The following is a 57671-nucleotide window of genomic DNA, read 5'->3' on the forward strand; positions in this document are numbered from 1 at the left end:
TGACGCCGCACTCAACAATCCGCTGGACGCGGCGCTGGCACCGGGCGTGCATGGTCGTGGCCGCGGCCGCCGCCCCGCCGCTAGATAGCCACCACGGTACGGTTGCGGCCAGCTTCCTTGGCCGCATAGAGCGCCATATCGGCGCGCACATACAGCGCATCGAACTGTTCGCCTGCCGTGCGCATGGCCAGACCGATGCTGACGGTGGCGTGCATGCTGATCTCTCCGCTGCTGATTTCCGCCGCAGCTATCGCCAGCCGCACCCGCTCTGCCAGACGCCATGCGCCTTCCTTGTCGGTATCGGGCATCAGCACGGCAAACTCCTCGCCGCCCATGCGGCCCAGCGTGTCGGTGCTGCGGATGGTCAGCTGGGCCGATTGCACGGCTGCGCGCAGCACTGCATCGCCGAACGGGTGACCATAGCGGTCGTTGACCTGTTTGAAACCATCCAGATCCATGATCAGTAGCGCCAGCGGCTGATTGGTAGTTTCATCAGCGCCAGATATTCACGGGCCCGTTCGATGAAATGGTGACGGTTGGCGCAGCCCGTCAGCGAATCGATGGTGGCCAGCTGGAACAGCCTCTCGTTGGCCGAGCGCAGTTCCTGCGCCGTCTGTTCCAGTACCAGCGTACGCTCCTCGACCTGCTGCTCGAGTGCCCGCTGGCGCTGGCGCAGCAAGGCGGTACGGGCCTGCACCACGCTGACCAGCAGGCCCAGCACCAGCAGCCCCAGCAAGGCACGCAGCCACAGCGTCTGGTACCACGCCGGCGTCACGACGATGGGCAGGTTCAGCATCTGGCGCGACCAGTTGCCATTGCGGTCAGCCGCCTGTACCAGCAGACTGTACTGCCCCGGCGCCAGATTGGTGTAGGTGGCGGAGCGGCGCAGCGCATCGGTGCCTATCCAGTCGCCGTCGAAGCCATCGAGCCGGTAGCGGTAGGCGATGCGCTCCGGCGCCGTAAAGTCCAGCGCGGCAAATTCCACTGTCAGGCTATCGGCCGAACTGGCCACTTCCAGCGCGGTGCGCTGGCCGGTCCGGTTGTAGCGTGCCGACGCCACCGGCTTGCCACCTAGCTGTATCGCCGTGACCACCAGCGGCGGCTGATAGTCGCGCCCCTGTACTTCGGTGGGTCGCAGCACCGTGATGCCGCCTTCGCCGCCATACACCAGTTCGCCCTGTGCAGTACGCGCCCCCGAGCCTACCCAGTAGCCATTGATGGCCACCCCGTCCGCCTGATGGAAGATACGCATGGCCTGACTGTCCGGATCCAGCGCAACGATGCCATCTGCCGTCGCCGCCCATAGCCTGCCGCTGCCATCGAGCAGCAGCGTATCGACATTCATGCTGGGCAGTCCCTGTTCGCGCCCGATGCGTTCGAACTGCAGCCGGTCGGTCTGTTCATTGCGCAACACATGGATGCCACCGCCCAGCGTGGCCACCCACAGACGCCCTTTGCGGTCGCGCATGATGGACGACACCAGACCCGCCGCCAGTGCTTGCGGCCGGTTCTTGTCCGGCAGCAGGCGGCTGATCACGCCGTTGCGCAGATCCAGCCGGTTCAGGCCGTTGCGGGTACCTATCCACAGCGCGCTGGACGCATCCGCGTACAGCGCCGTAATCCGGCCATCGCTGAGCTGACCTGCATCGATATGCCGCGCCGCCCCGCCCGTCAGGGGCAGCACCCACATGCCATCGTCACGGCCGCCTACCCACAGATCGTCACCCAGTACCAGCAGACGGTAGGTACTGGCGGCGGGAGCGCGCCCGTTAATGGTGACCCGCTGCACACTGGTTCCGGCCCCATTCACCCAGTACAGTCCGCGCCCCGTGGCCACAAACATGGTACCGCCGCTGGTCTCGGCAAAATCGAACACATGGTCGACCGGCAACGCCGTTTCGGCGTGCTCGGCGTCCGCCACCACATGCTGGATCACGCTACGCTCGGGATCGAGGATATCCACCCCCTGTCCCTGCAGGCCCAGCCAGATGCGGCCGTCACTATGGGGATAGACGGAAAACACATCGGCAGCACGGATGCCGCCACTACGGCGGGTATCGCCAAACACCGTGCTGACCAGTTTCTGCTGGCCGTCGTGGCGGCTGACGCCGCGCTGACTGCCTAGCCAGATGGCGCCATTGTGGTCAGTGAAGATGGCAAAAATGATGTCACCGGCCAGGCTGCTCGCCAGCGCGGGATCATGCCGGATACGCCGGCAGCTATCGGTGCGCAGATCCACCGAGAGTACGCCCTGCCCGTAGGTACCGATCCAGACCTCATCCGGCCCTGCCGCGCCGATGGCATACACCCAGCTGTGCTGCAACAGGTGATGGCCCTCGCCAGGCGGCGAAAACTGTTGCGCCACCACATCATTTCTTCCCATGCGGAATACACCGTTATGGCGCGTACCGATCCAGACTTGACCTAGTGCATCTTCGAACAGGCTATGCACAGCAATCGACCCGCCTTGCGTGCCCGCCATCGGCACCTGCTGGAAGGGCTGGTCCACCCCGGAGCGCCGGTACAGACCGGCACGGGTGCCTACCAGCAGCGCACCGCTACGCTGGCCCAGTAAAGAAAAGATGGGCACAGCCGGCAGCTCCTTGCGTCCCTGCGCAGTGATGTTCCCACTGGCGAGATCGAGCCTGTCCAGCCCGGCCCCCGTACCTATCCACAAACCTTGTTCGCCATCCTGCGCCAGTGCGTTCACGGCCATGTGACTCAGGCCATGGTCGCCTACCCGGTAGTTGATGAAATGGTCTTCCTGCACGTCATAACGGGCCAGACCGCCGGCGCTGGTCCCTATCCACAACTGGCCTTTACCATCCCTGTGCAGCGCAGTCACCCAGTTATCGGGCAGCGAACGGGGCTGGGACGGATTCGGCTGATAGGTACGGAAGCGGTAGCCGTCCCAGCGGCTCAGGCCATTCTGGGTGCCGACCCAGAGGAAGCCGTCGGCATCTTCGACGATGGCGGTGGCGATCGAATTAGGCAGGCCCTGGGCCTGTGTGTAGTTCTGGAAGACGGCATCGCGCAGACCGGCCCAGCGCTCGGCGGCCCGCGCCGGCAGAGTGGCGACTAACGCTGAAAGCAGCCAGAACAGTGCTAGCTGCAGCAGCAGGTGCAGCCCTGGGGGAGCCAGACGACAGCCCTTGGTTCGGCATTCACAGTTCAATGTCATGCATCCAGATTACGGAAAACAGCCACCGCGTCCGCACTGACGGGCGCTAGCCTGATCTGAGTCTATCCGAAGCCCACAGACTTGGGCCGATTAAACGGCTGTGTCCGACAAAAAAAACGCCCCGCGAGCGGGGCGTACTGACTAAGTATCTGATTTAGAAACTGTATTTACATCAAATTCTAAAAAAACAATGCTGTAAGATTACAACTGCCGAGTAGCTTAATGCCGTTCAATGGTAGACGCCGACACCCAGATAGTACTCACCGGCACGCTCTACATAGGTGCTCTTGTGTTCCATTTTTTTGCTGATGGAGTTAGGCCACTGGTAATTTACCCAGCCGCGCCCGGCCGGTGTGTTGGCAATCTTGATGAATTCCTTGATCGGGTAGACATCGCCCGCCATCATCTCCAGAATGTTCTTGTTCACCATACGGGGGTTCTGCCCATGTGCCAGTGCCACGCCTTTCTCGTCGAGCATGATGACGTACAGGTCGCCAACCACAAACTCGCCGTTCGGATCGTTAAACGCAGCAACCGCCTTGTCCTTGCCATGCTTGCCCAGATAGGCGGCAGCCCGTTTGACCATGGCAACCGCCTCGTCGGCCGTGCCGCGCGCCGCCTGCGCCTGTGCCGCTGCCGTGCCACCCCAGCCCAGACCCAGTACCAGCAGCAGGGTAGTAACAGTTTTTGCCAACATCTTCATGGTGATCTCCTCTTAAGTGAGCGTTGCCGACGGGATGAAAATAGCATAGCACTGGGTGAGGAAATTCACAAAAAATATCGAAATTGAGTTTTCTGGTGACTTTGATGGAGAAATCGTCTATTCTGATATTTCCCAATGCAAACACTATTTGCGTTTGAAACAATTCTTTGTACCACACTGAATCCGGAGAAAGACCAACATGAGCAAGGGCATCATCCTGTGTGTCGATGACGATTCGACGGTCCTGAACGCTTTACGTACCCTGATCGGCAAGATTTTCGGCACTGACCATCTGGTCGAGATAGCGGAATCCGCCGCGGAAGCGCTGGAAATTGTGGAAGATCACCACAAGCAGGGCCTGCAGCTCAGCGTAGTGATTTCCGACTACATCATGCCGTGGATGCGGGGCGACGAATTGCTGATCAAGCTGCACGAAATGTACCCTGCCGCCATCAAGATCATGCTGACTGGCCAGAGCGATCTGGAAGGTGTCAAGAAGGCCATCAACGACGCTAATCTGTACCGCTTCATCGAAAAGCCGTTCAACAATGCCGACCTGATTCTCACCATCCGCTCAGCCCTGCGCGCCTTCCACCATGAGGCCCAGCTGAACGCGGAAATAGCCGCCCTCAAGCTGCAGCTGGAGCAGAAGGATGGCGAGCTGGCCCAGCTACGCGGTCCCGCCACAGCATGAGCACCGGCCACGGTCAGGGGCGCGACTCCGTCAGCGCCCAGCTGATGTCGCAGCGCGAAGCGGATCTGGCAATTATCAACAGTGTGCAGACGGCCCTGACGGCGCGACTGCAACTGGCCGACATCTGCAACATCGTGGGCGACAAGATCCAGCAGATCTTTCAGGCCCAGGTGGTGAATATCGCCCTGCTGGAAGATGGCCAGCAGCAATTCTGCGTGCCTTACTATATCGAACGGGAAGTACGCGTAGCCCCCCACAGCATCGCCATCTTCGGCTTCCGCAAACATGTGCTGGAGACCCGTCAGGCCCTGCTGTTCAACGAAGATCTGGCGGCCCAGAGCATCGCCTACGGCAACCCGGTACTACGCGGCGAAACGGCCAAGAGTGCCGCCTTCATCCCCATGATCAGCGGCGACGAAGTCACCGGCGTGGTCACGCTGCAGCACCTCGATCTGGAGTTTGCCTTCAGCGAGGCCGATGTGGCCCTGCTCAAGACCATCACCAACATCCTCAGCACGGCGCTGGAAAACGCCCGCCTGTTCGGCGAGACCCAGAAGCTGCTGCAGCTGACGGCAGCCCGGGCCAGCGATCTGGAAGTGATAGGCCGTATCGGCCGCGAATTCACCGCCTGTCTGGATATGCAGGCCGTGTTCCATTCGCTGGCATTGAATGTGCACCAGCTACTCAAGACCAATACCTTCTTTGTGCTGCTAATGAACAGCAACACGCAAAAGCTCGACTTGGTGTTCGGCATGGAGAACGGCGCCGCACTGGCCCCCTTCTCGCTGGCACTGGATGATCCGCTGGCCATGTCTTCGCGCTGCGCCCGTACGCGGCTGGAGGTGGTACGCCACATGCGTCCCGGCGAACCGCGCTATCTGGCCGGGAACTGCCCCAACCTGAGCAATCTGTATTCGCCCCTGATCGTGGGGGAACGCCTGCTGGGCGTGATGTCGGTGCAGACCATGGAAGCGAATGCCTATGGCGAACGGGAACAATCGATCTTCCGTACCCTGTGCTCGTATCTGACCATCGCACTCGATAACGCCGCCGCACTGCAGGCCCAGCACGAAGCCGAAGCCCAGCGTGCCGCCACGCTGGAACAGGCCAACGCCACGCTGGAGCAGCTGGGCGCGATCGGACGCGAGATTACGGGCAATCTGGAGCAGGCCGCCGTGCTGTCCTCGCTCGACCGCCACGTGCGTGCCCTGCTCGATACCCACAGCTACCGCATCTACCGGCTGCGTCAGGGCGGCAGCAAACTGAGTCTGGTGCTGGGCATCGATAACGACCAGCGGGTCGACAGCCAGAGCGAACTGCTGGACATCGAGCCGGCTGCGGCACTGTGCATCGCCGAGCAGCAGGAAGTGCTGGATGCGCAGGCCGGCAGCAGCGCCATCTACGCGCCCCTGATGGCGGGCGAACGGGTGCTGGGCGTGATGTCTATCCACACGCCACGCGCCCATGCCTACGGCGAGCGCGATGTGGCCATCTTCCGTACCCTGTGTGCCTACGGTGCGATTGCACTGGCCAATTCGGACACGCTGGCGGCGCTGCGCAAGGCGCAAGCCATGATCATCCAGCAGGAAAAGATGGCCTCGCTGGGCCAGCTGGTGGCCAATGTGGCGCACGAGATCAATACCCCGATCGGTGCCATCAAGGCCAGCGGCAACAATATCGCCGAAGCGCTGGAGCAGACCCTGAGCAATCTACCCCGCCTGTTCCAGCTGCTCGATCTGCCCGAACAGCAGCTGTTTATCGATATGCTGCAGCACACGCGCCAGCAGGACGAGCTGCTGAATACGCGCGAAGAACGGGCACTCACGCGCAATGTCACCGAGCTACTCGAACAGGCCGGCGTGGACGATGCGCGGCGCAAAGCGGCGCTGCTGGTGGAACTGCGCGCCTATGCCGATGCGGCCAGCTATCTGACGCTATTGCGGCATACCCATGCCGGTTTCATCCTCGATACGGCCGCCAGCATGGCCTCCATCGTCAGTAGCGCCAATAACATCAACACGGCAGTGGAACGGGTGGCCAAGATCGTGTTTGCGCTGAAGTCGTATTCGCGGGTCGACAGTTCGGGCGAGCTGCGCGAAGTCGATCTGCGCCAGAGCCTCGATACGGTGCTGACAATCTACCAGAACCAGACCAAGCAAGGCATCGAAGTGGTGCGCAACTACCAGACGATCGCGCCGCTACGCTGCCTGCCGGACGAACTGAACCAGGTCTGGACCAATCTGATCTACAACGCCATCCAGGCCATGCAGAATCAGGGGGTACTCACCATCAGCATCCGGCGCGAAGGCGGCGAAGCGGTGGTGGCGATCCGCGACACCGGTTGCGGCATCGCGCCGGAAATCCGCGACCGCATCTTCGACGCCTTCTTCACCACCAAGCCGGCCGGCGAAGGCAGCGGACTGGGACTGGACATCGTGCGCAAGATCGTCGACAAGCACCACGGCCGCATCACGGTCGACAGCGAAGCCGGGGTAGGCACCGAATTCGCCGTCCGCCTGCCGCTCTGAGCGGCCCGTTTCAGCTGTGCCCGCAGCGGGCCGCGTCAACGCCCGCTGCCGCTACCCGCCAGACTTGTAGCGCAGGCAGAACCGCCAGTTAAGGCTGGCCGCGCTGGAGTGCTGCAATGGCATTGGGTTCGCCCATGGCGGCAGCCCGGCGCCACAGCAGCAAAGCCTTGGCACGGTCGGGCCGGCTGCTGGCAGCGCCATGCCATTCTATCTGACCGAGGTTATACAGGTCTGCCGGCTGGTTCAGTGCCGCTGCCTGCTCGTACCACTTGCGCGCTGCCGCAAGATCGCGGCTCAAGTAGTGGCCCTGCAGATAGGCATTGCCGAGGAAATGCATGGCTGCGCCATTGCCGCGCCCGGCCGCCTGCTCCAGCATGGCCTGCCCTTTGCTCCGCTCAGCCGAACTGCGGCCTGCAACGAGCAGGCTCACGCCCTGCGCAGCGTGGGCCCAGCTGTCATCCTGCGCCAGTCCCAGATCGATCCAGCGCCGCGCCTGACGCTCGCGCGCAACGGCGCCGCCATCACTCTGTACGTGTTGCGGGCTGAGGCCTTCGGCCAGTAGCAGCATCCAGCCATACGGTCCGTAGGCGGCAGGGTTACCCGCCTGAGCCAGAGCTTCCAGACGCTGGCGTGCATAGCCAAAGTCGCCGGCAGTATGGCGCTTCAGCACCGCATCGACATCGGCACGCTGGGCCGGGCTGAGGGCCAGTCCTGCCTGCGGCCTGCCCTGAGCCGGCGCGGCAGCACCCGCCATCCAGCCACGGGACGGCAGCATGCTAGCGAGCAGCACCAGCGCCAGCAAGGCCGGCGCAAGAATCAGGAAATACGCCAGCCGCTGGCGTTTGCTGCGGGTCGCCAGCGCAATTGCCCGCTCGGCTTGATTGCTGCCGCCCAGCGCGTCGGCTAGCAGCCGGCGCATGCGGTGACGGAACCAGACGATGCTGGCGGCCGTCGCCGCCAGCCCGGCCAGTATGGCGTAGCCCAGTTGCGAGAACAACCAGACCGCCAGTGTCGCGCCGCACACGGCCAGCGTGCCATGCCACCAGCTGCGTTTGGCCTGACGGGTATAGATATGGCGCAGCGCGCCAAGTACTGCCGTGCGCACCGTCTGTGCATAGTCGAGCGACACCACATGGCCATGCGACTGTTCGGTGTTGCCATCGAGGACGGATTCAATCACGTCGGCATTCAATTCGGACGCCGCCACCGCATGCAGTGGCTTGAGCAGCGCATCGACATCGGCGGCCAGCAGGCCGTCATCGGCCACCTGCGCCAGCGCCTGCGACAGTGCCTGCAAGTCCTTGCGCAGCAGGTCTTCGACGATGTCGTCGAGCGTCAGCCACGCCAGCGGCTTACCGTAGGCAACCAGGTCATATTCCTTTTCGCTACACTCGACTGCAAGCCGCACGATACGCAGCAGCAGCTGGTAGTCGGCACGGAACTCGCCCACCCGGTGCGGCTGCGTCACCACCTGCGCCAGCCTGAGCTGATCGGCCATGACGGCCGTGCCGTGCAGTCCGGCCGCCGCGGTAATCCGGCGTACATCGTCACCGGCCTGATCGGGCAGCGTCAACGCATATTCTATCGCGGCATGGACCTCGATCCATGCCGTCTTACCCACTTTGCCCGAGCCAGCGCAGGGATTGCAGGTCAGCTTGCCCGCACCTGTACAGGTACGGCAGGTGATGGAGCCGGACGCACCGCAGCGGACGCAATTGACGATCCCGCTTCCCCAGCAGACCCGGCACTGCACCTTGCCGTAGCTGCAGCCGGAACAAGGGCGCGACACATCGCGGCTCCTGCTCTGGTACTCGGTGTGATAACTGGTGTAGGACTGGCCATCCCGATACACCGTGGTGGCAACGCTAACCGGCTCCGTATAGGTCTCGGATGAACGGACACTTCCGGTGCCGTAGCAGGTCGTACAATTGACCTGACCGCCATAGCAGCCTATACCGGTGCAACTGACCGTGCGCCGGCCGCTGCACTGGTCGCAGGTCTCCTGCCTGCTACCATGGCAGGTATAGCAGCTGACCTTCCCGGAGCCACAGCACGGCGTGCAGCCTTCGAGATGCCAGTGGCGGCGCGCATAGCCCAGATACCGCCCCTCGCTCACACTGTTGTATTCAGCGTCGGCACGTGCAAGATGCTGGGCCAGTTTGGCATGGGCCACCTTGAGCCTGTCGTCGCTATCGTCATTGGCGGCATCGACCACCTCGAAACGTGAATCGCAACGGTGATCGCTGGCATGGGCGGAAAACGTCGCGCCATTGATGGCATGCTCCGCCAGATGCGTCCTCAGTGTGTAGTGCGCGCTCAGCGTCATGGGCTGCTGCAGGTCTTCACCATGCAGCTGTTGCAGATCGTCCGGCTCGAAGCGGGTCTTGTCGCGCACCAGCGTGCGCACCATTTCCAGCGCCTCGGCACCGGCCGCCGGCGCCGCCACACTGGCGCTGGGAGCGCCAGCAGGCGGCGCCGGTGGCGGCTCGGCGCGCACCACGGCAGCCCCGCAGTTATCGCAGAACTGCGCGTCAGGCTGGTATTCGGTATTGCAGACCCGACAATGCTGGCCCGCCAGCGCGGGCGTACAGGTTTCTTCCATTTTCACACCAAGGTTGCGTTATTCTTCAGGCCAGCACACCGTCCGGGCCATCCCTACACCATGTCCTACCCCGGCAGCGGCGAGTGTCGCTGCGGTCCTCCTGCTTATCTGAACCTTACTTCGGCCGCTCCGTCTGGCCGGGCTGCGCCAGTGGCACCAGCATCGAGCGGCTACTCTTGAGCAGAGTCTCGATCAGCTCGCGCGCTGCTGCCGGCGAACCGTCCTGCTCCAGAGTCAGCTGCGCAAGGTCGATGCGGGCGCGCGGATAGCTGGCCTGCGCCGCCGTTTCCAGCCAGTGCCGTGCCGCTTTCAGGTCGCGCGGCAGCAGACGGCCCTGATAGTAGGCCTCGCCCAGTTCGGTCTGCGCCACCGGAAAGCCTAGCTCGGCCGCCTGACGGAACCACGCCAGTGCCCGCCGCGCACAGCTGCGCGTCTGAGCGCCGGGGCAGGCCAGTTCGTTCAAGCCCAGCGTGGTCTGCGCCACCACATTGCCCTGCGCGGCGCGCCGCTTCAGCGTAGCCAGTTCGCCCGCATCGACCCGCGCTGCACGCTGCTGCAGATCGTTGTCCAGCTCGGTCCAGCCGCGCTCATCGAGATGGCGATACCAGGCTGCCTGACCTTCGCTACCGATAGACCCCGGGCCGGAGCGATAGCGCGGACTTGCACTGGGTGCTGCCGCGGCAAGCGGCGCCGCTGCCGCGCTATACTGCCAGCCAGCCGGCGGACGAAAATACACCTGCCCCACCAGCGATGATTCGAACCATGGCTGCTGGTCTTCCCGGGTCCTCTGCCTGACCTGATCGGCCAGAGTACGAAAGAGCTGGTCCACCGGCAAACCGGGCTGGTCGATCAGAGCGGCCAGCGTCTCCGAATAGATACTGTGCGCGCGCCCGCTACCATCTTCGGCCAGCTGTCCGGGCGCGGTCGAATAGGCGATCAGCGTGCCGCGCGGTGCGCGCGTGGTGCGCAGACCCAGATCGGCATAGGCGCGCATGCGCACAGCCGGCACTGGCTGGAAGGGATTATTGCGACAGGCATCGAGCACGATCAGATTGACAGCCGACGCGCCCAGCGCCAGACGCTCGCTCAGCGCCGTCAGCGGGAAGGCCCGCATGCCCACCCCGGCAGCGCTGGTGGGCACCATATCGACCGGAACCAGATAATTGACACCGTCGATCTGCATCCCGTGGCCGGCATAGTAGACCAGCGCGGTAGCGCCGGGCGTCAGACTGGTGACAAACTGGTTCACCTTGTCGTACATGGCAGTACGCGCCAGATCTTTGGCCAGCGTCACCTTGAAACCGGCGCGCCGCAGCGCAGTTGCTACCAGATCTGCATCGGCACGGGTGTTGGGCAGCAGGCCACCGCTATAACTGCCATTACCGATCACCAGCGCCAGCTTATCCGGCGCCACGGCCGGCGCTGCTTGCGCCTGAGCCAGAGCGCAGCACCACAGCCAGAGAACCAGCGTCGCGCAGCGCTTCATCGCTTCTCCACCGGCAAAACATCGACCACCAGTGACGATTGCAACAGACGCGATCGCGTCGCTGGCAGTTCGGCCAGCTGGTCGAGCGCGATCCATAGCTCACCGGCACTCGATGGCCCCCACACGATATGACTGTGATTTTCAGCCAGCAGTTCGACCAGATCGCCCACGCGGGCATCGGCGCGCAGCACCAGCTTGAGATCCGCAGCATGCCCGGCCTGCGTCACGCCGCGATACAGCAGCGTGGCACTTTCTTCCTTGACGCGCCAGACATTCCAGCCTATCTGCACCGACACCAGTAGCAGCGTCAACGTCGCCAGCGGAGCCCATTGCAGCGACAGTAGGCGCTGCCACCATGGCGCTGCCGGTGGCCGGCGTTCAGCCAGTCGGGCGGCCAGCCTGTCATAGCCCTGCAGCGGCGCGCGCGCCGCACTGTGCTGCCCTGCTGCTTGCCGCAGCAGGCGCATAAACTGCAGCTCCTGACGCGCTGCGCCATCCTGCGCCAGCCATGCTTCGATTTCCTCGCGCTGCGCCTGTGACAGGGTGTTATTCAAATAAAAAGGCAATAACAGCCGCAACTGCTGCGCACGATGCAAATCAGCCATGTTGCACTCCCGGATATTCGGCACCGAAAGCACGTGCCAGACAATTGCGGATACGCTGGCGGGCATGGAACAGACGCGACTTGAGTGTGCCTTCCGCCACTTCCATGCGCTGGCTGGTTTCCGCCAGACTTAGTTCTTCAATGGCAGTCCAGTAAAGTGCTTCGCGCTGCCCATCCGGCAATTTATCCATACACAGCAGAATTCCCTGTAACGCTTCATCATGTTCGAACCGGGCCAGCACATCCCATTCGCCCCCGCGCGCATCGTCCAGCTCCTCGTCGTCGAGTTCCACCGTCTGCGGCGCTAGCGCCTGACTATGACGCCATTGCAGGATGCGCTTGTTCGCAATCCCGCACAGCCAGGTGGAAAACTCGGACAAGCCGTTATACGCGGCGGATTTATCAAACGCGATAAAGAGCGTATCGAGCGTAATTTCCTCGGCCGCCATGTCATTCCACACACGGAAACGGATATATCCAAACAGCTGGGGCTGGTAATAGCCATACAACCTTCTTGCCGCTTGATCGTCTTGCTGGGCGATCCGGTTCAATAAATTTTTAACTTCGGTGCGCGGCAAATTTTGCATAAAGGACGAAAAAAAAATTGAACCGGAATGGAATAAGCGTGGATATAAGCGGTAAGGCAGGGCATAAAACCGCCAGTTGGTAAAGAAAATTGCAAAAACTAGATACTAATAATACAACACTAGAATTGTAGTTTTGCAACATTAATTGTAAGATCTAGCTGCATTTTATACAAATTCTTATTTCCGGGAAACAGAATGACAGTCTGCAATAAGTGCAATACAGCTAACGCCAGTGCCGCAAAGTTCTGCAAGACTTGTGGAACCGCACTCAAGGATCAGCCCCCCGTATCGCTGTGCGAATGCGGCAACGCCTTGGCGCCCGGTGCCAAGTTCTGCCGCTCTTGCGGCAAGCCGGCTCCCCCTCCCGCCAGCGCACCGGACACGGCGGATAGAAGCACGACCAGTGTCCAGCCCGCTCCTGCGCCAGATCAAATAGTCGCCGACGTGATAGCGGCACCTGTCGCAGCCTTAGCTTCCTTGCAAGCCGATTCTGTGGCAGTCGCTGAAGTGATCGCCGCGCCGGCAGTCGCCGCAGTTGCAGCAGCAGCGGCAGCGGCAGCCGATGCGCAAACTATTGCGGACACGGATGCGACCGAGCCAGCCCTAGCACAGAGCTCGGCCGTGCCGGCGCTAGCGCCAGCAGATGAAATGGCAGCACCAGCCGCCCCGGCAGCGCAGCAACCAGAAGTTACCGCGCCTGCCGCATACCCTGCTGGCGCCCCGGTGGACACTATCACGCCGGCAGTAGAAGTTGTTCCCGCCACTACTGCCGCCGCTGTCGCAACGGAGGCAATCCCTCCGGCCGCAACCACGGTGGGGGAGGACGCACAGGCGATCGCTGCGCCGGCCTCCGCGCCTGAGCCTGAGCAGGAAGCGCCCGCAGCTATTGCGCCGCCACCGGTCACGCCGGAAGTAGTAGTGCCGGCGACCGCACCAGCCAAGGAGGAAACAGGCAAAACCGCGCAGCAGACCGCCACGACTGAACAGCCCGAGGCTAAGGGCACTGCGCCTAAGGCGCCCAAGAAATCGCAGCGCCTGGCGATTATTGCCGGCGTGGTCGGTTTGGTCGCATTGGCTGGTGCAGGAAGCTATCTGTGGCTAGGCAGCAAAGCCGGCAAGCAAGCGCCGGCCGCAACGGCAGATACTGCCGGCGCCGCCGCACCAGCACCGGTCGCCCCCGCCCCGGTTGCAGCGGCACCAGCCGTTCCCGAGGCGCCCAAAGCACCCGAGCAGACAACGGCCATGCCCGCGTCGGCGCCCGCCCCGGCGGTCCCCGTCACCGCGGCCCCGGCCGCACCGGCTCCCGTTGCAGCGGAAGCGGCGCCAGCCAAACCCGCCCCAGCAGCCAAGCCGGCAGTTGCTGCCGAAGCAAGCACCAGCAAAACCAGCAGCAACCCGGCTGTGCCACGTCCGCCTGTCGCTGCCCCGGCACCAGCACCACAGTATGGGCTGGATGGGAAGGTCGCCAGCATGGTGGAAAAAGCGGAAGGCTATATCGCCCAGCGTCAGTACGACAAGGCGATTGCTACCGCCGAGAACGCACTTGATCTCGACCCGCACAACGGTGCAGCCAAAGCCGCTCTGTCCAAGGCCAAAAATCTCCAGCGCGAAGTGCTGAAATCCGGCACCACCATCGATTAATCCCAACAGAAACAGGGCGAACTATGAACACACTCAAATTTGCTGCGGGCGCCTGCCTGATCGCTGCGATCGCTGGCTGTGCTACTCCCAACGGGTCCACCCCGGGTGCGAACAATACCAGTGCCGTAATTCAGTGCGGCGCCATGACGGCCGGCGGCGCTCTGGTAGGTGGCATTCTAGGCGGTAAAACAGGCGCCATGCGCGGCGCCATCGCAGGTCTGGCCGCTTGCGCGGTGGTCGAAATCGCCACCCGCCAGACCAGTAGCGCCGCGGAGGTGGAACAGAAATACCGTACCGCCAACCGCAACGCGCTGCCACCGAATGCCAAGCTGCTGGCCTATAGCACCACGGTATCGCCACAAGGCATGGCCAAAGTCGGCGATGCCATCAAGGTTCAATCGACCATCCGTGCGGTTTCCGGAACCAACGAACCGGTGCGCGAAATCAAAGAAGTGTTAATTGCCTACGCCCCCAACGGCGAAGAGTTTAAACGCGGTGAAAAGGTGGTCAATATCAACGCCGGCAGCGGCGAATTCGATAACAGTTTCACCTTACGTCTGCCCCAGGGTTCGCCCGAAGGCGTCTACAAACTGCGCACCCAGATCATCCTGAACGGCAAACAGGTGAGCAGCAACGAAGGCTCGCTGCAAATTGCCGAAGCTGGCGTGCCGCGCACCAGCAAGCTTGCTGCAGCAGCCATTTCTACCCGAGTGCAATAAGCGCTTTTCATCAATTCATTTCAACGATTCATACATTCAGCAGGGAGTCTATCTATGTCTAAAGTTGCACCATTTTGTGGTGGCTGTGGCGCCAGCGTCGCCCCGGAGTCCCGCTTCTGCGAAGAATGCGGCAAACCCGTAACACCGGCTGCCGCCAGCACTGCAGCAGAACCAGCGCCGGCGCCGGCTCCCGCTCCGGCTCCGGCTCCAGCTGCTGCGCCATCGAGCCTGCGCGGAACCATCCTGCGCGACACCAATGCCGGCGCCGGCCTGCTTTCGGTCGAAGGTCGCCAGATCAGTTTCACGCTGGAACAGCATTGGCGCGGCAGCACCGCACCGCAAGTCAACGGTGCAGTCGATGTGGTGCTGGCTGCCGATGGACAGGTTGCCAGTGTGATGCCGGCCAACGTACCGCTGATTACGCCACAGCAGATCGCCGAACTCAATGCCCTGAAAGACACCTATCTGCCCAAACTGATGCAGCAAGTCGAGCGTGCCGGCAAACCGCTGCTGGCAGCCATGGGCGTGGTGGCTATCTCCTGGATCTGGCTGCCAGCCTTGACGATCAAAATCACTTCCGCCATCTCGCAACACCTGACCATGTTTGACGTGCTGCGTCTGGCCAATGCCGGCACCAGCCTCGATAGCCTGGGACAGTCGGGCGGCAGCAGCGGTCTGTACGGTCTGCTGTGCGTGATCGCCATGCTGGCGCCGCTGGCGCACCTGTTCATGCAGCAGAAATGGGCACGCTTCGGTCTCTTCGCACCGCTAGGCTTTATGGCGCTGACCGGCCTCGGCGTATACGCCAAGATCCACAGCATGGCCAATGCCGCCACCGAGAGCATGCGCAGCTTCGGCGGCAGCCAGATGGGTGATCTGGCCGGCGCCATGATGAATCAGGTAATGGCGGCCCTCTCGATCGGCTATGGCAGCTATATCGCTTGCGCGGCATCGCTCTACCTTGCGTGGCGCGGGGTTCAACTTCTGCAATCGAAGCATATTTAAATTTTACCTAGACTAGAAAAGGAAACCTATGATCCGCTCTATCCGCAACTCCGCACTGGTACTGGCCCAGGCCAGCCTGCTGCTCAGCCTGGCTGCCTGCAACAAGTCGGCTGACACCGCCGCCTCGGCACCGGCAGCGTCTGCCCCTAGCCTAGCCGACCTGAATAATCCGAAAGCGGTCGCCAAAGCCGTCAACAACACCCTGCCGCAAGGCGACAAAGCCACGCCGCTGACGTCCTATCGCAAGCTCGATAGCGGGCATCAGGTGATGTTCCTGTATTTCGGCATGCTCAATCTGCCCGTACCGTATGAAGACATCGCCGAAGTCTACTCGGCAGAATATGCACGCAGCAATGACAGCTTCCAGCGCAAAGACATCATCAAAGCGCTGACCCCACGTATCGATCAGGAAATCGCGCGCGCCAAGGCCTCGCCTTACATCATGCTGGAGCAGTCCGCCAGCAATCTGCTGGAGCGCTACAACTTCGACAAGAAGAGCTTCACCATCAAGGAGATGACCAGTAACGACCGCTACACCTACTTTAACGACAACAGCCGCTACACGCTAGGGCAGACCAACGCCACCGACTTCAGCGCCCTGCCTGTGACCGATGAAACCAAGGCACGCGAAATCGAAGGCTATCTCTCGAAATACGCCAATCTGCGCATGGAAGTGTATTGCTTCGCGCAGGATGCCGATCCTAGCGCACGCCGTGTCAAACTGCAGGTCATGAAAGTGCGTCTGTTCAGCCCATCGAACCAGTTGCTGGCAGAAATGTAATGTCGGCGCTGGCCCGCCAGCTGGCGGGCCAGTTTTGTTTCAGGCATGGCAAGGGCATCGCTGCGCTTGCCTTGCCTGCCAGCACGGTGCTGCACGTCAGCACGCACCGCGCCCTGTTCAAGCGCCGCTAGCGTGCCAGCATGCGTAGCGCCGCCACTGCCAGCGCCGGCATCAGATCGATCGCGTTACTCATGTGCGGCACCGTGTTACAGCTGACCACAGCGGCCACTCCCGCCTGCTCCAGCACACTCAAAGCATCACCGGCAAACAGCGCATGCACGGCGATGCAGACCGGCGCCGCCGCCCCCACCTGCTGCAACTGCCCTGCCGCCGCCACCATGGTGCGCGCGGTGGACACGATATCGTCCACCAGCACCGGCGTGCGCCCTGCCAGTATCTGCGCCGGTGGCAGCGACACCGCCACCTCGCGGTCGCCGCTGCGTACCTTGCTCAGTACCGTGTAGGGGCAGCCGGCCAGCCCTGCCACATGGGCCGCCCACTGGGCGCTTTCGCTATCGGGCCCCACCACTACCGGCTGCGCCACGTTCTGGCGTATCCACTGGGCGATGGCCGGTGCCGCCGGCACCACCTCGCTCGCCACGCTATACACTTCATCCAGACTGAGGATGCGGTGCAGATGGGGATCGACCGTCACCAGCGCATCGCAGCAGGATGACAGCAGGCGGGCGAAATGGCGCGCCGTAATGCCCTGCCCCGGCTGGAACACGGCATCCTGCCGCATATACGGCAGATAGGGCAGCACCAGCACGATGCGGCGCGCGCCCAGTTCGCGTGCCACGCAGGCCGACAGATACAGCGGCAGCAGCTTATCGTCCGGATGATCGAGCGCTGCCACCAGCACCACATCGCGTGCGCGCGGTTCCGGTAATATCTGCGGGCAGTTCTCGCCGTCCGGAAAACGGTGCAGGGTCAGTGCACCCGGCTCGCAATCCATGCTGCGAGCCAGCGAGGCCGCCAGCGCTTCGGCGCCCGGCAAAGCCAGTAACAAGGGTTTCATAGATGTTCCTCGATGGTGTAGAGATCTTCCTGCGCCTGCGCGTAGCTCAATGCATAGGCCAGTTCACCGGGCGATTCGGCGTGCAGCGTGTAGAGCGGCTGGCCAACTTCCACCGTGCTGCCCAGCGCTACCTGCAGGTATAGACCGGCCGCACTGGCCTTGGGCGCACCGGCCAGCTTGGCCAGCCGCGCCAGCCGGCGGTTGTCCACCGCCACCACCTTGCCCGCATGCTGGGCCGTGATCACATGGGTATGCGCGGCCCGCGCCGGTTCGCGCATGCCGCCCTGCGCCGCGCACAGGGCCTGCATCTTGTGCCAAGCGGCGCCGCTGGCCAGTACCTCGCAGGCCAGCGCCTCGCCCTGCCCCGGCAAGGCTTTGCCGCCCAGCTCCAGCAGACGGCCCGCCAGCGTCACCGCACGCTGGCGCAGATCGTCCGGTGCCGCCGCTTCATTGCGCAGCACGGCCAGCACATCCCACGCTTCCAGCGCCGGGCCGATGCCGCGCCCTACCGGCTGCGAACCATCGCTCTGCACCACGTCGATGGCCAGTCCCAGTGCCTTGCCGACTTCGATCAGCCGCCCTGCCAGCGCGGCAGCGGCCGCAGGAGAACGGACTTTGGCCGTGCGGCCGACGGGAATATCGATCACTACATGGGTCGAGCCAGCGGCAATCTTCTTCGACAGCACCGAGGCCACCAGCAGGCCGTCGCTATCGAGCCCTAAAGGACGTTCGACCCGGATCAGCATGTCGTCGGCCGGGCTCAGCGACACCGCGCCACCCCAGACGATGCAACCGCCCTCCTGATCGATCACGCGGCGCATGGCAGGCAGATCCAGCCCCACGGGCGCCAGCGTCTCCATGGTATCGGCCGAGCCGGCCGGCGACGTAATCGCACGCGACGAAGTTTTCGGTATCGTCAGCCCGCAGGCAGCGACGATAGGTACCACGATCAAGGTGGTGCGGTTACCGGGCAAGCCGCCCACGCAGTGCTTGTCCACCACGATGTCGCGTTCCCAGTGCAGGCGCTGGCCCACGCCCACCATGGAGCGGGTCAGCGCGATGGTCTCGGCCACATCCATGCGATTGCCGGAGCAGGCCGTAATCAGCGCGGCCATTTCGATATCCGAATAATGGCCGCCAGCGATATCGCGCACGATGGCCTCTACTGCATCGCTATTGAACGGACGGCCATAGATCTTGCCGCGCACCGCCGAGAAAGATTGCAGCGGCGGTGCGTGCTTGACCTTCACTGGTTCGCCATCGGCGCCGCCCAGCGCATGCCACGCTGCTTCCGACAGGCCTAGCTGATGGCGCCCGATCAGTGATTCGTGCACCACGTTCAGCGTGGCGATGATATGCCGCTCGCCGCAGCAGATCTGTATGCGCGATTGCGCTTCAAAGCCTTCCGAGCGGCAGATCGGCGAATCGCTGCGCAGGTAGGCCACCAGTTCCTGATAGGTGTCGATGCCGAGACGGCGCAGCACCAGTGCTTCGGGATTGACGTTCATAGCAGTTCCACCTGTTCCTTGTATTCGGGCACGCGGCAAGGCCAGTGCAGGGTTTCTTCGATGCGGCGACGCAGGCCATCGGCCGCATCCGGCTCGCCATGGGTGATGAACACCTGCCTGGGCGGCTGCTTGAAGTGGCCTAGCCAGCTGAGAATTTCATTGCCATCGGCGTGGGCCGACAGATTATCGATCTGCCGCACCTGCGCCCGCAGCGGCACATATTCGCCGTGAATCTTGATGGCGTCTATGCCATCGAGCATGGCACGCCCGCGCGTACCGCCGGCCTGAAAACCGGCAAACAGGATGGTGTTACGGCTATCCGGTGCAAACGCCTTGAGGTGGTGCAGCACGCGGCCGCCGGTGGCCATGCCGCTGGCAGCGATGATCACCATCGGCATCTGCTGCTGGTTCAGTGCCACCGATTCTTCCACGCTGTTGACGATTCTGGCAGCGTGGCACATGGCCTGACACTCCTGCTGGCTAAGCCGGTGCAGCTTGCGGTGCTTCTGATACAGTGCCGTAGTATCGAGTGCCATCGGACTATTCAGATAGACCGGCAGCAGCGCCGGTATTTCGCCGCGCTGCTTGAGACGGTAGATTTCGTACAGCAGCGACTGGGCCCGGCCCACGGCAAACGAGGGAATCACGGTCACGCCGCCGCGTGCCGCCGTTTCGCGGATGACCTGCCCCAGCACGACGGCGGGATCGGCCGGATCGTGCGTGCGGTTGCCGTAGGTCGATTCCAGCACCAGATAGTCGGTCTGCGCAACCAGCGACGGCTCCACCATGATGGCATCGTGCAGCCGGCCCAGATCACCGGAGAAGGTCAGCGTGCGCTGGCCGTCGTTGAGCGTGACGATGGCGGCGCCCAGTATGTGCCCTCCCAGCGCCAGTTGCGCCGTCAGACCGGCCGCCACCTGCCGTGGCTGGCCGAACGGGATAGGCTGGAAGAAGTCTAGCGCGCGCAGCGCATCTTCTTCCGTGTAGAGTGGCAAGGCTGGCGCATGGCGCGAATAGCTGTGACGATTGGCGTGGTTAGCCTCCTCTTCCAGCAGGCGGCCGCTATCGGGCAGCAATATCTTGCACAGGTCGAAGGTGGCTTCGCTGCAGTAGATCTTGCCACGGAAGCCGTCGCGCACCAGTATCGGCAGATAGCCGCTGTGATCGAGGTGGGCGTGGGTCAGCACCACGGCATCGATGGCATATGGCGCGACAGGAAATTCTTCCCAGTTGCGTAGTCGTAGCTGCTTGTAGCCCTGAAACAGACCGCAGTCGATCAGGATGGTGGCGCTGCCCGTGCTGAGCAGATACTTGGAACCGGTCACGGTGCCGGTGGCACCGAGGAATTTAAGCTGCATGATAGGGCCTTGTCTGAGAGGGCCGGCGCAGTGGAAGGCTGCGTCTAGGTCTAACAACAACATTGCCTGTAGTAAAGCTCGTTTTCCTTGACCTAGATCAAATTATCACTGGTGCGGCCTGCTACGCCAGCAAATCGCGCCGGTAGATGGCGCAAACCCTGCACCAGCCGCTGCTCCACCAGTTCATAAAAGCCGTACGCGACAATCAGGCAGATCGCCGTCGAGCACCAGACAAAATCCCAGCTATGCGCGCTCCAGCCCTGCGCCTCGACATAGCGTATCAATAGCTGCTGGGTGCAGGTATGGGTCAGGTAGAGCGAATAAGAAATGCTGCCCAGCCACAGCAGCACAGGCGGCACACGTAGCTGCAGGGTTTTGCTGACCAGCGCCAAGGTCAGCACCAGCGCGCCCGCATACAGTCCCCAGCCCAGCGGTCCGTGGAAGCTCCAGTAGCGCGCCAGACTGTACCAGCTGCCGGCGGCCACCACCAATAACAGCAGATGCCAGCACAGCCGCCGGGAGGTCAGGCACCACGGGCTACGGTACAGCCATGCGGCCCACACCCCGAACAGGAATTCCAGCACCAGCGGATTACTGGCCACGTTCAGCATGGCGGGGCGCAGGCCGGCATCATGCTGCGGGCTCATGCTCCAGCCCAGCCATGCGGCAGGATCGAGCAGCACGCCGCCGACGATCAGCGCATGCAGCACCAGCCAGCGCCAGCGCTGGAAGCACATGGAGACGGCAAACACGGCGTAGAAATACACCTCGAACACCAGGGTCCACGCCACCGGCAGGAACATCTCGAAATAGGGCGGCACATGGCTATTGGCGGGCACCAACAGCAAAGTTCTGAGCAGGCCATTGCTGCCGGCCGCCTTCAGCGCCGCCAGCCCGCCATTCATCGTGAACGCCCACACCAGCACCATCACGGCCAGCGGCGGCCATACGCGCAGCAGACGCCGGCGCAGGAAACTGCCTACCTCGGCCCGCCCCTGCCCCGCCGTGGTGTAAGCCATGATGAAGCCGCTGATAACAAAAAATAGATCGACTCCGGCGGCGCCTAGCGTCAGCCAGTGCTCGGCCACCGGCCATTCGGGCGTACCGAACAGAAAATAGCGCGCATGGGTGAACACGACGCCCAGACAGGCGACAGCCCGCAAAGCCTGCACCCATTCCAGCCGGTATTGCTGCACTTGCGGCTTCGCGACTTGCTGCATAAAAGTTAAAAATGTTATTTTGATAAAACATTATAACTTGTCAAACAGGAAACCGGGGGCGATCTGGCTCAGTTCAGGCGCGTGGAAGCTTGCCATACCACCTCGGGACTGGCCTGCCATACACCGAACTCCTGCCGCACCATGGCCGCCAACTGGCTGGCCGTCATGTCCTGCACGCCACTCACACCACACCAGCCATCACGTCCGTGATGTTTGACGTGGTAGAGCGCGGCATCGGCAATTTCAATCAGCTCGGGCCAGCCTAGCGCTTGCGGTGCACTGGCGCACAGCGGGAAACAGGCATAGCCAATAGAACAGCTGCGCGCCAGCGTGCTGCCATCGGGCAGCTGAAAATTCTCGCCGGCCACTGCCGCACGGGCCCGTTCGGCCAGCTCGCTGGCCCTGCTACGCCGGGTCGCACGGGCTACCACGAGGAACTCCTCGCCACCCCAGCGTATCAGATAGTCGCTGTCGCGGAAGATCGATAGCAGGCGTGCACGCATCTGCTGCAGCACTGCATCGCCCGCGGCATGGCCGTACTGGTCATTGACGGACTTGAAGTGGTCGATATCGATCAGGAAGAAAATCAGATCGCTATCATCATCCGGTACTTGTGCGTCGTAACGGCGCAGCGCCAGCGCCACATCGCGATCGATATGCTCGGTCAGGAAGCGGCGGTTATGCAGGCCCGTCAGAGGATCCGTCCGGCTGGCCTCTTCCAGTGCTACGCTCTTGGCTTCCAGTGCAGCCGACATCTGCAACAGTTCAGCCGTGCGCTCGCTGACGCTGCGTTCCAGCATCTGCTTGCGGCGCTGTAACTGGCCAGTACGCCATTGCAGCAAGCCCAGTACCGCCGCAATCATGAGCAAGCCCAGCAGACTGCGCGCCCACCAGCGTTCCCACCATAGGGGCAAGACCTGAACGGACAGGCTTGCGTGGCGCGGACTCCACTCGCCATTGCGGTTACTGCCCTGTACTTGCAGCGTGTAATCGCCGGGCGGCAGCTGGTCATAGCTGGCCACGCGCAGCGCCGCATCGGTTTCGCGCCACTCCTCATCATAACCCTGCAACTGGTAGCGATAGCGCAAGCCTTCCGGATTACTGTAATCGAGTGCGGCAAACTCGACCCGCAAGGAGCGCTGTGTTCCCCCTATCTGTAGTGCTCCCTGCTGCGCGGGCACCACCTGCTGCCCTGCAATGCGCACCCGGCTCAGCACCACAGGCGGCTGGTAGGCCCACGCCACATAGCGGCTGGTATCGAGTAGCAGCAGGCCGGCGCTGCCACCAAACAGCATGCGACCATCGCGCAACGCGGCGTAGGAGCGGAACCAGCCGGTGCCGAAATCCACCCCGTCGGCCGCACTAAATTCATAGAATTTACCGTTTGCAGGCTGATAGATCCCGCGATGCGACCAGATTCTGCCCTGCGCATCGGCCAGCAGATTGGCACCGATGCTGCGCCGGCTACCTGCCCGGACGGGAATGGCCAGCGTATAGCGGGCGCGCTCGGCCTCGATGCGGTCGATCCGGTATAGGCCATTATCCGTCTCGCACCAGTAGCCGCCAGCGGCATACAGCAAGCCTTTGACCGACCAGCCGGCCGCCTGCGGGTCCGGATAGGACTGCAATTTGTGCAGTGCGCCGCCGTCAGCCGCGCGCCAGTACACGCCATCCACGCCGCCCACCCAGATACGCCCATCCGGCGCCCGATCCAGAGCATCGACATAGCCGCGCAAGGGACCGCCTTGCGTCAGTTGCAGCGGCTGCAGCGTGGTACTACCCGCCGCGAGCCGCAACAGGCCATCCTGAGTGGCCACCAGCAAGCTACCATCCGTCTCGAACAGCAGGCGACGCACTTTGCCGCCCCCAGTGTCATAGCTGCGCAGCAGGCGCCGCGCCGCGTCGAACTGGTACAGTGCATAGTCGGCACCCAGCCAGACCTGGCCACTGCTGCTCTGGGCCAGCGCCGTGACCGGACTGGCCGCCGTCTGCGTGCCGCTACGGCGCTGCGGCAGCGCCAGATGGCCGCTCGGACGCAAGCTGCTATCGAGTATGCTCACACCGCCTGCGGAGCGGCCCAGCCAGACTTCGCCGTTGGCCAATTGCAACACACTGCGCACACTGATATCGGCCTGCGGGTCACTGGCATCCGGCATCAGCACGCTAATACCCGGCAGAGCCGGTACATAGCGCTGCACACCGCCACCGAACTCGCCCACGAACAGCACACCGGAAGCGTCGCGTACTAGCCCCCGCACATCATTGCCGGGCAGCGAATGCGGCTGATCACGCCGGTGCGTCAGCCGCTGCTGCAATGCACCGCTGCGCAGCTCGCGCACTTCAATACCGTTGCCCCGTCCTATCCACACGGTATGGGCATCGGCCGCCAGCATGGCATTGACCGGACCGGCAGGTTCGCTGCCATCCGGGCCAAGCTGGCGCAGCGTGCCATGGACGGGGTCGAGCGTCAGCAGAAGGCCATTCTGGGTCCCCACCCAGACCAGCCCGGCCTGATCCTGATACAACAGGGTGACGGTATCCTGCGCCAGCAGCTGCTGGGTAGCGCTGACGGTTTCAAAGCGCTCACTCTGAGCGCTTTTACGCACCAGTCCCTGACGCCCGCCCGCCCAGACATTGCCCTGCTGATCCACCAGCAGGGCGAACATCCAGTCGCTCGGCAGCCCCGCCGCTGTGCCGCGCCAGTGGCGGAACTGCTGGCTACGGGGCGCCAGATAGTCGATCCCGCCGCCCGATGTCGCAATCCACAAGCCGCCCTGCGCATCACGTGCCAGCGCCCGCACCACGCCTTGCGTGAGGGTATCGGGCTGGGCCGGATCATGCTGGTAAAAACGTGCATAGCCGCTCGCGGTATCCACTTCGGCCAGACCGACCGTTACCAGTCCGGCCCACAGCCGATTGGTGCCCGCTGGTACGATGGCAGTAACGAAACCCATCTTTTCGGCACTGGCCCCATCACTACGCAAGCCGAAACGCTGGAAGCGGTAACCGTCGAAACGTGCCAGCCCGGTGGGGCCACCGGCCCAGATATAGCCCTGTTCATCCTGCGCCAGCGCCGTCACCACCCCATCCGGTATGGCATCGCCGGTGGGCGCCGGAATAAAGCGGATCTCCGCCTGCGGCCAGGTGCTGGCCGCAGCCAGGGGCGGCAGGGCCAGCAGCGCCAGTAGTTGCAGCGTACAAAGCAACAAGTGCCGCGCGCAGGCGGCCAGCGCCAGTGCAGCCCGGCAAGCGCCGCCCAGCGATTTTCGCATATCCAAGTTTGCTCTTCGCGCTAATTGCATACACCACATATTACACGTCATGAGCGTCCAGTAGTTTCAAGCCCGCAATCAGCAGAAATAAAAACAGCCCGCACGCTCGGAGAGCGGGCGGGCTGTTCGGGACAGCACGGGGGGGCTGTCCTAGATGCCGGCAATTACTTGCTGATGGCGACCGTGTCGGCCACGCTACGGAATTCTTCGATCTGATCGAAGTTCATGTAGCGATAGATCTGCGAGGCGTTCTTGTCGATCACGCCGATCTGCGACATGTATTCTTCCTTGGTCGGGATGCGGCCCAGTGCCGAGCACACCGCAGCCAGTTCGGCCGAACCCAGATACACATTGGTCTCCAGACCCAGACGGTTAGGGAAGTTACGGGTCGAGGTCGACATCACGGTCGCACCCTTGCGGATCTGTGCCTGGTTACCCATGCACAGCGAGCAGCCCGGCATTTCCATACGGGCGCCGGTGCGGCCCAGCGTGCCGTAGTGGCCTTCGGCCGTCAGCACTTGCGCATCCATCTTGGTTGGTGGCGCGATCCACAGACGGACCGGGATATCCGACTTACCTTCCAGCACTTTCGACGCAGCGCGGAAGTGACCGATGTTGGTCATGCACGAACCCACGAAAACGTCGTCGATCTTGGCACCAGCCACGTCGGCCAGCGTTTTCACGTCGTCCGGATCGTTCGGGCAGGCCACGATAGGCTCGTGGATGTCGGCCAGATCGATCTCGATCACGGCAGCGTATTCGGCGTCGGCATCCGGCGACAGCAGTTCCGGCTTGGCCAGCCAGGCTTCCATGGCCTGAATACGGCGTTCCAGCGTACGCTTGTCCTGATAGCCGGTGGCGATCATCCACTTCATCAGGGTGATGTTCGAGGTCATGTACTCGATGATAGGCTCTTTATCCAGATGCACGGTGCAACCGGCAGCCGAACGTTCGGCCGACGCGTCGGACAGTTCGAATGCCTGCTCCACTTTCAGCTGTGGCAGACCTTCGATTTCCAGAATACGGCCGGAGAAGATGTTCTTCTTGCCCTTCTTGTCCACGGTCAGCAGACCCTGACGGATCGCGTACAGCGGAATCGCATTGACCAGATCGCGCAGGGTGACGCCCGGCTGCATCGCGCCTTTGAAGCGTACCAGCACCGATTCAGGCATATCCAGCGGCATCACGCCGGTGGCCGCAGCAAACGCTACCAGACCGGAACCAGCCGGGAACGAAATACCGATAGGGAAACGGGTGTGCGAGTCGCCGCCGGTACCGACGGTGTCCGGCAGCAGCAGACGGTTCAGCCACGAGTGGATCACGCCGTCGCCCGGACGCAGCGCCACGCCGCCACGGTTTTCGATAAAGGTAGGCAGTTCGCGGTGCATCTTCACGTCCACCACTTTCGGATAGGCCGCAGTGTGGCAGAACGATTGCATGACCATGTCAGCCGAGAAGCCCAGGCAAGCCAGATCTTTCAGCTCGTCGCGGGTCATCGGGCCGGTGGTATCTTGCGAGCCCACGGTGGTCATCTTCGGTTCGCAGTAGGTGCCCGGACGGATACCCTTGCCTTCTGGCAGACCGCAAGCACGGCCAACCATTTTCTGTGCCAGCGAGAAGCCGCGGCCGCTGTCGGTCGGGTCTTGTGGCAGACGGAACAGGGTCGAAGCTGGCAGGCCCAGTGCTTCACGCGCTTTCGCGGTCAGGCCACGGCCGATGATCAGCGGAATACGGCCACCGGCGCGTACTTCGTCAAACAGCACGTCCGATTTGACTTTGAATTCAGCAATGACAGCGCCGTTCTTCAGGGCTTTGCCTTCGAACGGACGCAGTTCGATCACGTCGCCCATGTCCATTTGCGACACGTCCAGTTCGATCGGCAGTGCACCGGCATCTTCCATGGTGTTGTAGAAGATAGGAGCGATCTTGGTGCCGAGGCAGACGCCGCCGAAACGCTTGTTCGGGATGAATGGAATGTCTTCGCCGGTGAACCACAGCACCGAGTTGGTGGCCGATTTACGCGACGAACCGGTACCGACCACGTCACCCACGTAGGCGACCAGATTGCCTTTGGCTTTCAGCGCTTCGATCTGCTTGATCGGGCCGACTTTGCCCGGCTCTTCAGGGTTGATGCCTGGACGCGGGTTCTTCAGCATCGCCAGCGCGTGCATAGGGATATCCGGACGGGTGGTCGCGTCAGGGGCAGGCGACAGATCGTCGGTGTTGGTTTCGCCCGACACTTTGAACACGGTCAGAGTCATGCTCTGTGGAACTTCTGGACGCGAGGTGAACCACTCGGCGTCGGCCCACGACTGGATCACGGCCTTGGCGCGCGCACTGCCCTTGTCGGCCAGTTCTTTCACGTCATGGAAGTAATCGAACATCAGCAGGGTCTTTTTCAGACCTTCGGCTGCCACGTCGCCTACCACGGCGTCGTCCAGCAGGTCGATCATCGGCTTGATGTTGAAGCCGCCCAGCATGGTGCCCAGCAGACGGGTTGCCAGTTCGCGCGACACCAGCGGCGAGGTTTCCGTGCCTTTGGCCACAGCCGACAGGAATGCGCATTTGACTTTGGCCGCATCATCCACACCGGCAGGCACGCGGTTGGTGATCAGATCGACCAGGAATTGTTCTTCGCCAGCAGGCGGATTCTTCAGGAGTTCGACCAGGTCCGTGGTCTGGGCGGCCGACAGCGGCAGCGGTGGAATACCAAGGGAGGCACGTTCAGCGACGTGGGTGCGGTAGGCAGCTAACATGGAGAACTCTCATTCAGGTTGATTGCAGGGAAGCGGAGCGACTCCGCCGACTCTGGTTACTATTGTACCTCAACAAGTCTTATATAAGACATATAATAGGAGACAGCAGGCACATTTTGCCACAAAACCCCCGCTACCGCGGCCATAGCAAGCGTCCCCTACAGTATTTTGCACCTGTCCGCATCCAACGGAAAGCTCAATCTGCATTATTCGTAGCACCAATCCACGTGCACAAATAACAACAAAGACAAACAATTAGTTCCGGGAAACACAACCCAAAAGTTATGTTCGAGATAAGATTGGTTTTTTACTAGTTGCTGACGCGATGAGCAAGCTAATTTTTTCTACACTGTCGACAGTCCTGCTCCTGTTGCTAGTTTCCTGTGGCGGTGATACTAAACCGCTCCCCACTGAGCGGACCGTCAGCCACCTGCATGCCGCTGCAGCCCGCATAGACGCAGACGACGCTCGTTACGAAGATCTGGTACAACGACTCTATCTAGGCTATTTCGGTCGACCGGCCGATCCCGCTGGTCTGGCCTTCTATACCCATGCTTACCATCGCGCCAACGCGCCCGAAACAGTAAGCGGGCTGTATAGCTCCTACGCAAACGACCCGGCGGTGCGCGAACTGCTAGACAGCTTCGCCAATAGCGTTGAGTCGAACGAACTCTATTACAAGGGTAGCGCTCTGACTTTTGGCTTCATAGCCGCTTTCTACGAAAACCTGTTCTCGCGTCAGCCGGATCGAGCTGGTCTAGATTTCTGGAATCGTGCTTTGGACAAAGGACTTATCACTCCCCAACATGCTTTGCTATCCATCATGGCAGGCGCCGTTGGCAGCGACGCTGAACTATTGAATCGCAAAATCAGTCTCGCCAAGCTATTTACTTCAACACTGGAAAGTTCCGCAGACCCGGCAATTTATGCGGGCCAGCTTCCTGCCCTCATGCTACGCGCATTACTACGTAGTGTGCCAGCCATGGCAGATCAGCCAACTGCCAGCAAAGCTGCAATCAGCGATATCGTGCAGCGCCTTACTGATCTGGCACGTGGAAGTTATCAGGAAGTCGCGACAGAAGACCACCGCATACTGCTCCTCGCCAGTGCAGCACAACAAAATTACAACGGCGAACGTCTGCAGCAACTCGCCGCAGCGCTCGTTACAGACCTTAACAGCATACATCCTGGTGGGCGAAAATGGAGTGTGACCATCGCAACCGCCGAAAACACTGTTCCCAGAATTCGCGACCAGCTGCGTGGCTACCACAGCGCCATGTTAATTGGCATGGTGCCTGTGCCGACATATGATGGCAAACCTGCCATCGATCCGTATCGTCTGCTGGACTGCCCCGATCTCGCGGTTGATGAAGCTGGCGTACTGGCCTCCTACAGCTTTGCCGTAGCGGATCTGAAATGCAAAAACGGCTTAGTCATATCAATACTCCGGGGCGGAACTTATGAGACCGAGATCGACGAAGTAGCTAAAAAACTCGACCAGATGACCGCTTATCACCGCAATAGTAGCAAGGCGAACACCGGCTGGAACCGCCAAGTTGCTTTTGTCGATGCCCTGTGGGGCGGAAGTCAGATGGCTACGCAGCAGGGGCTGGCTGCGGCAGTTGCCGCTCAAAACATGTATTCCCCGGGGAGTTTCTCTTACGTGAATAGCGGGAATAGCGCGCAGTTATTGTCGAGATTTGTTGGCTGCATCAGCAATAACTACGAAGTATGCGGGGTCAACCTAAGTGGTCAGGCCGAGCGCATTACTTTCGAAGGGCCCGGCAAACTCAATAATACGAATACCAGCGACATCACAAGCTGGCGTCCGGCAGATCTCGGCACAAGCCTTATCAAGGCGAAATATATCCCTGTCATTTCTGCTGGCACACAAGACTTCCTGACAGAGAATTCCGTCGGCAACCGACTGCTAATGCAGGGCAATGCACTATTGACCCGCGGAAGCACCGTGGAAGGAGGTCTCAGCAGTGACTACATGGACAACCGTATCAGATCCGAATTCCCCTTGTTACGGCAAGGGGCAACTTTCGCTGAAGCGCTATACGGCGTGATGGAGGGGACTTACGACAGTATTCAGGGCGACCCATATATTACGATGCGTAGCGCATTGGTTGGTAAGCAACCGAAACTGGTGATCGATGGCCTGCACTACAATAGCGGTACGGTCGCACTGAACCTAACGCTACCGGATTCCGTCAATGGCACGATAATTCGGAAGGTAATCACCTACTCCAATCGCGGTGACGCCGATCTTCATTTGCGTTTAGCCCTAACGCCCCGCCACATGGGTTATAAGGCGGAGAATAGTAGTGCAAAGTATAAAGCTGGTCCCAGCGAAGACTTCACCATCTTCACAGAGTGGCTGCAGGTTTTCTCGGACGGACGCATACTCCAGTGGCCTGAATTCGAAGTGGAGAGCTCCGGCGGGGCTATGCACGCCACCTTACGGCCTGGTCAGAGTATGGCCGTACAGTACGAATTCAGAATCGCTCTCGATACTCAGGGTGCCCCAAGGCAAAAAGGCCAATATAGCTGGGATATGTTCAATACTTCAGATGATCCCGATAATATGCGCACCATTATTACGATGCAGGTTACCAGCCGATAGTACACCGCCAAGGAGTCAGAATCACTCCGTGGCGGTCACTCATCCTTTTTCCCGGCGACCGGCTTTTCAAGCAGTGTGGATTTTGTAGGCGGCTGCCCCTGTATCATCCGCATGGCATCCTTGGTCACCTGACTATCGGGATTCACACCGGCCGCCTGCAAGGCATTACGCACGGCAGCGTTGCCGGTGACACCGCCAAAGCTGTAAATGGCCTCGGGGAAGCTGCTGCCATTGCGTCACTTCCTCTATCACTTTCTTGGGTGTGGTCCCATGCCTGTGATTCTTGATGGACTTGCCTTCGTTGGCCAAGTGGTGAGCCAGTTCGGCCGCCAGCCTCCGCTCGGCCAGCATCTTCTTGAGCTGGCCAGCAAGGCCGGCCTCGCCGAGGATCGACTCGGCATCCTTGTTCTGAACTTGGGCCAGTAACTATCGCCAGAGTACGCTAATCCACCGCCACCGCGCTGTGCGCATGCCTATCCAGTGCAGCACGACGCGGAGTGCGGAACCCAAGCGCGCATCAGAAATAGCGCAGCCAGGCTTGGGGGCTACGACGCTTGTAGGTAGCGAAGCGGGCACATAGCGGGTATAGCGCCAGCAACAGCAGCAATGCCAATAACCACAGTTGCCAGACACTCTCCAGCCCCCAGCGACTACCGTGATTCGGCCCCAGTTGCAGCACCAGCAGCTTTTGCAGTAGCAGCAGCACCAGCAAGTGCAGCAGATAGAAGAACATGGGCGCCGAACCGAGCGTGGCAAAGTAGCGCGTGAGGGCATGCGCGTGGCCTTCCAGCGCAGCCGCCAGCAAGGCTGCCCCGCCCAGCGTCAGCAGCAGATAGTCCAGCGAGGGCGGATATTTGCTGAAGTTCAGCATGGACATCAGCGTCGAGAGCGCATCTGCGCCCTGCCCCCATGGCTGCGCTTCACCATACAGATTGCTGCCACGTAGTAGCACCAGTGTAAGCAAGGCTAGCGCGCCTGCCAATGTCAGCAACTGGCGCCGGCGCTGGGCCGGCATGCTGGCGGCATACAGCGGACCGGCAGCGTAGCCGAGCAGTATCACGCCTATCCATGGCAGCAATGGGTAGCTGACCTTGATCTGTAGGGCGCCATCGGCCAGTAGATAGCCCCGTTGTAGCAGCAGCGTCCACAAGGCGTAGCCGGCATCATCCGGTGCCAGCCGCAAACCGCTGACAGCATTATGGCCACAGACGATCAGCGCACCGCCTGCCGCCAGCCAGCGCAGTGGCAATCGATGCAGCGCGGCCAGCGCCAGCATGGCCAGCCCGATCACCCAGATCACCTGCAGGTAGAAGGTGGCGGGCGGCCACTGGCCGTACCACGCAAAGTTCACCAGCGTCAGCTCCAGCAGTACCAGCAGCAGCCCCCGTTTGAGCAGAAAACCGCTGGCATCACGCGGCCCGCTGGCAGGATGGGCATACAGCCAGGCCGATAGCCCTGTCAGAAAGACGAACACGGGCGCGCAGAAATGCGCCGCCATGCGGGTGAAGAACAGTGCCGGCGGTGTGCTGGCAAGCGCCATCGGGTCGGCTACGGGATGGTGGGCAAAGAAGGATTCGCGCACGTGGTCAACCAGCATCAGCGCCATGACTAGGCCGCGCAGCACGTCGATGGTAGCGATCCGCTGACTTTGTACCTGAAGGGAGTTCTGCATCGTCGCCTCCCTTAGAACTGGTAATGCAGCTTGAGGCTGGCCGTGCGCGCTGTACCCGGCGCCACCCACAGCTGGCTGTAGGAACTGGCGTAGTACTGGCAATCCAGCAGATTGTCGATATTGAGCGTGAACTTCAACGCTTTACTAGGCGACCAGTCAGCCAGCAATTTGACGGTGGTATAGGCCGGCAGCATGAACGCGCTGCTGAAGGCTACATCGCCGGGCCGCGCGCCCACATAGTTGAGGCCAGCGCCCAGCGTGGCCGGCCGGGCCAGCACAGTGCCTGTCTGTGACAGCAGCAGATTGGCACTGTGCCGCGCTACATTAGGGAAGCGGCTACCCGTGGTAATCAGCTGGTCGCCACGCGTGACATGCGCATCCGTGTAGGCATAGCTGGCCGACAGGCGCAGCCCGCGCCGCAACTCGCCCGCCACATCCAGCTCCACGCCCTGACTGGCCATTTCCCCTGCTGGCAGCGCGTAGTCGGTATTCAGCGGGTTGGTGGTCAGCACGTTCTGCTTGGTGATGTGATACAGCGCCAGCGTGCCACTCAGGCGGCCATCGGCCGATTCCAGCTTGGCGCCCGTCTCGTAGGACTTGCTCTGCTCGGCCGGAAACGCGCGGTTATCGATGCTGATGCCGCTGTTCGGCCGGAAGCCCCGTGCCACGCTGGCATATAGCGATATTTGCGGCAGCGGCTGATACACCAGTCCGGCGCGGGGGCTAAGCGCACTCAGCGTCTGCTGGTTGCGGCTGGCAGTGCGGAAGTTCTGCACCGTCTGGGTGTAGCCATCGCGCCGCAGCCCGAACAGGGCTTTCCAGCGCTGGCTCAGGTCCAGCTGATCCTGTAGGTAGACCGCATGGGCGCGCTGCTGTTCCAGCGTATCGATGGACAGTGCCAGCGCATCGGCCTTGCCGCCATATACAGGCTGATAGATGTCGATAGCGTAGGGATAGGCGGCCGAGGGATTACGCCGCAGCTGTACCCGGCGGTCATCGAAACGATAGGCATCGACACCCAGCAGCACTGTGTGGCTGAGGCCGGCGGTCGCAAGGTGGCCCACCAGTTCGACACGACCGGAGCGATCGGTAGCGGAAAAGTCGCGCAGGCGGCGTTGACGGCGCAAGGTTCGGCCATCAGCCAGCAGGCTGCTGGCCTCGGTCGAATAGCCGTACAGCGCGCTATCGCGGTAGGACAGCCCGGCCTGCAGCTTCCAGTCATCGCTGAGACTGTGCTCGATAAACAGCTGATGTCCGAGGCTATCGATGCGCACGGGGCCATCCGATGGTTCACCCAGAAAACGCTCGCGCGCTACGCCGCCCAGCTGGCCATTTATTGCCAGCACACCACGGTCGAACGGTGTGCGCTGGCGCGCCTGCTCCAGTTCATATTCGACGCGGGTATCGGCATCTGGCAGCCACAGCAGCGAAGCGGAGGCCAGACTATGCCGGCTGGTGCCCGTATCGCGGAAGCTGTCGCCCTGCTGGGCCGCGCCATTGAAGCGATAGGCCAGCGTTTCACTCACGGGCCCCGTCAGGTCGACGCCGGCACGGCCCGTCGCGTAGCTGCCTAGCGCCAGATCGAGCCCGTAGGCGGGTTCGAAGCGGGGCTTCTTGGTGCGGATATTCACCGTGCCGCCCGGTTCGCCACGGCCATACAGGGCCGACGCCGGCCCCTTCAGCACTTCCATGCTGGCCGTGCTCGCCATGTCGCGCACGCCATTGTAGCCGCGGCTGGAACTGAAGCCATTGACCAGATAGTCGGAGCCGAAATTGGGGTCGCCCGTGAAGCCACGCACGGCGTAACTATCCCACAGGCCACCCAGATTGCTCTGGCGGCTGAAGCCGCTGGCCAGTTCGAGCGCATCGGACAGATTGCTCACGCCAGCATCGGCCAGCAGATCGGCCGTCAGCACACGCACGCTTTGCGGCAAGTCCAGCAGCGCAGTATCGGTTTTACTGGCACCGGTAGCGTCGAGCGCACGGTAATTCTGGCGCTGGGCCGACACTTGGACTTGCGGCGCGTCCGCGCTGCCATCCAGTGTGGACGCTAGATTGGCGGCACGGGTCGCCAGCGACGGGTTAAAGACATAGGAAATCGACAGGGCAAGCGCGAGCTGGCCCAGCTTGCTAGGCTGATGCATAGAGACCTCTGAATAGTGAACTAGTGAACGCTCAGCACAGGCGCGCGCCTAACGGCGCCGTCTGCACAGATCGAAGATGGAACTGGAACAACTAGACAGAACGTGACGGCGGACCGCGCCCGGGCGGCAGCCAGCGCACCGCACTGCGCAGCACGCACGCCACTGGCAGCGGCAATACATAACGCAAGGTCAGTGCCGTCTGCGCCACCAGCAACACTGGTGCCGGTGGATCAGCCAGCTGGTCGGCGACAACCGCACAGACCGCGCAATCATGGATGGTGGAAGAACTCTTGTGGACGTGGCTGACGGAAGCCGTCACCAGCAGCAGGAAGCTCAGGGCCGCCAGTGCCGCAACGGCCGAGCGCCACCAGCTACGCTTACGCGCAGCAGGCAATAGCAGGGACGTTGAGAGAGCTGGCATCAATACACTTCCGATTTGCAACGGGCGTGATGATAGCAAACTATCGGGCCATGTGTGCGGCCGCGCGCTGTACTACAGGCGACGCAGTACCTCGTCCGCCAGCAAGCCAAAGTCGCGCGCGCCACGGCTGGTCGGTGCGAAACGGCGTATCGGCTGTCCCCGGCTCATGGCTTCGGCCAGCCGGATGTCATTGTGGATAGCGGGCAGTAGCTTGCTCGCACCAAAATCGCCGGCCGTAGCGGCATTCACGGCACGGTGCACGCGCATGCTGTCGGATGCCATGGTGGGCACAAAGCCCAGCACCTTGAGCGCACGGTTGGGCCCGCTCATGATGGGAAACAGTACCCGCACTAGCTGGCGTATGCCTTCGTAGGACAGGTGGTGCGGCACATACGGCACCAGCACGCGGGTGCCGGCCATCAGCGCGTTGGTCAGCAGATTGTCGAGCGACGGCGGGGTATCGATCACGATATAGTCGTAGTGCCGGGCCAGTCCCTCGGCGTCGATGGCGCGCCGCAGCCGCAGCGGATCGCGGCTGCCGGCACCGTGGTCGAACAGCGGATTGGCCGGTGCCAGCCACAGCATAGGCTCGGCGCTGGCACGGATGACGCCACCCAGCGTGGCTGCAGGATTTTCGAACAGATGATGCACGGTCTGCTCCGCCGCAGGGGGCGGCACGCCCAGCCCTACTCCGCAATGGCCTTGCGTATCCAGATCCAGCAGCAGCACGCGCTGGCCACGGCCTGCCAGTTCGGCGGCCAGATTCAGTGCCACCGTGGTTTTGGCGGTGCCGCCTTTGCGGTTGGAGATGACCAGTGTATGCATGCGTAGATGCGGCCCCGTCAAGCCACGCCTTCTAGCGTCTGCTGCACCAGCCGGCGCAGATCATCGCGCCCGAAAGGCTTGGGCAGGATCGCGTTCACGCCCATCAGGTTGGCAGACTTCAGATTGAATTCGGCCGAAATCGAACGGCGCCCGCCGGAAATGGCAATCACTGGCGGCGGATCGAGCTGGCGTTTTACGTCCATCACAAATTCGATGCCATCTTTATTGGGCATCAGAATATCGGTAATCACCAGATCAGGGCGGACCCGCTTCAGCGCGTCCATTGCCTGCACGCCGTCGGCTGCCGTGCTGACACGGTGCTGGTCGGCCGCCAGCAGATTGGCCAGCATCTGGCGGAACTGTTCATCATCTTCAACGATCAGGATGTGGGCCATAATGTCACTCCTCGACTAGTGGTTCTGCCGCAATCGGCAAATAGATACAGAAGCGGGTGCCGCAATCGCTGCCCGTGCTGCGGCTATGCACCACGATCTCTCCTCGCAGGCGCTGAACCAGATCGTGCACTACTGCCAGCCCCAGACCGCTGCCCTGCGCTCCGCGCGTACTGAAAAACGCTTCGAAGATGCGCGCCTGCACCTGCGGCGACATGCCGCAGCCGTTGTCGGCCACTACCAGTTCCAGCTGGCCGGCGCGCGCTGCGCTCGCTTGCAGCGTCACCTGCAGCTGGCCGCCGGCGGCCATGGCCTGCGCCGCATTGATGGAAAGATTGAGCACGATCTGTTGCAGCATGCCGTCCTGCGCCAGCACGCCGGCCTGCGGCAATCGATTATCGAAACTCAGGCTGATACGCGGCCCCAGCATCGGCCGCACCAGCTGCAGCGCCTGCTGCACCGCAGCCGCTACCGGCAACACCTGCATTGCGCCGTCATGCTGCGCGGCGAAATCCAGCACACGTCCCAGCAACTGGCTGGCCTGCCGGCAGGCCAGCCGGACCTGCTGCAGATATGCGTGGCCGGCCGGCGGCATCAGGTCGTCGGCCATATCGGTGTAGCACAGGATGCTGCCTAGCAGGGTGTTGCAGTCATGCGCCATGCCGGCCGCCAACATCCCCAGCGCTTCCAGTCTGGCCCCCTGCGCGGCATCGCTCGGCTGCGCTCCGCACTCTAGGATAGACGCTGCAGCCGTCGGTGCAGCTGCGAAATTGGGCGGACTGAAAAGTGCCGTCATGTTCACCTCAGAACAGTTCTATCCGGGGTGCACCATCCTGCTCGGCATCCTGACGCTGGTGGGTCTGCTCTGCCGTCAGATAGGCGTTGGCCAGCCCGTCCAGCTGGCGCGAAATTTCGGCTGCCCGCTCGCTATTGGCGCCGTCATGGCTGACCAGATCGGCCATCTCGTTGAGCAGACCGATACGCTGGTCCAGCATGCCCTGCACCCGCTCTATGGTCTGCCGCACCACATCCTGAAACTGGATATCACCCAGCACATCGGACAGATCGGTGGCCAGATCGGTGTTGTACTCGGTCATCACCATCATCACCGTCTTGTAGAACTGCTGGGTGTCCATATAGCTTTCCGACAGCTGGCGCACATTATCCAGCACGCTGTTGGCCGAATGTTCCTGCGCTGCCTTATGTTCACTGCGGCTGCCGCCCTCTTCCAGCACGGCACGGGCACTCTGCATGGTGCCGCCGATTTCATTGGCCACCGCCGCCACGCCCTGCGCCAGCGAGCGCACTTCCGATGCCACCACGGCAAAGCCCCGTCCCGCTTCGCCAGCCCGCGCGGCTTCGATGGCGGCATTGATGGCGAGAATATTGGTCTTCTGGGCGATCTCGCTGATCTGCCCAACCTTGGCGATCATGGCCTGCAGACTGCCCATCAGGCTCTGGATTTTCTGGCTGTCCGATTCCAGCCGGTCGCGCAACTGCGCCACCAGCTGACTAGTCTGGGCGGAGCGCGCCGCTACCGACTGGCCCATGTCATCCGAGCCCAGTCTGGCCTGATTCAGATAATCCACCAGTTTATGGGCAGTCATGGCCAGCGCGCCGACCCGGTCGACGATCCGGTGCGCCGCATGATCGGTATCGCCGACGATGGCATCCATGCTGGGGCTCATGGCGCGGTCCACCTCCACCACACCCAGCATCAGATGTTCGACCGTACCGGTCTGCACCTTCAGCGCGCGCAGATGGGCCAGCGTGCGCCCCACCATGAAACGGGTCGTCCCCAGCCCCAGCAAGCCCGCGGCCAAGGGCGCCAGCAACAGCAGTGGCTCATCCGGATGAGTCACTTCCAGCGCGATGCCGAACGATACACTCAGCACCGCGATCAGGATCAGTATCTGCCGCTGCAACAGCAGCAACTCGTACTTGACCCGTTCATGCAGATGTTTAGTCGACTTCACGCTGCCTCCCTGCCTGCTATGCGCCCGGTACAACCTGCTTAACAACTTTCAGCAGGTCATTGCCACCCACTGGCTTGACCAGCCAGCCCGTCGCGCCAAGTTTCTTGGCCTCATCCCGCTTGGTGGTCTGGTTCTCCGTCGTCAGCACCAGTATCGGCGTAAAACGCACCACCTGACGGGCATGACGGATGAACTCGATACCATCCATATTGGGCATATTGATATCGGTAATGATCAGATCCGGCCGCATACCGCCCTTCAGGCGGGCCACACCATCGGCACCATCGATCGCCGTTTCCACTTTAAAGCCGGCCATTTCAAGGTTTTGCTTGACGCTGGAACGCATCACGGCCGAATCGTCGATCAGAAAAATGGTCTTAGCCATTGCTACTCTCCTTTTATGGTTGGTTTATTCATGGGGTATTAGTGAACGCCGCAGCCACGCCGCCAGCGCCACATCCTCCGGCCACGCCAGTATCGCGGGACGGGCAGCCATCAGCACTTGCAGGTTGGCCGCATGCAGGTGGCTACAGCCGCGCAGATCGACCGCACCGGCAGGGGTTTTCTGTAACCAGGCCAGCAGGCCATCGGCCTCCTCCACCGTGACGTACTCTGTCAGGCAGACGTGCTCTTCAAGATATTCGATAGCCATCAGAACAGCTCCTTGGGGTTAAGCACCATCAGTACCGAACCATCGCCCAGCAGAGCGGTACCGGCATAACCGCGCAGACGCGCCAGTTCGCCTGGTAGTGGTTTGAGGATGACATCCACCACTTCGCGGAAATTGTCCACCAGCAGCGCACAGTGATCGCCGCCCAGCCGCACCACCAGCGCAGCCACCTCGCCATCGGCATTCGGCTGCGGCGCTACGTCGATCGCCAGCAAGGTGTTGAGCGCCATGACGGGCACTATCTTGCCGCGCAATACCACCGTCTGCTGCTGCTTGATGGCGCGCAGATGGCTCATAGGCAGGCGCACGGTTTCCACCACGCTATCCATCGGCACACCGAAGATCTGGCCATCCGATTCGATGATCATGACGTTGGTCACCGCCATCGACAGCGGCAGGCTCAGACGGATGGTGGTGCCCACACCCACGGTACTCTGCAACTGCACGGTACCGCCAACTTTTTCCAGTGCATTGCGCACCGCGTCCATGCCCACTCCGCGTCCCGACAGATCGGATACTTGCGCCGCCGTCGAGAAGCCGGCCGCAAACACCAGATTGATGGCTTCCTGATCGCTGATGCGCTCGAACTGGGCGCTGTCGATCACGCCCTGCTCGAGCGCCTTGCGGCGCACGGCTTGCGGATCGATGCCACGGCCATCGTCGATCACCTCGATCACCACGCGGTCGGCTTCCTGGGCAGCACGGATCAGCAAGCGGCCCTGCCGTGGCTTGCCGTTCTGCTGGCGCACGTCGGGCGCTTCCAGCCCGTGATCCAGACTGTTGCGCACGATGTGCACCAGCGGGTCGGCCAGCATCTCCACCATATTCTTGTCGGCCTCGGTCTCCTCGCCTTCCAGTACCAGCTCGACTTCCTTGCCCAGCTTGCGCGAAATGTCGCGCACCATGCGGGGGAAGCGCTGGAACACGAAGGACACCGGCATCATGCGCACCTGCATGATGGCATCCTGCATTTCCTCGGCGATGCGGTTAATCACGGCATACTGCGCCTTGATCTCGCGCGACAGTTCGCGCACGCCAAACTGGTTCTCGGCGCGGTTGGCCAGATACGGCAGGCTGTTCTTGGCCACCACCATTTCACCGATCAGATCCATCAGCCGGTCCACCTTGACCTGATCGACTTTCAGCACCTTGCTGGTAACGTGGTCTTCGGCACGGCGGCCGAAGCGCACCTCCTCCTCGCTGGCACGTTCGCCGCTAGCGGCTGGCGGTGCAGCTTCCGCCACGTCTTCCGCGTGCAGATAGTTTTCCAGCCACTGGGCCAGCGGGGTATTACTATGCGACATCAGCGAAGCGGAGCAGGCCTGTTCCAGCGTTGCAGTGGGCAGCCCCAGTTGCAGCAGCATGGCGCGCAAGGTGGTGGCACAACCTTGCAGCCGCCCTTCCAGCCAGCCCACGTCGTCTGGCAGCGACAGGATGCGCGCCTGCGTGGCAGCGATGGCATCGAGCACGGCCTTATCTTCGGCGGACAATGCGGCCGCGATGCCAGCGCTAGCGGCCGTCTCGCCAGGACGGGTGGCAGCAGCGGGCGTGGCGCTGGCATCAGCGGCAGCTCCGGCAGGGCCGGACTGCGGCACTGCTGCAATGGCCGCAGGCAGCTCTTGCGCCTGCAAAGCCTCGACCAGCGTGGCCGCCAGCGTCTGCTGTACCGGCTCGGCCTGCAATGCCAACTGCAGCCAGCGCAGCGCCGAGGCGCGCCACAGATCGGCCGCACACAGATCAAGCATGCTGTCGCAGGCCGCCAGCAGCGCGGCATAATCGTCCTGCGCCAGCAGATCGCGTGCCACGGCGATGAAGTCGGCGAAATCAGGGCCGCCATCCTGCCGCCCCTGAGGTAGCGCCAGTGCAGCCAGCGGCAGCGCCTGCAGACGGATCTGTTCGGGCACATAGCGGAAGTGTTCCTGTATCTCCGCTTCGGTACAGCGCAGCAGACCATCGAAGGTCAGCTGGCACTGGTAGCAATCGAGCTCGGCCAGCGGCGCCCAGTCCGGTGCATGGACTGCGCCCCAGGCCAGCGAAGGCGCCTGCCGCATCTGGTGGAACGGGTCCTCGCCCTTGAAGAAGCAATCACTATCGGGCGCGTACAGCAGGCGGTACAGCGGCACCTGTGCTGCGGCATGGCGCCACACCGTCATGCGCTCGGCTTCGTCGAGCTGTTCCAGCGCCGGAACTGGCGTACGCCAACGTGCTTCATCCTGCGCTGCTGTTGCAGCGTCGGCCGCCTGCTCGACCACCACCCGTGCGGGGATCAGCTGGCGCAAGGCCGCCGCCATGCGCTGGGCGGCTGCATCGGTGCGATTACCCAGTATGCCGTGGGCATCGATTTCATCGATCTGGCTACCCACCAGATCCATGGCATCGAGCAGCAGGTCGGCCAGTTCGCGTCCATACGGTGTGCGGCCGTCGCGCACGGCATCCATCAGGTCTTCGCCCGCATGCAGCAGCGCCGTCATCACGGGGAAATCGAACAGACCGGAATTTCCCTTCAGCGTGTGCACGAGCCGGAACAGATCGGTCATCCGTTCGCTATTGGCCGGATCGGCCTCCAGCGCCATCAGCTCGGTGCCTATGCCTTGCAGGAAGTCACGTGCTTCGAGGACAAACTGTTCGAGTAAGGGGTTCATGGTCTCACACTCCCGCGCCCACCAGCATGCGGCACACGGCCAGCAATTCCTGCGGCTTGATAGGCTTGATCAGGTAATAGTTGGCACCGGCCACGAAGGCGGCGGTCTGGTCGCGTCCCTGCGATTCAGTCGAGATCATCACGGCCGGCGCCTGCGCTATGGTTTCTGCCCGCAGTGCGCGCAGGAAGCCATAGCCATCGAGCTTGGGCATGTTGACATCGACCAGATACAGGTCATACGGTACGCTCAGGGCTTTTTCCAGTCCTTCGATACCGTTCACGGCTTCGGACACGGCATAGCCGGCGCCCTCCAGAATCGTGCGGTGATACATCCGCACCGTGGCGGCGTCATCGACGACCAGGATACGTTTGCTGAGATTAGTCATCGCTTCTCCGGCTTCTGGTAGACAATTGCTTCCGGGAATTTACGTACCCGGAACAGGGAAGTAATGCGGCTCATCGACTCGGAATGACCGAGGCAAATATAGCCACCGGGGTGCAGTGCATCGTAAAACGCTTCGGCCGCCTTGGCACGCGACAGGTCGTCGAAGTAAATCAGCAGGTTGCGGCAGAAGATCACATCGATGCCGCGGTAGGGCCGCGTATCGGCCGCCTCGTTCAGATTCACGCGGGTAAATTCCACCGAGCCGCGCAGACTGTCATCGATCTGGTAGTCGCCGTTGGGCTGGCGCTTGAAATAGCGCGCCAGCAGATGTAGCGGCAGATGCTGCACCGAGCGGGGGCTGTACAGACCGTTGCGGGCCTTGGCCAGAATATCGGTATCGATGTCGGACGAAATCAGTTCCACGTCCCAGTTGGCGATATCGGGCCAGTGCTCGAGCAGATAGATGGCGATCGAATACGGTTCCTCGCCGGACGAAGACGGGATAGACCAGATCCGGATGGTCTGCCCCGGCTGCTTATGCTTGATGATCTCGGGCAGGATGGAATCGACCAGACACTTGAACTGGTACTCTTCGCGGAAGAAATAGGTCTCGTTGACCGTCATCAGATTGGTCAGCGTCTGCAACTCCTGTCCAGACGCCTGAAAGCGCAAGGTCATGAAATAGTTACGGAAGTTGCCCGATTCCGTGGCAAGCACGCGTTCGATCAGCCGCTTATCGACAAAATAGCGTTTGGTGGGTTCGAACTGTATCCCCGTCTTCCGGTAGAAGAACTCGCGGAACTTTTCGAAGTCGTCGTCGCTGATCGTGATGGTACTCACTCAGCTCTCCTCGATGCGTTTGAGCGCCAGATCGGCTGCAAACGCAATATAGGGTTCACCGTCGAAGCGCTGCTTGAGCTGCTGCAGTGCCGCCACGGCCTGGGCACTGCCCACTTCACCCAGCAGGTCGACCGCGGTCGCGCACACATTCACATGTTCATCGCGCTCGAGCACGCCGCACAGCCATTGCTCCACATCGGGGTGGCGCAGCGATTCCAGCACGTTCACGGCGAAGATGCGCACATCGGCATCGCTATCGGTCAGCAGTTCATGCATCACCGGCGCTACGGCGTCCGGCATCAGCTTCAGGCTCTCGATCGCTTCGTTACGCAGCGCCACATCGTCACTGCGCAGGCAGGCCGTCAGCCCCGCCACTGCGGTGGCATCGCCGATCTGGGTGAGCGCCAGCAGCACTGCCTCGCGCACGCTGGAATCGCTTTCCTTGAACAGCAGCTCGACCAGCGCGGCAGCACCTTGCGGCTCGCTACCAAGGTCGCGCGCTGCCCAGCGCCTTACCGCAGGATCGGGATCGCCCAGCCCTGCCAGCAAGCCCGCCACATCACGCGTGCGGCGCCGCCCTTCATCGCCGGGCGCTGGCGCCTGCTGGGGTTTGACTATACCCATGCTTGCTCTCCTTGTGCTCGTTCAGTTAGACCAGCCTAGCAATTGCTCGGCTATACGGTAATTCGGTAATACCACGGTCGCGCCACGCCGCTCTATCAGTTCGCGCGGCATGCCCCATACCACGGCAGTTTCTTCAGCCTCGGCGATGGTGCGCGCGCCTTGCTGCTTGAGTTCGGCAAACGCATCGGCGCCGTCGTAGCCCATGCCGGTCAGCATCACCGCAATGACATGCTCGGCACTGCAGTGTTCCAGCACGCTGCGGCCTAGCAGTTCCACCGACGGGTGCCATAACAGCTCGCGTGATTCCGGCCGCGGCAGCACCACCAGCTTGCCGGCACGGGCACTGACCACCACGTCGGCACCACCACGGGCGATGTACACCGTGCCTGCCTGCAGATCCATCTGGCGCTGCACTTCCACCACGTTCAGCGCACACATGCCATTCATGCGCTGGGCGAACGGCCCGGTAAATGCGGGCGGCATATGCTGGGCCACGATCACCGGATAGGGAAAATCCGCCGGTAACTGGGGCAGTATGGTTTCCAGCGTACCCGGCCCGCCGGTTGATACGCCGATCAGCACCAGCCCTTCGGCCACCCCGTCGCTACGCTTGCGCGGCGCCGGCTTGGCCGCTCTGAGCGCCTCGCGTTCGGCACGCAGACGGGCAGCCAGCCCGCGTGCCCGGCCCGGTGGCCGCGCCCGTGCCGAGACCGCAGCACGCACCTGCTCGACCAGTGCCTGCTTGACCAGATCGATACTCAGCGAAATCGTGCCGCCCGGCTTGGCCACATAATCGACCGCGCCCAGCGCCAGCGCTTCGAAGGTGGCCAGTGCGCCCTTTTCCGTTAGCGACGACACCATCACCACCGGCACTGGCCGTTCGGCCATGATGCGCGCCAAGGCACTCAGGCCATCCAGTTCCGGCATATTGATATCGAGCGTAATCACATCCGGCTGGAACTGCTGGTTCTGTTCGACGGCTTCGCGCCCGTTGCGTGCCAGCGCAATTTTGAAATCGCCCTCGGCCTCGAACACCTGGCTAATCTGGCGCCGCATCAGCGCCGAATCGTCCACTATCAACAGTTTGATCGGCATGACTACGCCCCCCTTAGCCGGCCAGTTCAGCCAGTGCTGCGTTATCCTCCCGATCGAGCAGATACTGCGGATCGATCAGCTGGATCATGCGCTGCTGTTTTTCCAGATTGGCCACCCGCCCCAGCAGGCGCGATTGCTGGCCCGACAGCCGCGGCGCCGCTTCGATGGCACTCTTGGCGATCTTCAGCACCTCGGTCACGGCATCGACGATGAAGCCGGTACGCACCCCGCCCAGCAGGAACACCATGATGCGCTGGCGATCGCTGCGCTGGCTGGCAGCCAGATCGAGCCGCTTGCGCTGGTCGATCACAGGCAGCACGGCACCGCGCAGATTGATCACGCCTTCCACCCAGTCCGGTGCTTTCGGCACATGGGTCAGGGTTTCCGGCACCCGCACGATTTCCTGCACACTATCGATCGGTACGCCGAATTCACCGGCCGCCAGCTGGAACACCACCACCTGTTCCTCATCGTCGTTGGTCAGATCTTCATCGCGCTCTGCATGTACATCGTCACCCATGGCTTCCACCGTTTGCAATCCATCCTTGACCATAGAATGGCGGAACATATTGTCCGCCGACAGTATCGACACCAGCCGCTTGCCGCCATCGAGCCGGCAGATGCGGCTGATATCGGACAGAGTGCCGTCGCGCGCCAGCAGGGCTGGCATGGCATCGACCATGGCAGTCGGCACCCGCAGCACTTCCGACACGGCATCCGTCACCACCCCGACAGCAGTGGTGCCCAGCGCCACCACCACGACCCGGCTACGCTCGTCCAGTTCGCGCAGCGGCAGCGCAAACATGCAGCGCAGACTGACCAGCGGCAGCAGCCGTTCGCGCAGCGTCATCAGCCCCAGCACATGCTGTGGTGAATTCGGCACGGCGACGATGCGGTCGGGCACCTGCACGATTTCCTGCACACTGGAGATATCGATGGCGTATTCCTGCTCGGCCACCGAGAAGCTGACCAGCTGCAGTTCATCGCTGTTGGCGGCAGCATCGGCCTGCTCGCTCGCCACGCTATCAAAGCTGGCAGCCGCCGTTTCGCTGGCGAAAGCCATCACCTGGGCAAATTCCTGCGCAATCAGGCGGGCGAAATCGAGCACCATCACCATCTCGAAGCCACCCACATCTTTCAATATCCCAGTCAGCAATTCACTACGCACGGTGCTGCGTATGCCATCGACCGCTTCGATATTTTCCGGCTCCACGTTAATCACGCTGGCCACGCGGTCCACCACAAAGCCTAATGGCTGGCCTAGATCGATCACCACCGCACGGGTGGAATCATCGTGCACGATCTCGTCGAAGCCGAAGGTGCGGCGCAGGGAAATAATCGGCAGCACGCGGCCACGCAGATTGGCCAGCCCGTCCAGCGTACGGGGCGCCAGCGGCACCCGAACCACCTCCGGTACGCGGATAATTTCCTGCACTGGCGCCATATCCACGGCAAACACTTCGCCGCCAGCCAGAAAAGTGACGAATTGGCGCGTGTCGCTACTGACTTCATCATCCACACCCGTCCCGGGCTGGAGCAGTACGTCCTCGCTCATGATGGTCCTTCCCGCCTATTACAGGCTTTGCAGTTCGTCGGCCAGCGAGGCAATTTCCTCGATTGCGGCAGCCAGTTCCTCTGCCCCCTTGGACTGCTGCTCGGCTGCCGCAGCGGCTTCGCCGGTGGCCTTTTCGGCTTCCTGTGCGGCGGCCGAAATCTGTTCGATACCGCGCTTGGCCTGCGTAATCGCTACGGCGATGTCATTGGCGGCGCCGAGAATCTCTGAAGTACCCGCTTCGATTTCCACCACATCGGCTTCGATGCGGGTCAGATTGGCGGTCGACTGCTTGGCCTGTTCGGTTTCCGCCAATGCCGCTTTGACGATCTCGTCGAGGTCGCTGCTAACACGGGCTATCTGATCCTGCACGGCTTTCACCAGATCCTTGATGCGGTCAGCATTCTCGGCCGAATCGCGGGCCAGATTGCGGATATCGGTACTCACCACCACAAAGCCCTTGCCGAATTCGCCCGCCCGAGCTGCCTCGATAGACCCGTTCACGGCCAGCATATTGGTCTGTATCGACACGGTGGTAATCGCTTCCACGATCTTGTCGATGCGGCGCGAGACCTGTTCCAGATCCTTGACCTGACGGATGCTGTTCTGGGTTTCCTTGACCGACGCGCCGATGCCGTGGATCAGTTGATCGACCGCGGTCTTGTTGGTCGTCAACAGGCTCTGCATGTTCTGGACCTTCTGACCGGACTGGGCAGCCCGCGCTTGCGCTAGTTCCACACCGCGCTCGATCTGGTTGACTGCCGCAGCCGACTCTTCCGCTGCCGCCGCGGCCGACTGCGCGCCTTTGCGGATCTGTTCCAGCGCCACCATGATCTGGCTGGCCGCGCGGTTGATTTCCTGCACGGCAGACGACAGTTCCTCGGCGCTGGAGGCTACTTCCTCCGAGCTCTTAGTAATGTCGGTGGAATTCTTCAGATCTTCTGCCAGTTCCGACAGGGTCTGCGCTGTACGTTCGCTCTCGGCCAGCGCCAGTGTCTGCTCATTGACAGTCTTACCCGACTCTTCCGCTGCGGCCGACTGTTCTTCCGCCGCCGTGGCGATATCTTCCGAACCGCGCAGCGCCAGCTGGGCGGCATCGGCGGACTGCTGGGCACCCGTGGCAATTTCGGTCACGCCTTTCACCACCTCGATCGCATCGAGCCGGATCTGTTCCAGCTGCGAGGTGATGACACGGCCTTTTTCCAGCTCGCCTTCCACCGTCTTGGCCGAACCGTTAATGCCGTCAGCAATGGCTTTGACTTCCTGCTGGATCTGACCCACCATATCCTGAATCTGCTTGGCACTCTTTTCCGAGGTCTCGGCCAGCGTGCGCACTTCATCGGCCACCACGGCAAAGCCTTTGCCATGCTTGCCGGCACGGGCCGCTTCGATCGCCGCGTTCAGCGCCAGCAGATTGGTCTGGTCGGCAATGCGTACCACGGCCTTGACGATCTCGCCGATATTCGCCGCCTGCTTCTCCAGTTCTACCACCATCTCCACCGATGCCGCCTGACGCTTGGCCGCCAGATCCACGTTGGCGATCAAGCGCCCCACATCTTCGCTGGTACGGCCTATCAGTTGCTGTACGGCTTCGCTCTTGGCCTGACTGATATTCGCATTATTCAGCTGACGGGTGATGGCCCCGCCCACCTGTTTGAACGCGGCCAGCGACTCCTGTGACGCGCCCGACGCTTCCTGCGCGCCGGTGGCAATCTGGCTCGAGGCGCGCTTGAGCTGCTCGGCGGCCGACGACGCTTCGTTAATGCCTGAAGACAGTTGACCGGTAGCAGCAGCAATCCGCTCGGCAGCCTGCTGTTGCTTGGCGAGCGTGCGTGCGCGCTTACGCTGGGCATCGGCTTCGCGCGCCGCTGCTGCAGAGGTTTTGTCAGTGGCGGCTGGGCTGCTGGCCGATACCGGCTTCTTAACGAGGGCCATGGAAGTCTCTCCTTGCGGTTGGGTACATCAACGAAAAAGTGATGACTCATTATGGCATATTCCCGTACGGAAATATCGTTTTCATCGAATTTTTATGAATTCAACGATTTATTTGTCAAAATAGAGACATAAAAATAAATTTTGTCCAATCATGTCAATTGCTCACCAGAACAATGTTTGTGAAAAACGGCCGTGAAAGGGTTGCACCGGCCTAACAATTAGGGCAGCAAATGTGCAATGCATAAAAAAAATCCCCTGAATGTCAGGGGATTTCTTGTTCTGGACAATTGCTGTCAACGTGCAGCGTGCTAGTAGCGGCTATTTCTTTTCTTCCGGCTTTTTATCTGCCGGCTCGCTCTTGGACTGCTGTCCCTGCATCATCCGCATCGCGTCCTTGGCGACCTGGCTATCGGGATTCACGCCGGCGGCCTGCAAGGCATTGCGTACGGCATCGTTGCCGGTGACGCCACCGAAACTGTAGCGCAAGCCCACATACAGACGGCGCTGGTGCACACTGACATCAGTGCGGTCGCGCAGTATGTCGGTATCGACACGGTAATGCTGGTCAGTTCCGCGCAGCACGTCGTTGGCACGGACGTTGAGCGACAGACGGGGCGAGAATTTGTGTTCGAGTGCGAGGTTGACCATACTGAACGGATCGCGGTAGCCCTCGCCCGACAGCTGTCTACCCTGCCGGAAGGTCATGAAAGTCAGCGTATCATCCGGCGTGATGCTCCACTGCGCCCCGCCCTGCAAGCCCAGCGACGGCGTGCGGCGCTTCTCGCCGGTCGGCCCCAGCAAGCCCAGACGATCCTGCTCGACAAAGCCCCAGTTACCGTTAAACATGAAGCGGATCGATGGCAGTGCCATGCCGTTCCACTTCATATTCGGCGGAATCATGGCCATGATGGAGAACTCCACCCCGCCAGCGCTGCGGTCGCCCTCGTTGACCTTGCTGGTCAGCAGCGTGCTCGGGCTGACGAAACTGCGGCGCTCCGTGATTACATCGGCTTCATGGCGCAGATAGCCGCGCAGGCTGGCCGGCATCAGCCCTTTGATCTTGGTTTCATAGCCCAGTTCCAGCGAGTGCAGCCGCACCGGCAGCAAGCGGGGATTACCGGAGCTGATCGAATATTCGCTGGCATAGTTCACGAACGGATTCAGATCGCCCGCGCTCGGACGCGAAATCCGGTCGGCATAGGACAGCCGCAGATTGGTGAACTGATCGAGCTTATAGGTCAGGAACAGGCTGGGCAGATAATTGGTGTAGCGGTTGCTGGCCTGCACAGCGGTGCTGACCTGATCCAGTTCGAGTTCCGTATGCTCGACCCGCATGCCGCCCTTGAACGACCACAGCGCGTTGAGCGGCTGTTCGTAGGTCGCATAGGCTGCCGTCACATCCTGCGCCAATTCGAACAGATTGCTGCGGCGCGTGTCCAGCGCGCCCGTATCGAGGAACAGATAGCGATAGTCGCTGCTCTGGCGCGTGCGCTGCCAGCGTCCGCCCGCCGTCAGAAAGCCGGCGCCCACCTTGCCCGAATAGTCGCTGCTCAGATCCGTCAGACGCACGCGGTTTTCCACGTTCTGGGTGTAGTTGCGCAGCACAGGCGCGGCCACCAAGGGCAGCGTAATCGGCTGATACAGCGCCGCCGTATCGGTATTGCTGTTATTCGAGGAATGGCGCAAATCCACTTTCAGGCTTTCGCCATCGGTATTGAAACGGCGCTCCCAGCCGGAGACCAGTTCGTGATTGATCGCATCGCCGCTGGCCGTGCGGCGCGTCAGATAGTCGCTCAGCGCCGTGCTACCCGTACCGAAGTCGCTCAGGTGTTCGCTGGTGCGGGCATCATTGCCGCGCTTGTTTAGCGACAGCGAACCCGTCAGCGTATCGCGCTCGTTGTAGTTGTAACGGCCGCCTACGCCGCCCTGTATGAAGTCGGTCAGACCGCTGCGCTGCGAGCTCTGGTGCAAACGGCTAACACTGCCCGTAACGGGATCGATGCGCTCGCGCATGCTATCCGTATCGGATTCATTGCCATCGCGCCGATAATTGAAGCTACCGTTGACGGAAGCGTAGCCAGCACTGTAGCTACCGGTGGCAAAGGCATTTTTACGTCCGGCCGGGCCGAGATTGCTGGCCACACTGCCATTGCCGCCCGGCTTGGTGTAGCGGCGCGAAATCAGATTGAGGATGGGGCCACCGCCCGCTTCGTTGCCGAATTCGGCACCGGGGTTGTTAATCACCTGCACCGACTCATAATTCTCGGCGGGCAGCGCATTGATCGCTGCTGCGCGATTCTCGCCCTGCATTTGTGCCGTCGGTTTGCCATCGACCAGCACGGTAACGCGCTCGCTGCCGCGCAGCCTGACCGTGCCATTAGGATCGACGTTCACCGATGGCACGTTGTTGAGCACATCGCCTACCGAGGCGCCGGACGTGCTGGCGTCATTCTTGATGTCATAGACTTGCCGGTCAATGCGGTTGGTCTGGCGCTCGCTCACCACATTCACGATAGGGGCCGGCGCCGCTTCCTGCTTCTCCTTGGTCGTCGTGACGGCTGCGGCATCAGCCGGTGTCTGGGCCTGAGCCTGAGCCTGAGCCTGAGCCTGAGCCTGAGCCTGCCAGCTCAGAAGTAGTGCAGCGATGGTCGCGGAAAGAACGGACGGGGTCGGACGTAGAGACATGGACATGTTCGGATAGCGGCAAAGATAGGCAAATCAAGAGTTCGCCACCATACCACTTTCCGTACAGCGATGCTAGCAAAACAGCAACATTGAAAGTTACTCTGACGCCTGTGTCGCGCCTGCATTGGGTCGCCTACCTAAGGCAGTCCATTAGTCAGTCCATTAGTCAGCCCAATTACGCTGCACCTCGCGGATCTGCGCATCCAGCGTCAGAAACAGTTGCGCCAGCTGGGGATCAAAATGGCTACCCGCTTCTTTCCGGATCAGGGCAAATGCCTCCTCCACCGTCCATGCATTCTTGTACGGACGCACACTGGTCAGCGCATCGAACACATCGGCGATCGCCACGATACGCGCCTCGAGCGGAATCTGCTCGCCGCTGATCCCACGCGGATAGCCGCTACCATCCCACTTCTCATGGTGGTTGCGGGCGATACTGGCGGCCATCTGCAACAGGCTGGAATCGTCATCGCCAAGAATTTCGGCGCCGATATCCACATGGCCCTGCATGATTTTCCACTCGTCGGCATCAAGCTTGCCGGGTTTGAGCAGCACCGCATCGGGAATGCCGATCTTACCGATGTCGTGCATGGGTGCGGCCAGAAACAGCTGCTCCACGAACGTATCATCACAACCGGCCGCCTGCGCCAGATAGCGGGCAAAATGGCTCATGCGAATCACATGCAGGCCCGTCTCGTTATCCTTGTATTCGGCGGCTTTGCCTAACTTATGGATGATCTGCAAGCGGGTCTTTTCCAGCTCCTCCGCCCGCACCAGCGACAGATGGGTTTTCACCCGCGCCTTGACCACGGCCGGACTGACCGGCTTGCTGATGTAGTCAACCGCGCCCGCCTCGAAACCGGTGGCCTCGTCATCGGCATCGCTGAGCGCAGTGACAAAGATCACGGGGATCTTGCTGGTCTGCGGATGCTGTTTCAGGATGCGGCAGACTTCCAGCCCCGTCATCCCGGGCATCATCACATCCAGCAGGATCAGATCGGGGCGCTCCTGTTCGGCCAGCTCCAGCGCTTTCTGGCCGTTGCGGGCAAACTGCAGCCGATAGTAATCCTGCAAAATATTGCGCAGCACTTGCAGATTGGTGGGCTCGTCATCGACCAGCAACAGATTGGGAAGGTTGTTCATCATCGCTAAACGTGGGTTAGATTCTTTATGGCGAAACCGGTGCAGCATACATCTGCATCAGGCTGTTCACCAGTTTATGGGCCTGCTCGAAATCGAAGTCATCCAGCGCAGCTTGCAGGCTGGCCGCCTGCGCTGCATCGAGCACAGGTAGCAACTGGCTAACTGCCTCATCATCGAAACTGCTGTGCTTGAATGCCTGCTGCAAACGCTGCAACAGCGCCGGTACGTCCACGACAATCGCGGCCTGTGCAGCGCCCGCCTGCGGCGTCGACTCGCTATGCAGCTTTGCCAATTCGTCCCGCACCTGTTCCAGCGCTTGCGCCAACGCTTGCACGGCACCCGCCTCGCACACCGGATGATGCTCGATGCTGGCGGCGGCCGCCTGCACGCGGCTCAGGCCGAGATTGGCCGCTGCGCCCTTGATGCGATGCGCCGTGGCCGCTATTTCCCCAGCAGGGGCGGCCTCATTCAAGCCGGACAGCAGTGCCGGATTGCCGACGAAGTTGGCGATAGCTTTCAGCAGACTGTCCGGTTCGCGCCAGCGGCTCAGCGCGCCGTTCCAGTCCAGCCAGCCATCGCTGGCCGCAGCCGTGCGTGCCGGTGTCAGTTCAGGCGCCGTTGCGGGCTGTCGCAGCGCATAGCCCAGCACGCGCATGATTTCATCTTCCAGCTCTGGCAAATTCACCGGCTTGGTGGCAAACCCGCGCATGCCTGCCGCAATGGCCGCGTCACGGTCTTTGCTGAGCACGCTAGCCGTCAGGGCAATCACCGCGGGGCTAGGCTTCATGCTGGCCACTGCGCTGGCGATGATGCGCCGCGTCGCTTCCAGCCCGTCGATACCGGGCATCTGCACATCCATCAGGACCACATCGAACTGGGCGGCATCGCAGGCATCGATGGCGGCCTGACCACCATTGGCCGCGACGACGGTATGCCCCTTATCTTCCAGCATCAGACGCAGCAGCTCCAGATTCTCCGGTACATCATCGGCAATCAGGATAGAAAGCGCTGGCAATTCGGCTTGCCGCAGCACCTTGTAGACATCGGCCCCATGGCCTTCTACCAGCGGAATGATCACCTCGAAGCGACTGCCCTGCCCCAGCACGCTGCTGACCCGGATCTCGCCATCCATCAGATCGACCAGCTGCTTGGCGATAGTGGTGCCCAGTCCCGTGCCGCCAAAGCGGCGCGACATCGAAGCATCGGCCTGTGCGAATGGCGCAAAGATGTTGTCGAGACGGTCTTCGGCAATGCCGATGCCGCTATCTTCGATCACGAAATGCAGCCGGCTGGCCGTACGGTTTACCGTCAGCGTCACCTGTCCCTGCTCGGTGAACTTCACTGCATTGCCCAGTATATTGGTGAGGATCTGGCGCAGCCGCAGCTCGTCGGAACGGATAAAGACCGGGCAATCCTGCCCGTAGTAATGCTCCAGCCGGATGCGCTTGCTATCAGCCTGTATGCGGAAAGTACTGATTAACTGCTCGCATAATTCATGCAAGGAAAAGTCGCGGATTTCCAGTTCGATCGCTCCCCGCTCCAGCTTGGCCGTATCGAGGATGTCGTTCAGCAGGCCCAGCAGCGATCGGGCCGATAGCTTGACGGTTTTCAGATAGCTGAGCTGCTTCTGATCGAGCGCGGTTTTCAGCAGAATTTCCGTAAAGCCGATAATCGCATTCATCGGTGTGCGGATCTCGTGGCTCATATTGGCGAGGAACATGCCTTTGGCCGCAGAAGCCTGTTCGGCCACCTCTTTGGCCGCAATCAGATCCTGCTCGATGGCTTTGCGCTGGGCCAGATCGGAGGCCAGCTTGACCACTTTCCACGGCTTGCCATCGATATCGAGGATGGGATTATAGGCTGCCTGCAACCAGACTTTTTTGCCCTGCTTGCCTTCCCGATAGAACTCGCCGCTCTGGAACTGTCCGGCGCGCAGATTGCGCCAGAATTCCGCATATTCCGCGCTGACAGCTTCTTCGGCCGTGCACAGCAGCTTGTGGCTCTGGCCACGCAATTCTTCCACGCTATAGCCGGTCAGCTTTTCGAAGTTCTCGTTTACGTCCAGAATATTGCCCTGCATATCGAATTCGGCAACCGCCAACGATTTGCGGATGGCCAGCACGATGCCCTGATATTCGGCCGCTTGCTGTTTCGATGCGGTGATATCCAGCATTACCCCGTCTATCCACAACGCTTGGCCATCCTCGCCATACACCCCGCCCGCACTCTCCGACAGCCAGCGCTCGCTGCCATCCTTGCGGCGGATACGGTATTCGATGCTGTAGGAAACCCGCTGTTCCAGTGCCGCCGCGACCTTGCTGCGCACGGCATCGATATCATTGGGGTGGATCAGATCGGCATAGCTGACCTGCTGCGTCATGAAATCTTCCTGCGCCCAGCCCGTTAGCGCCAGGACTGATTCGCTGATGAAAATCTTGGTCCACGCCGTATCGACGCGACTGCGGAACGATACACCGGGAATATTGGCAATCAGCGTACGGTATTTGGTTTCGCGCTCCTGCAGTTCGGTCTGCAGGGTAATCCGGTCGCTGATATCGGTAACAAAGCCGACAAAGAACTGTTCGCGCATGGTGCGGGCCTGCCCTACGGCCAGCCGGATGGGGAACACGCTCCCATCGGCGCGACGGGCCGTGATCTCGCGGCTCTGCCCTACCAGTTGCTGGCTATCGGCCGCTAGAAAATCGGCAAAGAAATCCGCTGGCCGGCTGTGGTAAGACTCCGGCATCAGTACCAGTACATTGCGCCCTATCAGCGCACCGGCCTGCCAGCCGAACATACGACAGGCGGCATCGTTAGCAGCCAGTATCTGGCCGCCCGCATCGATGGTGATGATGCCGTCGAGTGCCGTATCGACGATAGCGCGCAGCCGCTCCTCATTCTCCTGCATGCGCTGGTAAAGCTGGCGCAGGCGCAGCAGAATATTCGCAGCCAGCGTCAGCCCGCTGGCCACCAGCGTGACGATGGCAATGATCAATGCCAGATAGTTGTTTTCTTCGCCGCCCGTCAGTGCGGCGGAACCGCTCACGCTGATGAAACGGGCTGCCGCCATACCGGTGTAATGCATGGCTGAAATGGCCAGCCCCATCACGCAGCCACCGATCAGTATTGCCTGCAGATTGCTCAGGCGGCCCCGCTGCTTCAGATCGAAGCGTATCCACAAGGCCAGCATGGCCATGCACACGGCCACCACGATCGATAGCAGGAACCAGCCGGTGTCGTAGCGCATCAGGTAAGGCATGTGGATGGCGGCCATGCCGGAATAATGCATCAGACCTATGCCCGCGCCCATGACCGTGCCACTGATGAGCAATTCCTTGCGGCTGAAGGTATCCTTGCTCAGCAGGTTGAGGGCAAACCACGAAGCCAGTATGCCGGGCAACATAGACATACCCGTGAGCAGCTTGCTGTAACTGGCGGTGGCGCAGAAACTGTAGGCCAGTATGCCGATGAAATGCATGGACCAGATGCCCACTCCCAGCGCCACCGAACCGGACAGCAGCGCCAGTTGCTGGTGCAAACGGGTTTGCGCCAACTGGGCCAGTCCTGCCATCTGCAAAGCCATCATCGAGCTGAACACGGCAATCAGCACCGACAGCGACACCAGCGGCCACGCATACGTGCCACTCACATACAGGGCCGAAGCGATTTCCGGCGAGGTAAAGAACATCTCGAGCATGGTGCTGGTCCTGACAGTGGCCTAATCGGTCTTTAAATGCTGCAGTATTGCTTACATGATTATAGTAAAGCAACTTATTACTTTGAAACATAGTAACGATGAGTGGATTACCCCGCAGGCTCAGGCTGAAATACGTGGTTTGACATTTTTTGCGATCTCTCTTATATTGATTGCTTACTCAGGCATTTATTTGCAAATAACTATGGCCCGTCCTCGTAGTGAAGATAAAAAAAGAATGATTCTGCAAGCGGCGACTAGTCTGTTCGCGCAGGAAGGCCTCACTGCGCCTACCGCAAGGATCGCTAAAGCTGCGGGTGTTGCCGAGGGTACGGTGTTTACATATTTCACCAATAAAGATGAACTGCTTAATGAACTTTATCTCGACCTGAAGTTGCAACTTCATTCCGCCCTGCTGCCATCAGCGAAACAAATGACCCTGCGCGAAAAAGTCTACTCAGCATGGCATACCTATGTTCACTGGGGCGTATCCAATCCCGATGAACATCAGGTTCTGGCTCTACTGGTCGCATCGCCCAAGTTGAGCGCAGCCACCAGAAATGCAGGTGACCAAGCCTTTTGTGATGTCTCCGCCCTGCTGGAACAGGCGCTACAGCAGACCGGGACTGGCCATCTGTCCGTCGCGTTTGTCGGCGCGTTGATGGGAGCCATGGGCAATGTCACCATGAACTTTATGAACGCTGACCCTGCCGCTGCAGAGCAGACTTGCCGCAAGGGGTTCCATGCGTTCTGGAATGCTATCAGCATGGCATGAAAAATTTTTTACCCAATAAATGAGTGCTTGCACACTCATTTTAATTAGTCAATTCAAAGCAGTGAACTCTTAACCCTGTCTAACCGTGGAGTGAATGATGCAAGACCTGAACAACAAAGTGATCCTTCTGACTGGCGCAACGGATGGCATAGGCAAGGCCGCCGCCAACGAGTTTGCACGCCGCGGTGCCTCGCTCACGCTAGTTGGCCGCAACCGGGAAAAGACCGAACAAGTTGCTGCCGAACTCACAGCAACGACAGGCAACAAGACTATCGAATACCTGCTCTGCGATCTTTCAAGGATTGCCGATGTGAAACGGATGGCGCAGGAATTCCGCGCCAGACATCAGCGACTGGATGTACTGGTCAACAATGCCGGTGCTACTTTTAAGCAGCCAGTACTGGGTCCGGACGGTTACGAACTCACGTTTGCACTTAATCATCTAGCCTATTTCCAATTAACGAATTCGCTGCTGGATCTACTCCGCCAGACCCCTGATGCACGGGTAGTTTCCACCTCAAGCTCGATGCAGGCGCGTGGCAAAATTGAACTCGAAACGATAGCTACATCGATAGTTGGCTCAGGTCCACAGGCATATGCTGCCTCCAAACTGGCCAACATTCTGTTCACCAAAGCGCTACAGCGCCGCCTGAATGGTTCGAGCGCCATCGCCAATTGCTTTGAACCCGGCATGGTCAAGACCCGCTTTGGCGGCTTTGGCTCGGATCAAGGCTTCTTATTGAACATCGTGTATGCACTGGCCAAGCCATTCTCCATCGCGCCAGCGCAGGGGGCGGACTCGCTGATCTGGCTTGCCACAGCGCCAGAAGCAGCGGAGCTAAGGGGGCAGTATGTCTCCAAACGCCGAGCTATCACGCCGGCCGCACAGGCATTAGATGCGCAACTGGCTGAAGACTTGTGGACATTCAGCGAAAAGCTGTGTGCCGGCATCACTGGCTAAAGCAGTATTGCCCCAGTCGCTGGCATCGCAAGCAGCGCAGGCACCTAGCGCCAGTCATCTGGCTAGGGCGTCACTCACGCCCTTAATGCCGTGCTCCGTCGCAATACCTGATTGGCAGATGAAGCGGACGACCATAATCGGGGCCTCATCCAGATACTTGAACTTTACGGCCGCTGAGTGCACTACCCTGCCCGGCTGGCCGCCAACCAGGATAACGACTATGAAAGTCCGATTGAAACCCCTTTGCACCATGACGATGGCGGCGCTGCTAGGTACGCTAGGCACCGTCCACGCCGCCACCTTTAAGGACGCGCGCTTCGAGGCCCTGCAGGACGCAGGTAAATACACGGAACTGGAGCAACTTGCACAAGCGCGCTTCAAGGCTGACCCGGCCGATCCGGAGGCCAGCGCAGCCTTGTCTCTGGCCCTCACTTTGGTCGATAGCACGGATACCAGGCGGCTCGAAGCCGGTGCCAGACAGGCCAAGCTTTGTACCGATCAACATCCGATGGTGGCAGTCTGCCATCTGGCCGCAGCGGAGAATCTCGGCATGCAGATGGTTAATATGGGGATGGCCAGCGCCATGCGTAACGCCGGCACCTTGAAACAGAGCTGGGTCCGCGCACTGGAGCTGGATCCGGCCAGTTTCACGGCGCGGGTGCAACTGGCCAAGCTGTATCTGGCCTTGCCCGGCATGATGGGCGGCAGCAGCGCCAAAGCCAGAGATCTGGAGCTCGCCGTGCGTAGCAGCCAGCCCGATACCGCACGCATCATCCGCGCCTACCTCGCTGCCGAGGATAAGAAGTGGACGGAAATGGAAAACGATCTGCTGGCCATCAAAGCCAGCAAGGATGGCGCAATGCGCAAAGAAGTACGTGAAGCGACGCTCCAGCTGGCGAAAGTCTATCTGAATGGCAACAAAGATCTGGCCAGAGCCGCCGCCCTGTAC

General features: G+C 61.3%; 44 protein-coding genes and 1 pseudogene (2 of these 45 running past the window's edge). 12 read left to right on the forward strand and 33 right to left on the reverse strand.

From position 1 onward, the window contains the following. Positions 1 to 88, forward strand: the end of a protein-coding gene (locus tag ABNT42_RS15315) for a hypothetical protein (RefSeq protein ID WP_348698375.1). The gene continues 182 nt to the left of window position 1, outside the view; 88 of the gene's 270 nt are visible here — the last part of the coding sequence; its start codon lies beyond the left edge, outside the window; the stop codon is at positions 86 to 88. Here the strand turns inward: ABNT42_RS15315 and ABNT42_RS15320 are convergent. The 3 genes from ABNT42_RS15320 to ABNT42_RS15330 all read right to left on the reverse strand — a co-directional run bounded on the left by ABNT42_RS15320 (position 81) and on the right by ABNT42_RS15330 (position 3884). Next, positions 81 to 458, reverse strand: a complete 378-nt coding sequence (locus ABNT42_RS15320; RefSeq protein WP_348698377.1) for a GGDEF domain-containing protein — start codon at positions 456 to 458, stop codon at positions 81 to 83. The two genes, ABNT42_RS15315 and ABNT42_RS15320, sit on opposite strands and share 8 nt — an antisense overlap. A 2-nt stretch (positions 459 to 460) precedes the next feature. Next, positions 461 to 3181 carry a two-component regulator propeller domain-containing protein gene (locus tag ABNT42_RS15325; RefSeq protein ID WP_348698378.1) on the reverse strand — a complete coding sequence of 907 codons (2721 nt, stop codon included), beginning with the start codon at positions 3179 to 3181 and terminating at the stop codon, positions 461 to 463. Positions 3182 to 3410: 229 nt separating this feature from the next. Further along, positions 3411 to 3884: a cache domain-containing protein gene (locus tag ABNT42_RS15330; protein WP_348698379.1), complete on the reverse strand. Its 474-nt coding sequence runs from the start codon at positions 3882 to 3884 to the stop codon at positions 3411 to 3413. A 199-nt stretch (positions 3885 to 4083) separates the two neighbouring features. On the opposite strand from ABNT42_RS15330, the gene ABNT42_RS15335 reads away from it, so the two are divergent. Next, entirely contained in the window at positions 4084 to 4578 is a 495-nt protein-coding gene (locus tag ABNT42_RS15335; RefSeq protein WP_348698380.1) for a response regulator, read from the forward strand. Next, positions 4575 to 7106, forward strand: coding sequence for a GAF domain-containing protein (locus tag ABNT42_RS15340; protein ID WP_348698381.1), 2532 nt, complete (start codon positions 4575 to 4577; stop codon positions 7104 to 7106). The genes ABNT42_RS15335 and ABNT42_RS15340 overlap by 4 nt, the downstream gene beginning before the upstream one ends. A gap of 88 nt (positions 7107 to 7194) precedes the next feature. Here the strand turns inward: ABNT42_RS15340 and ABNT42_RS15345 are convergent, their stop codons facing one another. The 4 genes from ABNT42_RS15345 to ABNT42_RS15360 form a co-directional block, all read right to left on the reverse strand. Next, complete coding sequence (locus ABNT42_RS15345) at positions 7195 to 9708, reverse strand: hypothetical protein (RefSeq protein ID WP_348698382.1); 2514 nt, start codon at positions 9706 to 9708, stop codon at positions 7195 to 7197. A 115-nt stretch (positions 9709 to 9823) separates the two neighbouring features. Next, positions 9824 to 11194, reverse strand: a complete 1371-nt coding sequence (locus ABNT42_RS15350; protein ID WP_348698384.1) for a caspase family protein — start codon at positions 11192 to 11194, stop codon at positions 9824 to 9826. Next, positions 11191 to 11799: a hypothetical protein gene (locus tag ABNT42_RS15355; RefSeq protein ID WP_348698386.1), complete on the reverse strand. Its 609-nt coding sequence runs from the start codon at positions 11797 to 11799 to the stop codon at positions 11191 to 11193. Before ABNT42_RS15355 ends, ABNT42_RS15350 begins: the two co-directional genes overlap by 4 nt. Then, positions 11792 to 12349: an RNA polymerase sigma factor gene (locus tag ABNT42_RS15360; protein ID WP_348698387.1), complete on the reverse strand. Its 558-nt coding sequence runs from the start codon at positions 12347 to 12349 to the stop codon at positions 11792 to 11794. Before ABNT42_RS15360 ends, ABNT42_RS15355 begins: the two co-directional genes overlap by 8 nt. Positions 12350 to 12877: 528 nt before the next feature. Between ABNT42_RS15360 and ABNT42_RS15365 the strand changes: the two genes are divergently transcribed. The 5 genes from ABNT42_RS15365 to ABNT42_RS15385 are packed head-to-tail and all read left to right on the forward strand — an operon-like array spanning position 12878 to position 16662. After that, positions 12878 to 14026, forward strand: a complete 1149-nt coding sequence (locus ABNT42_RS15365; RefSeq protein WP_348698389.1) for a hypothetical protein — start codon at positions 12878 to 12880, stop codon at positions 14024 to 14026. Positions 14027 to 14049: 23 nt separating this feature from the next. Beyond that, a complete protein-coding gene (locus tag ABNT42_RS15370) occupies positions 14050 to 14745 on the forward strand; it encodes a hypothetical protein (RefSeq protein WP_348698391.1) in 696 nt (231 codons plus the stop codon). 54 nt (positions 14746 to 14799) lie between these two features. After that, positions 14800 to 15750 (forward strand): zinc ribbon domain-containing protein, encoded by a 951-nt coding sequence (locus tag ABNT42_RS15375; protein WP_348698393.1) that lies wholly within the window; start codon positions 14800 to 14802, stop codon positions 15748 to 15750. 28 nt (positions 15751 to 15778) lie between these two features. Further along, a complete protein-coding gene (locus ABNT42_RS15380; RefSeq protein ID WP_348698395.1) occupies positions 15779 to 16531 on the forward strand; it encodes a hypothetical protein in 753 nt (250 codons plus the stop codon). Beyond that, positions 16531 to 16662: a hypothetical protein gene (locus ABNT42_RS15385; protein ID WP_348698397.1), complete on the forward strand. Its 132-nt coding sequence runs from the start codon at positions 16531 to 16533 to the stop codon at positions 16660 to 16662. Before ABNT42_RS15380 ends, ABNT42_RS15385 begins: the two co-directional genes overlap by 1 nt. Here the strand turns inward: ABNT42_RS15385 and ABNT42_RS15390 are convergent. From ABNT42_RS15390 to ABNT42_RS15415, 6 genes are all read right to left on the reverse strand, one after another. Continuing rightward, the gene (locus ABNT42_RS15390) at positions 16659 to 17549 is read right to left on the reverse strand and encodes a ribose-phosphate pyrophosphokinase (protein WP_348698398.1); all 891 of its coding nucleotides are present in this window, start codon (positions 17547 to 17549) and stop codon (positions 16659 to 16661) included. The two genes, ABNT42_RS15385 and ABNT42_RS15390, sit on opposite strands and share 4 nt — an antisense overlap. After that, on the reverse strand, positions 17546 to 19057 hold the full coding sequence (locus ABNT42_RS15395) for a thymidine phosphorylase family protein (protein ID WP_348698400.1): 1512 nt from the start codon (positions 19055 to 19057) through the stop codon (positions 17546 to 17548). The genes ABNT42_RS15390 and ABNT42_RS15395 overlap by 4 nt, the downstream gene beginning before the upstream one ends. Next, positions 19054 to 20415, reverse strand: a complete 1362-nt coding sequence (locus tag ABNT42_RS15400; RefSeq protein ID WP_348698401.1) for an MBL fold metallo-hydrolase — start codon at positions 20413 to 20415, stop codon at positions 19054 to 19056. The genes ABNT42_RS15395 and ABNT42_RS15400 overlap by 4 nt, the downstream gene beginning before the upstream one ends. A 92-nt stretch (positions 20416 to 20507) precedes the next feature. Further along, a complete protein-coding gene (locus tag ABNT42_RS15405) occupies positions 20508 to 21635 on the reverse strand; it encodes an acyltransferase (RefSeq protein ID WP_348698402.1) in 1128 nt (375 codons plus the stop codon). Positions 21636 to 21703: 68 nt separating this feature from the next. Continuing rightward, entirely contained in the window at positions 21704 to 24907 is a 3204-nt protein-coding gene (locus ABNT42_RS15410) for a diguanylate cyclase (protein WP_348698863.1), read from the reverse strand. 164 nt (positions 24908 to 25071) lie between these two features. Then, complete coding sequence (locus ABNT42_RS15415; protein ID WP_348698404.1) at positions 25072 to 27663, reverse strand: bifunctional aconitate hydratase 2/2-methylisocitrate dehydratase; 2592 nt, start codon at positions 27661 to 27663, stop codon at positions 25072 to 25074. A gap of 325 nt (positions 27664 to 27988) precedes the next feature. On the opposite strand from ABNT42_RS15415, the gene ABNT42_RS15420 reads away from it, so the two are divergent. Then, positions 27989 to 30292, forward strand: a complete 2304-nt coding sequence (locus tag ABNT42_RS15420; protein WP_348698405.1) for a DUF4214 domain-containing protein — start codon at positions 27989 to 27991, stop codon at positions 30290 to 30292. A gap of 246 nt (positions 30293 to 30538) precedes the next feature. On the opposite strand, the pseudogene ABNT42_RS15425 reads toward ABNT42_RS15420, so the two are convergent. From ABNT42_RS15425 to ABNT42_RS15520, 20 genes and pseudogenes are all read right to left on the reverse strand, one after another. Then, a pseudogene (locus ABNT42_RS15425) lies at positions 30539 to 30718 on the reverse strand (IS256 family transposase); the annotation flags it as partial. A gap of 91 nt (positions 30719 to 30809) precedes the next feature. Beyond that, complete coding sequence (locus tag ABNT42_RS15430; protein ID WP_348698407.1) at positions 30810 to 31964, reverse strand: heparan-alpha-glucosaminide N-acetyltransferase domain-containing protein; 1155 nt, start codon at positions 31962 to 31964, stop codon at positions 30810 to 30812. Positions 31965 to 31975: 11 nt separating this feature from the next. Beyond that, positions 31976 to 34108 carry a TonB-dependent siderophore receptor gene (locus ABNT42_RS15435; protein WP_348698409.1) on the reverse strand — a complete coding sequence of 711 codons (2133 nt, stop codon included), beginning with the start codon at positions 34106 to 34108 and terminating at the stop codon, positions 31976 to 31978. A gap of 91 nt (positions 34109 to 34199) precedes the next feature. Continuing rightward, entirely contained in the window at positions 34200 to 34529 is a 330-nt protein-coding gene (locus tag ABNT42_RS15440) for a hypothetical protein (RefSeq protein ID WP_348698411.1), read from the reverse strand. Positions 34530 to 34601: 72 nt separating this feature from the next. Beyond that, positions 34602 to 35354: a ParA family protein gene (locus ABNT42_RS15445; protein WP_348698413.1), complete on the reverse strand. Its 753-nt coding sequence runs from the start codon at positions 35352 to 35354 to the stop codon at positions 34602 to 34604. A 17-nt stretch (positions 35355 to 35371) separates the two neighbouring features. After that, positions 35372 to 35749: a response regulator gene (locus tag ABNT42_RS15450; protein WP_348698415.1), complete on the reverse strand. Its 378-nt coding sequence runs from the start codon at positions 35747 to 35749 to the stop codon at positions 35372 to 35374. A gap of 4 nt (positions 35750 to 35753) precedes the next feature. Next, on the reverse strand, positions 35754 to 36542 hold the full coding sequence (locus ABNT42_RS15455) for an ATP-binding protein (RefSeq protein WP_348698417.1): 789 nt from the start codon (positions 36540 to 36542) through the stop codon (positions 35754 to 35756). A gap of 7 nt (positions 36543 to 36549) precedes the next feature. Next, the gene (locus ABNT42_RS15460) at positions 36550 to 37722 is read right to left on the reverse strand and encodes a methyl-accepting chemotaxis protein (protein ID WP_348698419.1); all 1173 of its coding nucleotides are present in this window, start codon (positions 37720 to 37722) and stop codon (positions 36550 to 36552) included. A 16-nt stretch (positions 37723 to 37738) separates the two neighbouring features. Continuing rightward, positions 37739 to 38107 (reverse strand): response regulator, encoded by a 369-nt coding sequence (locus ABNT42_RS15465; protein WP_348698421.1) that lies wholly within the window; start codon positions 38105 to 38107, stop codon positions 37739 to 37741. 24 nt (positions 38108 to 38131) lie between these two features. Beyond that, entirely contained in the window at positions 38132 to 38374 is a 243-nt protein-coding gene (locus ABNT42_RS15470; RefSeq protein ID WP_348698423.1) for a hypothetical protein, read from the reverse strand. Continuing rightward, a complete protein-coding gene (locus ABNT42_RS15475) occupies positions 38374 to 41034 on the reverse strand; it encodes a chemotaxis protein CheA (RefSeq protein WP_348698425.1) in 2661 nt (886 codons plus the stop codon). Before ABNT42_RS15475 ends, ABNT42_RS15470 begins: the two co-directional genes overlap by 1 nt. 4 nt (positions 41035 to 41038) lie before the next feature. After that, the gene (locus ABNT42_RS15480) at positions 41039 to 41419 is read right to left on the reverse strand and encodes a response regulator (RefSeq protein WP_348698427.1); all 381 of its coding nucleotides are present in this window, start codon (positions 41417 to 41419) and stop codon (positions 41039 to 41041) included. Further along, complete coding sequence (locus tag ABNT42_RS15485; protein ID WP_348698429.1) at positions 41416 to 42258, reverse strand: protein-glutamate O-methyltransferase CheR; 843 nt, start codon at positions 42256 to 42258, stop codon at positions 41416 to 41418. The genes ABNT42_RS15480 and ABNT42_RS15485 overlap by 4 nt, the downstream gene beginning before the upstream one ends. Then, a complete protein-coding gene (locus tag ABNT42_RS15490; RefSeq protein WP_348698431.1) occupies positions 42259 to 42882 on the reverse strand; it encodes a HEAT repeat domain-containing protein in 624 nt (207 codons plus the stop codon). A 21-nt stretch (positions 42883 to 42903) separates the two neighbouring features. Continuing rightward, positions 42904 to 43977, reverse strand: coding sequence for a chemotaxis-specific protein-glutamate methyltransferase CheB (cheB, locus tag ABNT42_RS15495; RefSeq protein ID WP_348698433.1), 1074 nt, complete (start codon positions 43975 to 43977; stop codon positions 42904 to 42906). A 13-nt stretch (positions 43978 to 43990) separates the two neighbouring features. Further along, a complete protein-coding gene (locus ABNT42_RS15500) occupies positions 43991 to 45532 on the reverse strand; it encodes a chemotaxis protein CheW (RefSeq protein ID WP_348698435.1) in 1542 nt (513 codons plus the stop codon). Positions 45533 to 45550: 18 nt separating this feature from the next. Then, positions 45551 to 47464: a methyl-accepting chemotaxis protein gene (locus tag ABNT42_RS15505; RefSeq protein ID WP_348698437.1), complete on the reverse strand. Its 1914-nt coding sequence runs from the start codon at positions 47462 to 47464 to the stop codon at positions 45551 to 45553. A 318-nt stretch (positions 47465 to 47782) separates the two neighbouring features. After that, positions 47783 to 50149 carry an outer membrane beta-barrel family protein gene (locus ABNT42_RS15510; protein WP_348698439.1) on the reverse strand — a complete coding sequence of 789 codons (2367 nt, stop codon included), beginning with the start codon at positions 50147 to 50149 and terminating at the stop codon, positions 47783 to 47785. A gap of 162 nt (positions 50150 to 50311) precedes the next feature. Beyond that, a complete protein-coding gene (locus tag ABNT42_RS15515; RefSeq protein ID WP_348698441.1) occupies positions 50312 to 51295 on the reverse strand; it encodes a two-component system response regulator in 984 nt (327 codons plus the stop codon). A 22-nt stretch (positions 51296 to 51317) separates the two neighbouring features. Then, the gene (locus ABNT42_RS15520; RefSeq protein ID WP_348698443.1) at positions 51318 to 54989 is read right to left on the reverse strand and encodes a PAS domain S-box protein; all 3672 of its coding nucleotides are present in this window, start codon (positions 54987 to 54989) and stop codon (positions 51318 to 51320) included. A gap of 55 nt (positions 54990 to 55044) precedes the next feature. Here ABNT42_RS15520 and ABNT42_RS15525 point away from each other — a divergent pair, with 55 nt between their 5' ends. The 3 genes from ABNT42_RS15525 to ABNT42_RS15535 all read left to right on the forward strand — a co-directional run. After that, positions 55045 to 55761, forward strand: coding sequence for a TetR/AcrR family transcriptional regulator (locus ABNT42_RS15525; RefSeq protein WP_348698445.1), 717 nt, complete (start codon positions 55045 to 55047; stop codon positions 55759 to 55761). Between the two features lie 97 nt (positions 55762 to 55858). Further along, positions 55859 to 56722: an SDR family NAD(P)-dependent oxidoreductase gene (locus ABNT42_RS15530; protein ID WP_348698447.1), complete on the forward strand. Its 864-nt coding sequence runs from the start codon at positions 55859 to 55861 to the stop codon at positions 56720 to 56722. Positions 56723 to 56954: 232 nt separating this feature from the next. Beyond that, positions 56955 to 57671, forward strand: partial view of a hypothetical protein gene (locus ABNT42_RS15535; protein WP_348698448.1) — the 5' portion only. Its footprint extends 285 nt past the window's final position; 717 of the gene's 1002 nt are visible here — the first part of the coding sequence; it begins with the start codon at positions 56955 to 56957; its stop codon lies off the right edge, out of view.

Source organism: Duganella fentianensis, from assembly GCF_964031615.1.
GTDB lineage: Bacteria > Pseudomonadota > Gammaproteobacteria > Burkholderiales > Burkholderiaceae_D > Rugamonas > Rugamonas fentianensis_A.

What these genes read in the sequence shown, in the direction of transcription:
- ABNT42_RS15320 (WP_348698377.1), bottom strand. Translation starts at nt 458, where the DNA reads ATGGATCTGGATGGTTTCAAACAGGTCAACGACCGCTATGGTCACCCG.
- ABNT42_RS15325 (WP_348698378.1), bottom strand. Translation starts at nt 3,181, where the DNA reads ATGACATTGAACTGTGAATGCCGAACCAAGGGCTGTCGTCTGGCTCCC.
- ABNT42_RS15330 (WP_348698379.1), bottom strand. Translation starts at nt 3,884, where the DNA reads ATGAAGATGTTGGCAAAAACTGTTACTACCCTGCTGCTGGTACTGGGT.
- ABNT42_RS15335 (WP_348698380.1), top strand. Translation starts at nt 4,084, where the DNA reads ATGAGCAAGGGCATCATCCTGTGTGTCGATGACGATTCGACGGTCCTG.
- ABNT42_RS15340 (WP_348698381.1), top strand. Translation starts at nt 4,575, where the DNA reads ATGAGCACCGGCCACGGTCAGGGGCGCGACTCCGTCAGCGCCCAGCTG.
- ABNT42_RS15345 (WP_348698382.1), bottom strand. Translation starts at nt 9,708, where the DNA reads ATGGAAGAAACCTGTACGCCCGCGCTGGCGGGCCAGCATTGTCGGGTC.
- ABNT42_RS15350 (WP_348698384.1), bottom strand. Translation starts at nt 11,194, where the DNA reads ATGAAGCGCTGCGCGACGCTGGTTCTCTGGCTGTGGTGCTGCGCTCTG.
- ABNT42_RS15355 (WP_348698386.1), bottom strand. Translation starts at nt 11,799, where the DNA reads ATGGCTGATTTGCATCGTGCGCAGCAGTTGCGGCTGTTATTGCCTTTT.
- ABNT42_RS15370 (WP_348698391.1), top strand. Translation starts at nt 14,050, where the DNA reads ATGAACACACTCAAATTTGCTGCGGGCGCCTGCCTGATCGCTGCGATC.
- ABNT42_RS15375 (WP_348698393.1), top strand. Translation starts at nt 14,800, where the DNA reads ATGTCTAAAGTTGCACCATTTTGTGGTGGCTGTGGCGCCAGCGTCGCC.
- ABNT42_RS15380 (WP_348698395.1), top strand. Translation starts at nt 15,779, where the DNA reads ATGATCCGCTCTATCCGCAACTCCGCACTGGTACTGGCCCAGGCCAGC.
- ABNT42_RS15385 (WP_348698397.1), top strand. Translation starts at nt 16,531, where the DNA reads ATGTCGGCGCTGGCCCGCCAGCTGGCGGGCCAGTTTTGTTTCAGGCAT.
- ABNT42_RS15390 (WP_348698398.1), bottom strand. Translation starts at nt 17,549, where the DNA reads ATGAAACCCTTGTTACTGGCTTTGCCGGGCGCCGAAGCGCTGGCGGCC.
- ABNT42_RS15395 (WP_348698400.1), bottom strand. Translation starts at nt 19,057, where the DNA reads ATGAACGTCAATCCCGAAGCACTGGTGCTGCGCCGTCTCGGCATCGAC.
- ABNT42_RS15400 (WP_348698401.1), bottom strand. Translation starts at nt 20,415, where the DNA reads ATGCAGCTTAAATTCCTCGGTGCCACCGGCACCGTGACCGGTTCCAAG.
- ABNT42_RS15405 (WP_348698402.1), bottom strand. Translation starts at nt 21,635, where the DNA reads ATGCAGCAAGTCGCGAAGCCGCAAGTGCAGCAATACCGGCTGGAATGG.
- ABNT42_RS15410 (WP_348698863.1), bottom strand. Translation starts at nt 24,907, where the DNA reads ATGCGAAAATCGCTGGGCGGCGCTTGCCGGGCTGCACTGGCGCTGGCC.
- ABNT42_RS15415 (WP_348698404.1), bottom strand. Translation starts at nt 27,663, where the DNA reads ATGTTAGCTGCCTACCGCACCCACGTCGCTGAACGTGCCTCCCTTGGT.
- ABNT42_RS15420 (WP_348698405.1), top strand. Translation starts at nt 27,989, where the DNA reads ATGAGCAAGCTAATTTTTTCTACACTGTCGACAGTCCTGCTCCTGTTG.
- ABNT42_RS15430 (WP_348698407.1), bottom strand. Translation starts at nt 31,964, where the DNA reads ATGCAGAACTCCCTTCAGGTACAAAGTCAGCGGATCGCTACCATCGAC.
- ABNT42_RS15435 (WP_348698409.1), bottom strand. Translation starts at nt 34,108, where the DNA reads ATGCATCAGCCTAGCAAGCTGGGCCAGCTCGCGCTTGCCCTGTCGATT.
- ABNT42_RS15440 (WP_348698411.1), bottom strand. Translation starts at nt 34,529, where the DNA reads ATGCCAGCTCTCTCAACGTCCCTGCTATTGCCTGCTGCGCGTAAGCGT.
- ABNT42_RS15445 (WP_348698413.1), bottom strand. Translation starts at nt 35,354, where the DNA reads ATGCATACACTGGTCATCTCCAACCGCAAAGGCGGCACCGCCAAAACC.
- ABNT42_RS15450 (WP_348698415.1), bottom strand. Translation starts at nt 35,749, where the DNA reads ATGGCCCACATCCTGATCGTTGAAGATGATGAACAGTTCCGCCAGATG.
- ABNT42_RS15455 (WP_348698417.1), bottom strand. Translation starts at nt 36,542, where the DNA reads ATGACGGCACTTTTCAGTCCGCCCAATTTCGCAGCTGCACCGACGGCT.
- ABNT42_RS15465 (WP_348698421.1), bottom strand. Translation starts at nt 38,107, where the DNA reads ATGGCTAAGACCATTTTTCTGATCGACGATTCGGCCGTGATGCGTTCC.
- ABNT42_RS15470 (WP_348698423.1), bottom strand. Translation starts at nt 38,374, where the DNA reads ATGGCTATCGAATATCTTGAAGAGCACGTCTGCCTGACAGAGTACGTC.
- ABNT42_RS15475 (WP_348698425.1), bottom strand. Translation starts at nt 41,034, where the DNA reads ATGAACCCCTTACTCGAACAGTTTGTCCTCGAAGCACGTGACTTCCTG.
- ABNT42_RS15480 (WP_348698427.1), bottom strand. Translation starts at nt 41,419, where the DNA reads ATGACTAATCTCAGCAAACGTATCCTGGTCGTCGATGACGCCGCCACG.
- ABNT42_RS15490 (WP_348698431.1), bottom strand. Translation starts at nt 42,882, where the DNA reads ATGGGTATAGTCAAACCCCAGCAGGCGCCAGCGCCCGGCGATGAAGGG.
- cheB (WP_348698433.1), bottom strand. Translation starts at nt 43,977, where the DNA reads ATGCCGATCAAACTGTTGATAGTGGACGATTCGGCGCTGATGCGGCGC.
- ABNT42_RS15500 (WP_348698435.1), bottom strand. Translation starts at nt 45,532, where the DNA reads ATGAGCGAGGACGTACTGCTCCAGCCCGGGACGGGTGTGGATGATGAA.
- ABNT42_RS15505 (WP_348698437.1), bottom strand. Translation starts at nt 47,464, where the DNA reads ATGGCCCTCGTTAAGAAGCCGGTATCGGCCAGCAGCCCAGCCGCCACT.
- ABNT42_RS15510 (WP_348698439.1), bottom strand. Translation starts at nt 50,149, where the DNA reads ATGTCTCTACGTCCGACCCCGTCCGTTCTTTCCGCGACCATCGCTGCA.
- ABNT42_RS15515 (WP_348698441.1), bottom strand. Translation starts at nt 51,295, where the DNA reads ATGATGAACAACCTTCCCAATCTGTTGCTGGTCGATGACGAGCCCACC.
- ABNT42_RS15520 (WP_348698443.1), bottom strand. Translation starts at nt 54,989, where the DNA reads ATGCTCGAGATGTTCTTTACCTCGCCGGAAATCGCTTCGGCCCTGTAT.
- ABNT42_RS15525 (WP_348698445.1), top strand. Translation starts at nt 55,045, where the DNA reads ATGATTATAGTAAAGCAACTTATTACTTTGAAACATAGTAACGATGAG.
- ABNT42_RS15530 (WP_348698447.1), top strand. Translation starts at nt 55,859, where the DNA reads ATGCAAGACCTGAACAACAAAGTGATCCTTCTGACTGGCGCAACGGAT.